The organism is Prevotella pectinovora, from assembly GCF_000834015.1.
In the GTDB taxonomy this organism is placed as follows: Bacteria; Bacteroidota; Bacteroidia; order Bacteroidales; family Bacteroidaceae; genus Prevotella; species Prevotella pectinovora.
In genome coordinates, this window is the sequence record NZ_JXQI01000062.1 from 57,672 (window position 1) to 115,342 (window position 57,671).

The following is a 57,671-nucleotide window of genomic DNA, read 5'->3' on the forward strand; positions in this document are numbered from 1 at the left end:
TGGAATGATAATTGTGATTTTAAAGAATAGTGTGAATGCGGATGCTAAGCCTGGTGTCAGGTTGGTATCCGCATTATTTAGTTATGGGAAAAGCCTACGACGCAGTATTAAAATACTACATTGAACGGCCTGATGACCGATTGGGACCGTTAAAAGGTATCAGCTCTCCCTCAGAAAGTCTAGAGCTTCGAAGACAAGTTCTTTAGAAGCCGTTTGGTTTATCCTCACTTCACCCACATCGGAGAGTAGCGTGAAGTTTATCATGTCGCCTGTGTTCTTCTTGTCGTGGAGCATCAGCGAGAATAGTTTGTCGTAGTCTTTGCATGAGAATTCGGGGCGTCCGTAGTTATCGAGTACAAACCTTGTCGTCTGTCTCATCTTCGTCGTAGGGAAGTTCAGCAGAGCGCAGCTAAGAAATAATTCCCCCACAAGTCCATAAGCTATGGCATAACCATGCAGTAGAGTCTTGCCTTTCTGCATAGCCAATGATTCCAAGGCGTGACCAATGGTGTGCCCCAGATTCAATGCCTTGCGGATGCCATTTTCGTGAGGGTCTTCAGTTACTATGCGCCTTTTCAGTTCTATACTGTCGGCTATCATCAACGAGAGTTCCTTCAGGTCGAGTTTGTCAAAATCGAAAAGCAAGTGTCTCGCCCAGATTTTGTCGTCGCTTATCAAGCTGTGTTTCAGCATTTCGGCATATCCCGACAGAATGTTCTGATGGTCGAGAGTCTTAAGAAATATCGTATCAATGAAAACAGTATTCGCATCCTTGAACACGCCAATCTCGTTTTTCAGTCCGTTGAAGTTTATTCCTGTCTTTCCTCCTACAGAGGCGTCAACCATTGCCAGCAGGGTGGTGGGGACATTGATGAAGTCGATGCCCCTCTTGAAACATGACGCAGCAAAGCCTCCCAGATCGGTTACCATGCCTCCGCCAACATTCACCATACACGAATGTCGTGTGCAGCCGTTGTCGCTAAGTTCCCTCCACACGTGTACGGCTGATTCGAGAGACTTGTTCGTGTCAGAGGCATCTATTGTGATGTGGTAGGCGTTGCGTGTTGCTTCGCAGCTGTTGATGATTGGCAGACAATGGAGGCGGGTGTCTTTGTCGGTAAATGTGAACACCTTGTCGTAGTTTCCTGAAACAAGAGCCTTTGTCAATTCATCAGCAATTTTGTGGGTTATAATGACCTGTTGCATTGTGATTTCTTTTATTGCCGTATTGAGAATATGTATGTTTGTACGTGCCGTTGGAATATGGTGGCACTCATTGCACTGAAAGTTCAGTAAATAATTGCAAAAATATGAAAATCTGTCGAGAAAATGAAAAAATCTTTGTTATTTTGCCAAGCTTTGGGTTAAACATTTGCTTGCTTTGTGCGTCTATAACTAAATTTGAGTCAACACATGACATTTGTTTGGCCCTATGCCGCATATGAATGAAGTGTTGTATATCAGTTACACAGAGTTCTTCATTAATAAGTAATATACAATATTAAATATGAAAAGATTCAAGATGTTACTCCTTGCCATTTTTAGCGTAACGATGGTTATGGCACAGGAGATGAAAGTGGCGGGTACTCTTGTAGACCGTGACACTAAGGAAGGAGTGCTGATGGCTACAGTACAGTTACTGAAGAGCGACAGCACATTCGTAAAAGGAGTTCTCACTGATGACGCCGGCAATTTCAGCCTTTCCATTGAAGGTCCCGGCAAATACATACTGCGCTTCTCGAGTGTGGGCTACAATACTATAAGCAAATCTTTTGCTGTCAGTCAGACCCAACCAGAAGTCGACATGGGGAAAATCAGTTTTGGAGCTGACGCTGTGATGCTGAAAGGAGCCACAATCCTCGGACAGGCAGCCAAGGTGACGCTTAAGGAAGACACCTTCGTGTATAACGCTTCGGCATATCGCACACCTGAAGGCTCTGTAGTGGAAGAGCTTGTGAGAAAACTCCCTGGCGCACAGGTCGATGACGATGGAAAAATCACCATAAACGGAAAGGAAGTGAAGAAGATCCTTTTCGACGGAAAGGAGTTCATGAGTGGAGATACCAAGACCGCCATGAAAAACATACCAACGTCTATTATCGAGAAAGTAAAGGCATATGAAGAGAAGAGCGATCTCGCCAAAGTGACAGGCATCGATGACGGAGAGGAAGAGACTGTGCTTGACTTTGGAATAAAGAAAGGCATGAACAAGGGAGTGTTTGGTAATGCAGATCTATCTATTGGCAACCACGGCAGGTATGCCGAGAGACTGATGGGGGCTGGATTCCAGGAGAAGGTACGTATAATGGGATTCGGCAACGCCAACAATGTAAATGATGCCGGATTCCCGGGAGGTGGAGGCAGATGGAGAGCACCGATGCAAGGGTTAAACTCCAAGAAAATGGTTGCTTTCAACATGAATTATGAGGATAAAGGCAAACTGAAACTCGATGCCGGTGGCAGATGGAATCACTCAAACGGAGACCTGCAGCAGACACAGGCGGTGGAGAACTTCGTGAACAAGAGTGGTGCGTTCTCAAACAGCAATACTGCAAACCTCACGCGTGTCAATGGTTATGATGCGAGAGTCAAGATGGAATGGACACCAGACTCCATGACTAACATCATGTTCAGACCAACATTCTCATATTCCACTAATGACGCACAGACCAATGGAGTTTCGGCAACATTTCAGGACAACCCATATTCGTATGGAGACGATCCGCTGGCATCGCTCGACAGTATGGCTGAGCATGGAGTAATAGTGAACAGCAGACAGAACCGCAGCGTCTCATACACAGAGTCGAAAAAGGCGGGGGCAATGCTTCAGCTCAACAGAAAACTCGGCACCAAAGGACGCAACATCACACTTAGAGGTGACATGAGTTATGCCGATGGCAAGAGCAACAATCTATCATTGTCGAATGTTCATCTGTATCAGATAAAAGACATTTATGGAGCAGACTCCACATACCAGACTAACAGGTATAACGTCACTCCGACCAAGAACTTGCAGACGGAGCTGCAGTTCACTTACAGCGAACCGCTATGGCGAGGAGTATTTTTACAGCTCAGCTATAAGTTCACATACAATTTCAGAAAGAGCGACAGAACGACATACGATTTCAGTAGAGTGGACCAAGACTTTTTCGGCAACGTTATGTCGTCATATCGCAACTGGACAGACTATCTATCGCTCCTGAGCGGAAATCTAGGTGACTATTACGACAAGGAGCAGAGTCGTTATTCTGAATACAAGAATTACATACACGAAATGCAGTTGGGCGTGAAGGTGATGAAAAAGAAATACAACCTCAATGCCGGTGTAATGGTGCAACCACAGACATCAAAGTTCATTCAGGAGTATAGAGGCGTGAGCACCGACACTGTGAGAAATGTGGTCAACGTGTCGCCTACTTTCGAGTTCAAATATAAGTTCTCAAAGACTAGCACCCTCAAGATAAATTATCGAGGCACCACGGCGCAGCCGGAGATGGCAGACCTGCTCGACATAACAGATGACAGTGACCCACTGAACATTAAAAAGGGTAATCCAGGTCTGAAACCTTCGTTCACCAACAACTTCAGACTCTTCTACAACACCTACATACCTGGTCATCAGACTGCGGTGATGACATTCGTGAACTGGAGCAATACGAGAAATGCCGTGAGCAATGCCGTGACATACGACGAAACAACAGGTGGAAGGACAACGCGGCCGGAGAACATCAACGGCAACTGGAACACAATGGCTGCCCTGATGCTCAACACTTCGATAGATACTGTGGGAGTGTGGAACGTGAACACGTTTACTACGTTCAACTACAACAACTATGTGGGTTATCTCTATAGTCAAGACACACATGTCACGCAGAAGAACACCACGAGGACCACAAGTCTGTCAGAGAAACTTTCTTTCGGCTACAGAAAAGACTGGCTCGACGTAAGCCTCGATGGTTCGCTCAACTATATGCGCACCCGCAACCTGTTGCAGCAGGGCAGCAATCTTGACACATGGCAGTTCTCGTATGGAGCAAACCTCAATGTCTATCTGCCCTGGAACATGAGCATCACTACAGACCTGCACGAGAACTCCAGAAGAGGATACGATGCCGGAGCAAATACCAATGAACTGGTGTGGAACGCACAGGTAAGCCAAAGCTTCCTGAAGGGTAATGCACTGAGCGTGTCAATACAATTCTACGACATTCTGCAGAACATGAGCAACTTCTCAAGAACGGTGAACGCCATGCAACGTAGCGACACTTACTACAACAATATCAGTAGCTACGCCATGATACACGTTGTATACCGCTTCAACCTCTTCGGAGGCAGAGATGCCTTCAACAAGGATGGAAGGCCTAAGCACCCATCCGACATACCTCGTGGCGGATTTGGCGGACGGCCAGGAATGCCCCCATATGGAGGTTTCGGAGGAGGAAGACCACCTCATATGTTCTGATTGTATACAATCAGTAGTAATGAATTTATTGGACATTAAAATTGACGAACAGAAACAAAGATAATACAATATGGAATATATGTCACAGGAAGGCTTTGACAAAATAGCCTCTGAGTTGCAGCATCTCGAACGTGTAGAACTTCCTAGAGTGAGAGATGCCATTTCTGAAGCCCGCGACAAGGGCGATTTGAGTGAGAATTTTGAATATCATGCCGCAAAGCGAGAGCAGGGAAGGGTGTTGGGCAGAATCCGTTTCCTGCAGCGGGTGCTGGAGAATGCGAGGGTGATAGACAAAGCGTTGCTGAAGAGCGACTGTGTGGGGCTGCTCAGCGAAGTGGAAATCACTAATCTTGCCAACTCGCACACGATGAAATACACCATTGTCAGTCCACACGAAGCCGACATGAAGACAGGCAAGATATCCATAAAATCTCCAATTGCACAGGCTATGCTCAACAAAAAGGCAGGTGAAGAAGTGGAGGTGAGAGTGCCTGCAGGAATGATAAGGTTGAGAATAGAGAGTGTGAAACTATAACATTAGTTTTATATCGTATCAAAAAAACAATGCGGTTGTCCCAGTCTGACAAAAGACGAGGATAATCGCATTGTTCATATATTTGTGACAAAATCGTTAGGTTTACATTGTCATCCCTAAAAGTTATTGCAACATAAGGGAACAAAAGGAAAAACTAAGCGTATGAGTGTAGTCCGGCAAGGAAATAATTTACCCCAAAGTACGTCATCAGTACGCAGAGGAAAGCCAACAGCATATAGATATGGATGTGGAGAGGTTTATGCAGCCATTTCAAGTCGCTGTGGAGAGGAGCTGAGTAGATGAGCATCGTTATGAGAGCCCATGTCTCTTTGGAGTCCCAGCTCCAGTAGCGGCCCCAACTGACGTTTGCCCATACGGCTCCTATGAAGATGCCCACGGCAAGGAGACTGACGGCGGGGTAGAGGAGGAAACCGGATGTGGCGGCAAGCTGATCCTCCTTGGCAAGGTCGCCGCGGCGGTGGGCCCAGATGCCTTCGGCGGCAATGAGTGCCATAAGACCGAAGAGGGCATAGGAGAACATTATAACCATCACGTGGACGGAGAGCAGGGGCGATTGTAGCACAGGCATGAGTTGTGTGATTTGCGGATTGCCGTCGGTTATCATTGCCACGAGCAGGGCGAACGACGAGAGTAGCGGACCGAAGTTCTTCACTGGCATGAAACGTTTGCCCATGAATCGTGTGAGCAGGAGCGTTGCCCAAGCCATAAACTGCATCGTCTCGAAGCCGTTTGACATCGGCAGATGGCCAGAAACCATCCAGCGCAGCAGGAGCAGCAGTGAGGTGTGGAGAAACATTATGACGGTGAGCCATAGGGTTACCTTCGAGGCAATCTTTCTTTTCTTCTGATTCAACGCTATGGTAGACGCCACGCTGAGCAGCAGCGAGAGGGAGAGATAGAGCATCGTGGGCAGGCGAAGGGTGTTCAATCTGTTATAGAACACTTCGGCGTAAATCAAGAATTTAGAGGGAATCACGTCTTTTGCCTTCACGTGCTGATAACTGTAAATCTTCTTCACTATCTCGCTTGCACGAGAGTTATCGCCCGTGATGATGCTCTCGGCAAGATAGTCCATCGATTTGCGCACAAAGGTGCGTTCCTTCTCGTCCAGATTTATGTTGCCCAGGGACTGTCCGGGTGCAAACCATTTGTATTTGCCGTCAGCCTGGCGGTAGGGGAAAAGCTTCAGCATCTCGCCGCCGTAGAGCATGCGAACGATATTGAACTTCTCATCGGCATCGCGCAAACTTTTCTGCATCTTCGTGTCGCCTTTCCTCATTGCCTCCTTCAGTGGTTTCTCCAGCTTGTATTCGTTGTATTCATCCCAGAAATCATTGAACGAAGCCCATTTGTCGTTCAGTCCGAGCAGCTCCTGCGCTTTTTTGTCCTTGATTTCTATCATCTTTACCGTTTCCCAGTAGGGTACGTCGAACACCCATCCGCAGAACACCTCCGTAGCGGAGAGTCCGTCCCACGAGGGCTTTCCGCAGAGTTTGGTGACGAAGTCCACGGCAACTGTGTTTATCGGCGTGATGCGGCTGTTGTAGAGCACGCAGACTCTTCCGAATCCATCAGCCACATGGCTGTTGATGTTTATCCTCTCCTGCGCCTGTGAGTTTAGGGAGAAAAGGGGCGAGAGAGCCATGACGACAGCCACGGCTGCCACCTTGAGGGCATTGCCGGCAGTGGCTTTTCTGTAGAGCTGCCGCATTCTCGTGCCTTTGCCCAAGAGTATGGCAATGAGCGAGATGAGGAGCATGGCGTAGCCCAGATATGTGACGGCGATGCCCCATGGGTCGTGGTAGACACCGAGGATAGAACCCTGCATATCGCTGTCGTAGCCCGACTGCATGAAGCGGAAGCCGTGGTAGTAGCCGATCTTGTTCATTGAGATTTCGAGTAGTTCATCGCTTGTCGTAATCTCCGTAACGTAGTCCATAGCAGCGTCCGTGCCGGGGTAGCAGTCCATGCGGAACGTTTTCAGAGCCACCTTGAAGCCAAGGTCTACAGACTTTCCCTCGGCGGTCTTCATTACGTTTGTTGCCTCGCCGAGACGGAGGTGTATGGTGCCGCTCTGGGCAGTGGTCCACGAGAGGAGGGCGCTGAGGAGGATTACGAGGAAGGAGGCATGGATAAGGAACACATTTATCCGCCTGTATAGTTTTCTTTTAAGGATGTAAGCCGTGGCAACGACTGTAAACACAGTCCAGAGTGCAAGAAACCACACAGAACCGTAGATGTTCTGATCCGGCTACGGAATAGATGTAGGCGTTGGTCTTCTTGTCGTAGACTACTAGCAGGTAGCCGTTGCCGTCCTGGTCAGCGCGGTAGGCAGTCTGACGCTTGCCGTGACCATAGTTCGGATGGCAGTAGAGGCAGCCGCGGCGCACATATACAGGACCGAGTCCGGCGAAAGCGTCGTTTGAAGTGTTGTAGTCTTTCTCGAAGAGGGACTCACCAATCTGGAAGTTCAATGAGAGACCAGCATCATCAACAGCCTGAGTAGCCTGACGATAGGCATATGCAGACTGAATGCTTGTCGTACCGAGTTTTCCTCCGGCATAGTACCATTCATTAGGAGTGCCATACTCTGCCTCAGGCAGATGGACATCGAGATTGTCGTCATCGGTGCAGGCTGTTAATGCCAATGCCGATAACAACGCAGGAACTAAATAGATGTGTTTCATAATGTTGCTTGTTGTTAAACGTAAAATGTTGGTGGCTGCTTTTGGGGCAGACACCAACGGTTATTTAAATTTTTAATGTTCTTTTGGATGTTTAGCCTGTGGACGATTAGTCGAGCAGCTTGTCGAGAGCGTTCAACGATTCCTCCAGTCCGTCGAGAGCTTCCATTGCATCCTTAGCACTCTGGTCTGTGTAGTAGAGAACGAATGGCTTCTTCATGCTGCTGATCTTTGAGAGAGCATTCTCAAGGTTAGTCATAACGTTCTGTGCGGCAGCCTTGGTCTTGTCGTTCTTCAGACAGATGCCGATGAGAGACTTTGCCTCAGGAGTTGTTCCGTCAACTGTGCAACCGCCATAGAGGGCGTGCTTTACAGACATGATGTTGTCGTAGAAGTCCTGGATAGAGTTATGGGCATGAGGAGACTCGATGTAGTTGACGTCCTCACCTGTGGCAGGAGCACCGATCTTAGAGTCGCATACCTCACCGATGATGTCGTTAGCACCGGCGATTATTTCCTTGGATGCAAGTACAACGGTAGAGTAGGTGGAACCTGCGTTGCCTGCATTCTTGAAGTTCTCGCCATAGTTGATGGAAGATGCGAATTCAACTTCGTCGAGGAGAGCCTGCTCATCGGCAGAAACCTTGCCACCCCATGCTGAAACAAGCTTCAAGGAGCTGAGGTAGAGATCCTGTGCTGCTGTCTTTGCGAAGTAAATCTCGTTTGCAGTCATGTCAGCGAAGTGGCGTGGCTGACCCTCGCGGAAGATAAGATACTCAACGGCGTGGAAACCTGTAAGGTTCTGACCTGTAGCGATAGCCTCGTTGATGGTGTTTGTTTCGTTCTCAAATTCCTCCTCGCCAAGTTTTGCGTTCTTATAGAGACTCATGTATTTGTCAAACTGAGTGCGGTCGAATGGCCATGTGTCTGTGTGAGGGTCGATAGCATAGTCGCCGGCAGCTCCGAAGAGGAAAGCCTCAGAGAACTCCCACCATTTACGTGATTGCTTCCATGTCTCGCAAGCCTTTGCAACACCGGCATCGTCAGACATAGCGTTGAGGTCAGCAACGAGCTGCTTGTTATAGTCGGCAAGGTTGCGGTATGTTTCAACAACCGTATTGTCAACATAGTCTACGTTGACTTCCTTCAGCTCGCTGGAGCTGAATGTTACGTCCTGTTCGTCGTTGTCATCATCGCTACAGCTTGTGAAGCCCATTGTGAAAGCCAATGCAGCTGCAAACATCATTGAATACTTGAAGATTTTGTTCATTTTCTTGATTTTTAGTTTATTATTAAGTTTTCTTCTTTATGTGAGTAATGGTAAATTAATGTCTTGTCTAAATCAGAAACTTGAATTAATATTACATTCCAAACTTTAAATTATTTCAGGAACCATCCAGCGTAGGTTATTCCCAATGAAACACTTGGCTCGTTGTTGTAGCCGTGGCTGAGGAAACGGTTGCTGTATTCTCCCTTGATTGTAACCTGTCTGATAGGAGAGTAGTTCACGCCGACAGCCATTCTCTTGACACGGTCGTATTTGTAAGCCACTTTCTGTCTGCCGGCGGCATAGGTGTTGTAGTCTTCGTAGCGGCCGAAGAGATAAAGCTTCTGCTTGTCGCTCAGACTGCTTATCTGCGAGAATATGTTGTAGCCAGCCTCAAGACCTACAGAGTAGGCGTTGCTTGCGATAGGAGAGTGCTTTGAAGGCGAACCGTCCTGCTGGGTGTGCTTGGGGTAAGCGTTCATGAAGGTGGTCATTTTCTGTGCATCAGCAAGATGAGAATATGTGGCATTACCACGTACTATCCAGTTCCAGCGCTTCATCTCCAGTCCGAAACTTCCGATTGCCAAGGCTCCGTGTATCTTGTCGTAAGAGGCACTTGCCTTGCGCTCCGTGTTCTTGAAAGTATAGCCATAGTATCCGCTCAGACTAAGACGGACGCCAGGGATGGAATAGTTGTCGATACGTGCCGCACCGGCATATACATTTCCCAACTTATACTCGTATGGACTTGTTGCGCCATAATGCACGTAGCAGTTGTGGCCGAAGCGCTCTGCATCGAGACCGGAAGTGAAGATAGCCTCGTAGCGCCAGTCGCTGATGCGTCCCCAAAGAGAGATGCCGACCTGGTGCCATGTGTTAGGCAACATCTTTGCCTCGCCTTCAGAACGGTAGACGGAGAAGAAGTCGTTAGGCATGTGGTAGGCGTTTATTTCTCCGACAGGGATGATAATCTCACCAGCCTTGATGTTGAACTTACCTCCCCAGAAAGCCTTGTTAATCCAAAACTGCTCCAGGGCAACCTCGCCGCCGCGCTCAGTCTCAGCCTCGTATTCGCCACTCTCGTCAGCGTCTATCTCTACGGCATTTTCCGTGCCGCCATGCTCAAACTCTATCTCCGTACCCATGGGGTCCATCCATGGCCGAAGTCATAGCCGAGGTTGAGAGTGACGTGTGGCAGGTCGAAGCGTCCGTGGCTGTCGTCATTCTTGTATGTGGGAGGGTCGCGGTAGCGGTTGAAATGCTGACTGTAGAAATTCCTGCTCATCACGGCCTCGCCATATCCACCGATACTGAATCGTGACAATGCTGAGGGCTTCTCTGTCTTTGGTACTGTACATTCGGTTTTGTCCGACTTCTTTTCTTTGCAACATTCATCTTGCGCAATGGCATTCGTTGCGAAACTGCATGAAAGTAGTCCTAAAAGGAGTATGTTCTTTGTCATTTTATATGATGTAAATAATTATACCTATTAATATGCCGACCGGGACGATTTGGTTTCTCTTAACGGCAAACTGATTTTACGTTTGCAAAAGTAAAGCGATTCTGAAAGTGTCACAATTCTCAAATTTTAGGAAATTTTTGTTACTATACATTAAAAGATGTGCTATTTTTCCAATGTAGATAATAATAATTGGGTATCAATGAAAAATTAGTGACATTATGAATTGTTAAAAAATTGATAAATGAGAATGTTTTGGCATATTGGTCTTTGTATGTTCAAAACTATTACGTAAATTTGGCAACGAAATCTAATATCACTGTCCATATATGGGCGGTTAACCAATTTAAAATAAATATTATGAATTTACCATTTGCAGAATCTTGGAAAATCAAGATGGTAGAACCTATTCGTAGGAGTACTCGCGAAGAGCGCGAACAGTGGATAAAAGAAGCTCATTACAATGTGTTCCAGCTGAAAGCTGAGAATGTTTACATTGACCTGCTTACCGACTCTGGTACCGGAGCGATGAGCGACCGTCAGTGGGCTGGCGTGATGCTTGGCGATGAGAGTTATGCTGGAGCCACTTCTTTCTTCAAGCTGAAAGAGACAATACAGAGACTCACCGGTTTTGAGTATGTTATACCTACACACCAGGGTCGAGCTGCAGAGAATGTGCTTTTCTCATACCTGGTAAAGGAAGGTGATGTAGTGCCAGGTAATTCTCATTTTGATACAACCAAGGGACATATTGAGGGACGTAAGGCTGTGGCTCTTGACTGTACCGTTGATGATGCTAAAGACACTCAGCTCGAAGTGCCTTTCAAGGGAAACGTTGATCCTAAAAAACTCGAGGCGGCGTTGGAGAAATATGGTGACAAGGTGCCTTTCATCATTGTAACCATCACCAACAATACGGCGGGCGGACAGCCTGTATCAATGCAGAACCTGAGAGAGGTGAGAGCCGTTGCAGATAAATTCGGCAAACCTGTCATTTTCGACTCTGCTCGTTTTGCAGAAAATGCATATTTCATCAAGACACGTGAGAAGGGCTATGAGAACAAGACGATAAAGGAAATTACACGTGAGATGTTCGAACTTGCTGACGGTATGACTATGAGTGCAAAGAAGGACGGTATCGTGAATATGGGTGGTTTTATTGCTACACGTCGCCAGGATTGGTATGAGGGTGCAAAGGGATATTGCGTTCAGTTTGAAGGCTACCTTACATATGGAGGTATGAACGGACGCGACATGAATGCTCTTGCCATCGGTCTCGATGAGAATACAGAGTTCGACAACCTCCAGACCCGTATTCATCAAGTGGAATATCTCGCTTCTCTGCTCGACGAATATCATATTCCTTACCAGCGTCCTGCAGGAGGCCATGCTCTTTTCATTGATGCTCCAAAGGTGTTGACACACGTTCCAAAAGAGGAGTTCCCGGCACAGACTCTTACCATAGAGCTTTATCTCGAGGCAGGAATCCGTGGATGTGAGATCGGTTATCTGCTTGCTGACCGTGACCCTGTGACCAGAGAGAACCGTTTTGGTGGACTTGATCTCCTGCGCTTGGCTATTCCTCGCAGAGTATATACAGACAACCATATGGCAGTAATCGCTGCAGCGCTGAAGAATGTCTATGACAGAAGGGAGCAGATCACTCATGGTGTGCGTATAACATGGGAGGCTCCGCTGATGCGCCACTTCACAGTACAGCTGGAAAGAATAACTGATTGATGATTTTATTTCCCAAATAGGGAATATCATTTCCCACAGCCGGTCTTTTTAATGATCTTGTTGTCGACAGTCCGGTTGTGGTTAATAATTAGATTTAAGAGGGTGTTTCATTTTTTTATTTGATTCACCCTCTATTTCTTTATGCTGAAGTCTGATCAATTTACCCCAGCTTTTATATAAACACACCTGGTTTCGTGTGTAATCTAATTGTAAGCGTATCCTCGATGCTAATACCGTTTAGAGGTTATTTCAGTTGTATTCATAGACTGAAAAATAGACTTGCGATGTTTAAACCATAGACCTTGATTTTCCCCCATGGCGTGGGGAACAGTCCCCCCTAATGTGGGGTTTCATTCCCCACATTAGGGGGGAGATCAGGATGGGCTAAAGGGATGATACTTCTATGATACTTTAATGATACTTTTCTGTAAAACATTCAGAAAAGTAGCATTGGGTTAAGTCGTTTGCCTACAAGGTCTTAGGGTGTAATTGGAGGACAGAATGATACTATGATACTTTGTTTTGAGAAAAACAGTTTGTGAGATCTAAATATGTATTTCGTTAGATATTTGTTTTAGTCTGAATTATTATCTTATAAGGATAGGAACAAAAAAAGAGGACACATCAAAAATATGATGCGTCCTCAATGAATTATGTTACTGATAAATTATCAGAAACGATGTCTTTATTATTCACCCTTTTCCATCTTAGCCTTCAATGCAGCAAGAGCGTCGATGTCACCGAGAGTTGTAGATGCAGCAACGTTGTTGATTGTAGCTGTCTCTTCCTTCTTGGCTGTCTTCTTGCGTGGTGCCTTCTTTGGCTCTTCCTTCACATCCTCGAATGTGCGGCTGTGAGAAAGGATGATACGCTTTGTTTCCTTAACGAACTCGATAACCTTGAACTCGAGCTCCTCGCCCAACTGAGCCTGTGAGCCATCTTCCTTAACGAGGTGCTTTGGAGTAGCGAAACCTTCACCACCCTCGTTGAGAGTGATTACGGCACCCTTGTCCATCATTTCTGTGATCTTGCCCATGTGTACAGAACCTGGAGTGTAGATTGTCTCGTATGTGTCCCAAGGATTCTCCTCAAGCTGCTTGTGACCGAGGCTCAAACGACGGTTGTCCTTATCTATTTCGAGAACGACAACATCGATGTCTGCACCAACCTGTGTGAACTCTGATGGGTGCTTAACCTTCTTTGTCCAAGAGAGGTCAGAGATGTGGATAAGACCGTCAACGCCTTCCTCAAGCTCTACGAAGATACCGAAGTTAGTGAAGTTGCGAACCTTTGCAGTGTGCTTACTTCCAACAGGATACTTAACCTCGATTGTCTCCCATGGGTCTTCCTTAAGCTGCTTGATGCCGAGAGACATCTTGCGCTCCTCGCGGTCGAGAGTCAGGATAACTGCCTCTACCTCGTCGCCAACGTGGAGGAATTCCTGTGCTGAACGCAGGTGCTGGCTCCAGCTCATCTCTGAAACGTGGATAAGTCCCTCTACGCCAGGAGCAATCTCTACGAATGCACCGTAGTCAGCGATTACGACAACCTTGCCCTTAACGTGGTCGCCAACCTTCAGGTTTGCATCGAGTGCATCCCATGGGTGAGGAGTGAGCTGCTTCAGACCAAGAGCGATGCGCTTCTTCTCGTCATCGAAGTCGAGGATAACGACATTGATCTTCTCGTCGAGAGCAACAACCTCGTGTGGATCGCTTACGCGGCCCCAAGAGAGGTCTGTGATGTGGATGAGTCCGTCAACACCACCGAGGTCAACGAATACACCGTAAGAGGTGATGTTCTTGACTGTACCCTCGAGGATCTGACCCTTCTCAAGCTTGCTGATGATTTCTTTCTTCTGTGCCTCCAACTCAGCCTCGATGAGGGCCTTGTGAGAAACAACAACATTACGGAACTCCTGGTTGATCTTGACAACCTTGAACTCCATTGTCTTGCCTACGAATACATCGTAGTCACGTATAGGATGAACGTCAATCTGGCTTCCTGGCAAGAATGCCTCGATACCGAATACGTCAACGATCATACCGCCCTTAGTGCGGCACTTGATGTAACCCTGGATAACTTCCTCGTTGTCCAAAGCAGCGTTGACACGCTCCCAGCTCTTGCTGAGACGAGCCTTCTTGTGAGAAAGAAGCAGTTGACCCTTCTTGTCTTCCTGGTTCTCAACGTACACCTCTACTGTGTCGCCAACCTTCAAATCTGGATTGTAGCGGAATTCGCTTGCGGGGATGATACCGTCGCTCTTGTAACCAATGTTTACGATAACCTCTTTCTTGTCGATAGAGATTACAGTACCGTCAACAACCTGATGCTCGCTTACCTTGTTGAGTGTCTCGTCATAAGCTTTCTGCAAATCTTCTTTGCTGACATTTACATTACTTCCGTTCTCAAACTCGTCCCAGTTGAAGTCTGCCAACGGCTGTACGTTCTTAAAATCTGCCATAAAAATAAATAATGTTTGTTTTGTAATTAATAAAGTTAGACTTTATGTGAATTTATAAATCGCCTGCAAAGGTACTACTTTTTTATAAGTATTCCTTTCTCATATTTTATGATAAAGTGGATCGGATACGTAATTTATGTTTATTTAACCTTTTTCGACGGTGAAATCAGTATTTTGTCTGTCTTTTTATGCCCAAAACGATAAAAGTGATGCCGACGAGCATCAACAATAGGCTCGCAGTCAAGGGAATGTTGCTGCTTGTGTGCGTCACGAATGATGTCAGAAGCATGAGCGTTGATATTATTAATGACATTGTACCCATCAGTGAGAAGTTGAATCTGTTCTTGATATTGTCTATGATTTTCATTTTCACATAATTATATATTGTGCGCTGAAATGGTTTCTTTTCTTTCCTCATTGCAAAGTTATATAAACTTATTGGTCCGTGCCAATTTTATCGTTTTTTTTGTTGTGTGGTATTAGTATGGGAATATAAATGGTAATATTATTACCATTGCAATTCCAATGACTAATTGCAGCGGCAGTCCAACTTTCAGGTAGTCGCTGAATGTGTATCTTCCAGCCTGCATGACAAGGGCGTTTGGCGGTGTGGAGAAAGGGGATGCGAAACACATGCTTGCACCTAAGGTTACGGCAAAGAGAAATGCGTAAGGTGTGATGTTCAGTCCTGCAGCGCTTTGCATGGCTATGGGGGCCATGAGAACAGCTGTAGCGGTGTTGCTCAGAAATAGGCTGAGGACAGATGTCGTCAGATAAATACCTGCAAGGAGTACGGTGGGGCCGGCTGATCCAAGTGAGTTTACCAACGTGTTGGACAGGAGTGTTGAAGCTCCCGTCTTTTCCAATGCTATTGATACGGGCATCATGGCTGCTATTAGTACTACGCTTTCCCAGTTGATAGTCTTGTAGGCGTCTTCTATGCTTCTGAAGCATCCGCACAATATCATGGCTACGGATGCGAGCAGTACGGCGGTGACAGGGGCAATGGGGATGAAGTCTGTTGCCATTGCTATTACCATACAGAGCATGATGAGTGCGGCAATGTGTGACTTGTGTGTCAATGCCACGCGGGATGCGGCTTCGAGAGGCTGGCCCAATATTACCCAACCTTCCTCGTATTGTCCGAGTTTCTCAATGTTTGTCCATGTGCCCTGGATGAGGAGAATGTCGCCAGACTTCAGTTCCTGGTCGGCCAGATTGTCGGTTATGTATTCTCCGCGTCTACGGATTGCAACGATGTTGGTGTCGTATTTCTCTCTGAAGGCGGTGTTACGTATCTTTCTGCCTAATAGTCGGGCCGATGGCAGCATGACGAGTTCTGCTATTCCGATGTCGTAGAAGTCGAGACGTTTGTCCGTTGTCTTCATTACGGACAAATTGAAATCTTCTACGAACCTTTTCACCATCGAAGAGTCGCCTGAAACGAACAATACATCTTTGCTATTGAACACGGTGTCAGCGTTTACCGTATTCTGATTGATGTTTTTGATGAACTTGTTGTTGATGCTGCTTTCCTGCCTTCTCTCCAATATGGTGAGTCCGTATACGTTGTTCAGGTCAAGTTTTGACATGGTCATTCCCGCGAGCTTTGAATCTTGTGGTATATAAAGAATCTGCAGCTGTTCTGTCAGTTTGTATTCATCCACCAGCTGTGTCAGGCTTTTCTGTTTCTTTCCGTTATCTTCTGATGATGTGTCTTTTTTCGACAGAAACCATTTGCATAGTGGAATCAATGTGATGGTGCCGACGGTGAGGCAGACAATGCCCACCGGCAGGAAGGAGAAGAATGAAAGTCCTTTTTCGCCGGCTTCTGTCAAGGCTTCCTGTATTACAAGGTTGGGTGGCGTACCTATAAGCGTAAGCATTCCGCCCATGCTGCTGGCGAAGGCAAGGGGCATGAGAAGTTTCTTTGCACTGACCCTTGCCCTCGAAGCTATACTTACTACGATGGGTAGCATGAGGGCTACGGTGCCGGTATTGCTTACGAAAGCGCCGATGACAGCCGTTACAAGCATCACTACTATTAGTATAACGGTGTCGTTGGTACCTACCGTCTTGAGAATCTTACCACTTATCGTCTTTGCCAACCCTGTCTGCAGGATGGCTCCACCGACGATGAAAAGACCTATCATCATTATGGTTACAGGATTGGAGAAGCCGGATAGGGCTTCTGCAGGAGTCAATACGTTGGTAAGGATAAGCGACAGCAGAGTGCATAATGCTACAATGTCTGAACGGATTTTTCCGATGACGAAAAAAATAGCGGAAACAGCTAATATTACAATTGGCGTGATCATAGATGAATATAGTTGTTTAGGATTTACCTACAAAATTAATTGAAAAATTCAATAAATATCCATTGAAACAGAGTTCCTACAAACTATTTGATTAATTTTGCAGATTATTAAGAAAATGATTTGTTTTTTGTATGTAAGAAAACGGTTGTTTTTTCGTTTGTAAGAATAATCACATGGTTAAAATGAAATTGAAACTCAACGATTCAAAAACTTGTTTCTGGATATTGGCATTGGCAGGATGTCTGTCGCTCGTGATCTTTTTGGGAATGGGTCTCTTTAATACTAAAGGAGAGCCTCGTGAGGCAATTGTGGCACTTTCGATGTTGCAGTCTGGCGACTGGATATGTCCGATAAACAATGGTGTAGACATTGCTTACAAACCGCCGTTCTTCCATTGGTGTGTGGCGTTGTGCTCGCTTGTGGCTGGCTATGTTTCGGAATTCTCATCACGATTGCCGTCGGCTTTGGCCACAATATTGATGGTGCTCGTGGTGTATAAGTTTATGATCCGCAACAAGGTAAGTGTGGAATTGAGTCTGCTCACGGGACTAGTGACGTTTACAACCTTTGAGGTGCATCGTGCTGGTATGGCATGCCGTGTAGACATGTTGTTGTCTGCTATGATAGTAATAGCCATTTACTTTTTCCATGGATGGTATAAATCTAGAAATGCAGTATTGCTTCTGTTTGTCGTGTTGTCCATGAGTGCTGCTGCATTGACAAAGGGACCTGTCGGTATTTTGTTGCCGTGTGGAGTTATGGGACTTTTTATGCTTGTGAGAGGTGAAAATTTCTTCAAGACGTTTTTCTTGTGTCTGTCTGTAGCTTTAGCGTCTTGCGTATTGCCTTTTATATGGTATTATCTTGCCTACCAGGAGCGTGGCGACGCATTTTTGTATCTTGTGTATGAGGAGAATGTCTTGCGTTTCACTGGCAAGATGGTGTATTCTTCGCATGAGGCGCCGGCAATATATAATGTCGTTTCCGTGATAACAGGACTGTTGCCTTATACATTGCTGTTTGTGGTATTCCTGTTTACAATGAAACTTTCGCTGCCCAAAAGCTCGGCAGGAGTCAAATCGTGGTTTGTGAGTTTGCCACACCGTTTAGGCAGAATGTCAGACCAAGATCTGCTGTCGTTTTTGAGCATTGTCGTGATATTCGTATTCTTTTGCATTCCTAAAAGCAAGCGTAGCGTATATCTGTTGCCAATATATCCGTTCATGGCTTATTATATAGCGAGATTCATACACTATATCTCGCAGAGAAACCGAAGGATTGTGGTAGGCTATGCGAAGGCGTTTGTCGGCATTGCCGTTTCATTGCCGCTGCTTGTGCTGCTTGTAAGGACAGGGATCCTGTCTGGAGTTTCTTTTAGTGGAAAACATGCAGCCGAGTATCTGGCTTATGTCCATAACTTCATGAATTTACCGTATCTGCAAATAGTGCTATTCCTGCTCTTTGCATTGGGTGTAGCGTATTTGTTCTTGTCTAATTGGAAAAAAATGTCCGTTGATGGATTGGGAGTTTCTGTAGCTGGAATTGTCGGCGTTGTATTTATGATGATTGATGGACTCATATTGCCTTCTGTGTATGACGTGAAGTCTGATTATCATATGGCCAGGGAAATGCAACAACTTGTGCCAGATGGGAAAATCTGGGACTATAGAAAGGATTTCAGAGTAGGCCAGAGAGGTAGGATGCATCAGTTCTCTGTGAATTTCTATCTTGGTGATCGTATTGTGCCTCTCGACCAGAACAGGCCAAACAAGGGATATATGATAATGGGAGATGATGACTATAAGGAATTTGTGGCTTCATTTCCAGATTATAAGTTGAAGAAAATCAAACGTTTCAATCACAAAAGTTGTGACGACAAGAGATTCCTCACTTTGTATTCTTTTATGAAAAAGTGATTTAGTATTAGATAATAAGTTTTATTGCTAACCTGTATGAATATGAAACTTGTAATTGTTGTACCATGTTATAATGAAGAAGAAGTTCTGAATGAAACGAAACAGCGATTGCTTGGCGTGTTAGACAAGCTGAAGTCTGATGGAGGCATTTCAGAAGGAATGGTGTTGTTTGTGGATGATGGGAGCAAAGACCGCACATGGCAGATGATAGAGGCTTTTGCCGGTGATTCTCCTATGGTTGGCGGGTTGAAACTATCAGGCAACCGTGGTCATCAGTATGCCTTGCATGCAGGTTTGAAATGGGCTTCAGAACATTCTGATGCTTCTGTTTCTATTGATGCCGACCTGCAGGACGATGTTAATGCCATTTATGAAATGGTGAATGAATATCATAAGGGGAATGACATAGTGTTTGGAGTCAGAAAGGAGCGCAAGACCGATACTTTCTTCAAGCGTACAACGGCTTTGGCTTTCTATAAGCTTATGAATGCACTCGGCGGCAAGGTGATATACAACCATGCTGACTTCAGGCTCATGAGCAGGAGAGCGATGCTGGCTATGATGAAATATCCGGAGAGTAATCTGTTCTTGAGGGGTATTGCAGCATCTGTCGGTTATCCTTCTACGTGTGTGTATTATAACAGGAGTGAGCGTTTTGCTGGAGAGTCTAAATATCCATTGAACAAGATGCTGGCTTTTGCCATTGAGGGAATTACTTCATTTTCAGTGAAACCATTGAGGTTGATTTCATATTTGGGTATAATATTCATTCTTGTAGCCATAGGTGTCATCATATATGCATTGTATGAACATTTTACGGGTAATACCATAGAGGGTTGGACTTCATTGCTCGTGAGCATGTGGTTCATTGGCGGTTCGATACTTCTGGCATGTGGCGTTACTGGTGAATATATTGGTAAAGTGTATCTTGAGGTGAAACAACGCCCGAAATATTTCGTTGAGAAGAAGGTCAACGTTTGACAATCTTCTTCTTTGTCTTGAACAAATCCCACCATGTCTTGAAATCCTTCTTCAGTATGATTCCAAGTCCTTGGGTGTTGAGTGATGATTTCGTGAAGTATCTGTCATTGGTCTGATTGTATACTTTAATGGCAACGCTCCCGTTGGGAGTAAGCAGATACTTAACGTCAAAATCACCGATGAACGACGACGTGGTGTTGGGGTTGTCTCTATACCCGAACTGTCCGTTTATCAGGAGCCTGTTGCTGAACAGGCTTCCTGAAAGCAGTCCTTCGTATTCTGCATTGTTGAAACCTTCGGTACCAGTACTTATGTTGGTGCCGAAGTTCCAGTTGTTGTTCTTTATCAGTGTGCCCAGGATATTGTTTACCTGTTGGCTTATCGTTCCGCTGAGCAGACTTTGCATAGCAAGACTTGTCTGGCTTTGCTGTGCATCTTCCTGTTTTGAGTTGTTTTTTGAGTCTGTGTAGAATCGTCCTATGGCAAGCAGATATACCACTTGCTGGTTCATTTCCTCCTCGCTGTTTATCAATGATCTCACCATTTGCTTGGCATCATTGTTTACTGTGGGCATGTCAAAGTCGAAGTCTACCTTTATGGTCTCTGGCGTTCCGCCGATATTCATGATGCAATCTACCTTTACGTTGTTGCTTGAAAAGCTGTTTCCGATGCGCAAATCAGCGAGTGAAACACCATTGACGGGGTATATGGCTTTGAGGTTCAGCTGAGAGTTGAACGGGTTGCCGCCGAAAACGATGTTGCTGCCTTGCTGGAAGCGGAAATCTTTCTTTATGATGTTCTGTATTGTGAGGTTGTAAGAACCATGGTCGATGACGTATGTGCCGTACATGTCAAAGCTGCCTTTGTTGAAATATGTGGCTTTAAGAGCACCGTTCCCGTTGAGGGATATCTTGTCGCCGGTAGCCTTGTCCATCAACACACGGAGGGTGAAGTCGGGGGTAGCGGCCACGTTGAAGTTGATGAACATGTCGGAAGCGTCGTTCAGATCCTTCTCATCTTCATCTTTCTTTGTTGCATGATAATAGTAGTCTTCTGTATTGTTCTCGACTTTTGGCGTTTCGTGACTGACCCATCTGAGAAAATTACTGTCGGTTATGGCGTCAGGACTAGCCGCATTGTATTCTATGAACGAACCTTTGTTTGGTGTCATGTCAATATCGAATACAATGCTGTGTGGGCGACCGGTGATATTGCAGTCGCCGGTGCCGTATACTGTGCCATAGAATGAGTTGTTGCCGTAGTCGTTGAAGTCGTAACACAGAAATTCGTTGGCATGTATGCCGAGGTCGAATGTCAGCCTCGTCAGATGCTTGTGATGCAAGGCTCCAGTGACCGTTGCCACATTGCCGTGTCGGTCTGTTACGGTGTCACCCTTGAATATGATTTCGTCGGGTACCATTCTTATCGTGTCGTTCTTCAGTCTGTATACAGTGTTGAGTGGACTGATGCCGATAGTGCCGTCGGCAACCAATAGTCCTTGGAGGTTTACCTCGCTCAAATCTCCGAATACCTGTGCAAAACCATTGGCATGTGCGTCGATTTTGTTCATGAAACTTCCGCAAAAGCTTTTCAAGAACTCAATGTTTGTATTATGGGCGGTTATGCCGAGATCTATATAATTCTTCTCTGGGGAGACATAGCCTTTGATGATTGTCTTGACATTGTTGTCATCATCCGCATGGGCGTCGATGTCTATCTGCTTGTCGTGCTTGTTCCATTTCACGTTGGCGAATAACTTGCCCATCCTTCCGTCCTGGAACTTGAAGTTATCGACAGTGAGGTCCACCCAGGCGTCTGGATCTTGCATGATTGACTTTAGATATGCAGTTCCCGAAGCCTGTCCGCCGAAGGTTACAGAATGGAAGTTGACTAAGTTCAGGATATAGTTCACGTCAACGTTTTGCAGATCTACTCTAAGAGAGTCGTCAGCACTGCTTGTCGCCTTTCCGTAAATTTTTATGAACTGTCTGTCACGCCCTATGGCAAAGTGGTTTACCTGTATCTTGTCCTTGTTGTATATGATGCTCGAAGGAGATATGTGCCATATTGTGTCATTAAGAGACAGTGTGGAGGGCTTGATGTTTATATATGCCGATTTTTCATTATTTGCATCATTATAGAAGCTTGTTTCTGTTTCAATAGTGCCTCGTATGTTCAGCGGTGAGTTGTAGGCCATGTCGATATGACTGTTTAACTTATTGTCTATAGCGCTTGCCTTGACATTCAGAAGAATGCTCTTTCCCTTGTCTTCAATTTTCTTTATGTTGCATTCGGCAATCAGACTGTCGTTGACTGTCTTGACATTGAGCTTGGCGTTCTTGAAAGATTCTCCTGCGTAAGTGAATCCAGGCATTGTAACATCAGCGTTTATCTCTTTTTTCATGTCGTTGATGTTTGCTTTGATATGAATCGGCTCGTTCGATGTGTATGGTATGCCTAAGATAGCGTGGATCCATTTAGTATCGTATATGTTTGCTTTGAGAGAGAAATTGTTGTCTGCACAATACACTTTATTGCGTTCGATGCCAGGAGCCGTAGGCAGTTGCTTCTTGATGATGGAAAGCATACTCTGTCCGATTGTAGAGAATTGGTATTTGCCTCTGATTTCAATTTCACCGATATCAGACTTGATGTCGATGTCTCCTTTGTTGATATCCGCTGTCAGTTCGTTGAGTGAGTAGTTCTCTGTAGGTGACTGCATGCTGAATCCTTTCAGTTGCAGCTTTCCTGTCAGATCATACAGACTCTTTCCAGTGGCGCAGATGTTGATCTGTGTAGAGAATCTTGCATCACCCCATTTGTTCGTTATGTTGAGGCGTTGCGGATTAATATTCTTCAAATCCATTGAAATGTCTGAAATGGGCGACTTCATGAAGTTCTTGATGGATCCGATGAGAGACAAATGGCAGTTCTCGTCGTTCACATTAAGTCTGCCGTTTATGTCTGTGCCGTTATACGCACCATCGATGTCAATGTCTTTGTATGTATATTTGTTGTATTCAAAGTCTGAAATTCGACCTCTGACTTTGGTATCAGTTATTTTGTTGTTGTGGATGCGGGCTTCGCCGTGCAGGTTTGCGCTTATATTCCCGAATTTATTGTCTGCCAATAGTTCATTCAGATTGATGCGGCCGGCTGAAATTTCAGCAGCTAGTTTCGTTGCCCTTTTCTGGATAGCAAACTGAATATTTCCTAGATTCGTGTTTACATTTCCGCATGCACTGATGTTGTCATTGTTAGTTTCACATGTTGCAGCGGCGGTAATTGCTTTAAGTTTTGTCAATGGGGTGGGGATATCTATTCTGGCAGTTCTTGCAGCTTTGAAAACCAATGCCAAATAACTCTCGTTTACAGACAGCTGGCTTATCTTTGCTTTCCATGTCTTGCAGCCGTCGAAAGGAGTAAACATGCCATTGGCATTAAACTTGAATGCTGTGTCTTGTGAATATAATGACAGTCTGCTGACTTTTGCTTTGCCGTCGGTGTAAGAGAAATCTGCAACTAAGTTTAACTTGTAGGAAAGATCATTCAGCTCTGGCACGATGAAGGCAAAGTCGGAAAGCGTTATATTGTTTCCAATGATGTTTCCTTTGCCTTTAATGGTATTGCCGACAATGCTACCGCCATCTGTTCTATAGGTGGCGGTAATGGAGTCTGAATAAATTGTACTGTGGGGCAGGCATAGTCTGAAATTCTTGACAGATGCCTTTTGGGGAGTTACAAGAGCACTGAATGTCAGTTTGCCTATGTTGAGGCCGGATTGCTCTTTGAACGATAGCTTCTTGACTATGGCGTTGGCCATATCGTTTGTGATGTGTCTTATTATTATGTGTGAGCTGATGTCGGAAACATTGATATGGTAGGGAGATAGTTTATTCGAAGTGTTCGGCATATCCCATTGGTCATATTGTATCGCTCCGTTTCTTATGATGAAAGAGTTAATTCTCAAATCAAGTTCGCTTTCCTCTTTTTTATCAGAAGAAAGTGAATCAATTACGAATTGGAAATTTGGTTGTGAATATTTGTCTTTCTTGTATAATTTTGCTCTCAATCCGAATATTTGAGCCGATGAGATAGAGATATTTCCTTTGGCTAGTTCCAGAATGTCTATACTGATAGATACGCGGGAGGCGTGCAACATGTCTTTGTTGCTTTTGTCTAGCATGTTGAAGTCGTCAATAATGACCCTGTTGAGGAAACCTAAATTTATGTTGCTTATGGTTATTTCTGTGCCAAAAGTTTTTCTCAAGATTTTTGCCACATAAGCTCCTGTATATGCCTGTACTGACGGTATGTGAAGCAGTATTGACAATGCTATGTAAATGGACATGACGGTCCAAATTATAGTCGTGGTTATGTGGCGTAGTCTTTTCACCTTATATTCTAATTTGTTTGCTTTATGATAACTGTCTGTAGAACCTTTGTTTGCTTATCCTTTTTTAGTTGGTTCTTGACTGTACTATAATTTAAAAGAAGCGCCGACGTATTTATGCGTGGCGCTTCTTGAGTGTTACAAAGCTTCATCTTCAGGCTTTTCAATCCTGTTGTGACCTTTCAGCTTGATATGCTTTTTCCGCGCTATCCATTTAGCTTTCTTCTTTTCATAATCAAGCATGTGTCGTTCCAAGAAATTGTCTGCCATTTGTATTGATGTATATTATTTCTGGAATTTACTGTATACTACGTCTATTGTAATATTGGCGTCACCTGTCATAGAGCCTTTCACAAACTTCGATGCCGTAAGGCTCATGTCGTTTGTCACTTTTACGAGCTTCGTCGTTTGTCCCGTTGTGACATAAGTCGTTTCTACAGGTATGACAAGTACCTTGTTCCATGTAGGGTGTTTTTTCTCCCACATAGTCTTGGCATCTGCGCTCGACATTCCTTTTCCTTCATATTCCTTGATGCCTTCAGAGCGTTTCCTGCTCATGTAAGCAATCAGGTTTGCCACATTGTGGAAGGTATATGAGTTTTGTTTAGCCAATGACGACTGGTCGCTTGTTGCGAAGACGGCGGTGTATGTCTGTACATTGTCCGGTATCTTTCCTTCTTCGAAGAAACTTGTGCGCATATCGTTAGGTATGAGGAGAAGGGTGGTGGGGATGTCCAGATTGTATTTCTCGTGCTTCGTGTTGTTTATCCTCGTAAGGGAAATGCGCGCAGAATTGATTGTGTCGTTCTCGTGGCCGTTTAGAATCTCGTCCACAGGAATTGTCAGTTCGGTAAATATTCCCGCAGGTGACTTGATGTAAGTGATGTCGTTCTTGTTTCCTTCCTCAACCATCTTGTCTATGGCGGCATTGTCGTTGGAAATACGTGTCGACTGTATTACTTCTTCTGTACCTGCGAATGTAGTCACGACATTTACAGTTGTGTCTTTTTTCTCACCGTTGGTGGTCTTCTCATACTTGTATTTATAATATACAAGCATCTGGCTCATATTTATATAAGCCATTGAGCCAAGTCCATCTGATGATTTGAAATAGAAACCGGGACAGATGTTGTGGATGAAGCTGTATGAATCTTTGAAGAGCTTGGGATTACTATAGTATTTTTGCATTATATAAGTACCATAGTTATAGTATCCTTTTTTCTCCTTATCCTTGTATGCAGCCTTTTCTTCTATCAAGTTGCCATTTTCGTCGAGTTCTGAATTCGGCAGATTGATCTTGATTTTCTTTGGTACGGTGTCTGATGCCAAATCATATAAGGTATAAGTCTTGTTGACGTTGACTCTTCCCTCATCTGTGCGACAATAATTATCGTCAGACTTCAATGGGTTGAAGTCTGAATAATATTTCTTGTTTTCCTCCATTGGCTTTGACAACTCTAGCATATTGAGTTTCATGGTAGACAGAGAGTCGCCATAATACTTGTCGTAATATAGGTAGATCACGCACGAGTCTGCTATTATTGAGCCGTCTTTGAGTCTGCTTACTATTGATTTTTCTGCAGGCAGTTGTGTTCCTTCAAGAGTATAGAATTGTGTCAGGAAGTCTCCTTTCACGAATGCTCCTGTTTCAGGGTCTTTCACTTTTCCCAAATATCCAGTGGCTGATCTTGAATATACAGAGTCAGCCTTCACGGATTTTGAACTTATAGGGAAAGATCTTGCGGTGACATTGATGTTGTCGAGGTCGTCGATGATGCTTCCTCCGATGTTGTCAGTATTGTCATCACAAGAGCATAGACAAGAAAATATTAATGCGAGGCTTAGAAATACCTGTTTTGCTTTCATGAAATGTATTTGTTTTTCTGTGTTTATGGAATTTACTCCAAGATGCTGTCGTAGAAATTGTCGTATGCGTCAACGTCTAATTCTGTTGCGGCAGCCTGAGACATGAATGGAATACCCTTCGATTTTGTATATTCAACAAGTTGTTGGTTGACGCCAGGACCTGCCTCTATGACACCGTCGGAATAGTCTATGGCCAATTTTTCGAATTCTGTGAAGTCGAATTTCTCATTGTAGTTCTTCAGTATGTCGCTATGGGCATCCTTGAATTCAAGACATTGTCCAAATGTTTTCTCAATGTCCTTCTTCAAACCGTTTCCGAAGAGGGATGTGATGATCTTGGTGTTTGCGAACGAAGGCTCGTCCTTGTATGCGGTTTTCACATAATAGGGTACAATGTTGCCTATCCACCCCTGGCAATGGATGATGTCAGGGGTCCAATGCAGCTTCTTTATTGTCTCCAGTACGCCTCTTGCGAAGAATATTGAACGTTCGCCGTTGTCTTCGTATTCTTCGCCGTTTTCATCGTTTGCCATGAGTCTCTTTGTGAAGTAGTCGTCGTTGTCGATGAAATATACCTGTATCCTTGTCGAAGGGATTGAAGCGACCTTGATTATCAGAGGGTGGTCAGTGTCATCAAAGATTATCATCATCCTTGAAAGACGAATCACTTCGTGTAGCTGGCCTCTCCTTTCGTTTATGTTTCCCCATTTGGGCATGAAGGTCCTGATTTCATATCCTTTTTCAAGTATGGACTGAGGAAGCTCGCGGCCTATGTGGGACAATTCGCTGTCAGAAACGTAAGGCGTTATCTCTTGGTTGATAAATAGAATTTTTTTTGACTTCATCATTGTTTTTCTTTAATCTTTGCAAAGATACGAAAAAAAACTTACTTGGTGCCTTGCTTCTCGCAAAATTGCTCAAAACTCATTGCTAATTGGCTTTTTTTTAAACATATTCTTTCTTGTTTAAGAAAAATGTTGTTATTTTGCACCGATTTTTCATTCGCAGTCGGTCTCTTTCGGGTGATTGGCATTTTTGGAAAAGGTTTATAAATATAATATAATGAAAGTTTTTAGTAAGATAGCAGACCTCCAGAACGAGTTGTTCGAAGCTCGTAAGAATAAAAAAACAGTAGGTCTTGTTCCCACGATGGGAGCTCTTCATGCAGGACATGCGTCTTTGGTTAAAAGAAGCGTTTCGGACAATGACGTTACAGTAGTGTCGGTATTTGTCAATCCGACGCAGTTCAATGATAAAACCGACCTGAATACTTATCCGCGTACACTTGATGAGGATTGTAAGTTGTTGGAATCCGTAGGGGCTGATTGTGTGTTTGCTCCTTCTGTAGAAGAAGTTTATCCATCGCCTGATACGAGAAGCTTTGAATTTCCACCAGTGACAACGGTTATGGAAGGCGCTCACAGACCAGGACATTTCAACGGAGTATGCCAGGTCGTAAGCCGGTTGTTTTACATCGTACGTCCAGACAAGGCTTATTTCGGAGAAAAGGATTGGCAGCAAATTGCAGTAATCAAGGCGTTGGTGAAATATCTAGGTCTGAAGTTGAATATTGTTGAATGTCCTATTGTCAGAGAAGAGGACGGATTGGCAAAGTCGTCTCGCAACACATTGTTGGCTTCAGATGAGCGTTCTGTTGCTCCCATGATATTCAAATATCTTAACGAGAGCGTGGATTATGCGAAGAAGCACACTTTGAAAGAAACCCATGATTGGGTAGTGGACAGTATCAATGCCGTGGACGGATTAGAAGTGGAATACTTCTCTATTGTTGATGGCGATACATTGCAGGATGTAGAGAACTGGGAGGATTCTTCGGATACGGTAGGATGTATTACTGTGTATTGTGGAAAGAAGCCAGTCAGGCTTATAGATCATATAAAATATAACGCCAAATAAAAGATATTTATCATGTTGATTGAAGTTTTGAAGAGCAAGCTGCATTGTGTTCAGGTTACAGAGGCAAATCTGAATTATATGGGTAGCATAACCATAGACGAGGACTTGATGGATGCGGCTAATCTTATAGCTGGTGAAAAGGTTCAGATAGTAAACAACAATAACGGAGAACGTTTTGAAACATATATAATCAAGGGAGAGCGTGGCAGCGGATGTATTTGCCTTAATGGTGCAGCTGCAAGAAAATGTGTTGTAGGTGATACAGTTATAATAATTGCTTATGCACTTATGGACTTTGAAGAGGCCAAGTCTTATAATCCGGTTGTGGTTTTCCCTGTAGACAACAAGATACAGAAGTAATTCATCTTTGCATGTCATATCATTGAAGCAGCGTATGGTCTTGGCATTACGCTGCTTCAATGTATCTACGCAAATCGTTTGAAGTGAAGATTATGCTTCCGGTTTCTTGTTTCCTATACGTGCATCAAGTCGCTGATAATGCTGTCGCTCACAAACAGTCCCTTCCTTGTCAGATGTAGGTGGCTGCCTTCGAGTGTCATCAATCCATTTTCGATATGTGGGGCAGCTTCTTTGTACAGGAAGGCAAGATAGTCTTCGCCAAAATTTTTCTTTATGCCGATCATGTCAATTCCTTCGCATGTGCGTAGTCTTGTCATGACCACGTCGTCAAATCTTGAGTCCTTGGTTAGAAATTCAGTTTCGGCAGGAATCGTTTTTTTACTGATAGATTCCATGTAGGACGATATGTCGTCAATGTTCCATTGTCTTGACATTCGGTTGAAAGAATGTGCAGAAGCTCCGATGCCCAGGTATGGGATGTCATTCCAATAGTTGCTGTTGTGTCTAGACCGGTAACCGCTTTTTGCAAAGTTGCTTATCTCGTAATGTTCGTATCCGGCAGCAACAAGTTTGTCTATAAGTATGTTGTACATGGCAAGATACGTTTCCTCGTCGCATTCCTTTATCCTGTTCTCAAGAAGAAGTTTTGTCATTGCAGTCCCCTCTTCATACATCAGACTATAAGCAGAGATGTGCTCAATCTCCAGGTTGAGGGCGCTTTCAATGTCTGTCCTCCATGTTTGTATGCTTTCTTGTGGAAATCCGAACATTAGGTCAATGCTGATGTTCGACACGTCAGCCTTTCTCAGCCTTTCCACCGCCGATATGATTTGTGACGCATTGTGCCTTCTCCTTATGAAGGATAGAATATCGTCAGAAAAAGACTGTGCTCCCATACTGACCCTATTGATGGGAGAACTTTTTATATAATCGGCAAGAGATTCCGTGATGTCGTCTGGGTTGCATTCAAAAGTCGCTTCTATGGAGTCTTCCACCTTATTATATTTATATATGGCATCGAAAATCCTGTCAATGTCAGTTTGGCAGAGCTGTGAAGGCGTGCCACCTCCAAGGTATATCGTGGAGATTCTGTCGTCCAGATAATCCCTTCTCAACCTTAATTCTTCGCAAAGGCTGTCTACGTAACGTGAACGAAGTTCTTCGTGAGTTGTTGAATAGAAGCCGCAATAGATGCAACGGCTCTTGCAAAATGGGATGTGAACGTATAATCCTGACATAATTTGTAATTTTTGTATTGCAAAAGTACTAATATGTTTTAAAAAACAGGATTTATTGTAGCAAATATTTTGTAAAATGGAGAAAATATGATAACTTAGTTGCCGTTAAATCTAATTAAGTCGCCACAAGAACATAAAAGCACTTGGAACGACAAACCTAAAATCTATAATAACATGAGAGTTTACCAGACTAATGAAATCAAGAACATTGCCTTGCTTGGCAGTGCGGGTTCCGGCAAGACTACTCTTGCCGAAGCGATGTTGTATGAGAGTGGTGTCATCAAGCGCCGTGGTACAATAGAAGCAAAGAACACGGTTTGTGACTACTTTCCAGTAGAACAGGAATATGGCTATTCTGTATTCTCTACTGTATTTAATGTGGAGTGGAATAACAAGAAACTGAATATTATCGATTGCCCTGGCTCAGATGATTTTGTGGGCGGAGCAATTACAGCGCTTAATGTCACAGACCAGGCATTGGTGCTTATTAACGGTCAGTATGGTCCGGAGGTCGGAACTCAGAATTTATTTAGATATACAGACAAGCTGAAGAAGCCGGTTATCTTCCTCGTCAACCAGTTGGATAGCGAGAAGTGTGATTTTGAATCCATTATTGCACAAATGAAAGATATCTACGGCACCAAGTGCGTGCAGATACAGTATCCTTTGAATACGGGACCAGAATTCAATTCCCTTATCGACGTGCTTCTCATGAAGAAATATTCATGGACGCCTGAGGGCGGTGCACCTATCATCGAGGATATTCCTGAAGAAGAGATGGAGAGGGCTATGGCTCTACATAAGGAGCTCGTTGAGGCTGCTGCAGAGAACGACGAGACTCTGATGGAGAAATTCTTTGAAGAAGAGACACTTACAGAGGATGAGATGCGTGAGGGTATCCGCAAGGGACTCATCACACGCTCGATATTCCCAGTGTTCTGCGTTTGTGCAGGCAAGAGTATGGGCGTTCGTCGCTTGATGGAATTCCTTGGTAACGTAGTGCCGTTCGTTAGTGACATGCCGAAGGTGCATAATACGAGAGGACAGGAAGTTCCTGCCGATTCCGACGCGCCTACTTCTTTGTATTTCTTCAAGACAGGAGTAGAGCCGCATATTGGTGAAGTCTCATATTTTAAGGTTATGAGCGGAAGCGTGAAGCCGGGTGATGATTTGACGAATGCAGACCGTGGATCAAAGGAGCGTATGGCGAATATCTTCGTATGTGCAGGAGCTAACCGTCAGTCTGTAGAGCAGTTGCAAGCGGGGGATATCGGTTGTACGGTAAAATTGAAGGATGTCAAGACCGGTAATACTCTCAACAGTAAAGATTGCGAGAATAGATTTGATTTCATCAAATATCCTAACTCAAAATATTCACGTGCGATAAAGGCTGTCAACGAAGCTGACACAGAAAAGCTTATGGCTGCTCTGACTAAGATGAGACAGGAAGATCCGACATGGGTTGTTGAGCAGAGCAAGGAACTTCGTCAGACTATCGTTCACGGACAGGGAGAGTTCCATTTGCGTACATTGAAATGGAGACTTGAAAACAATGAGAAATTGCAGGTTGAGTATCAGGAACCACGTATTCCATATCGTGAAACAATCACAAAGCTTGCACGTGCAGACTATCGTCACAAGAAACAGTCAGGTGGAGCTGGCCAGTTCGGTGAGGTACATCTTATCATAGAACCTTATGCCGAGGGAATGCCGGATCCTGTTTCTTACAATATCAATGGCCAGGAGTTCAAGATGAATATCAAGAACAAGGAGGTCGTTGATTTGGATTGGGGAGGCAAACTTGTATTCATCAACTCTGTTGTTGGAGGAGCCATCGACCAACGTTTCATGCCTGCAATCTTGAAGGGAGTGATGGAGCGTATGGAGCAGGGACCGCTTACTGGAAGCTATGCTCGTGATGTTCGTGTTGTCGTTTATGATGGAAAGATGCATCCGGTAGACAGCAATGAGTTGTCATTCATGTTGGCTGCAAGAAATGCGTTCTCAGAGGCATTCAAGAATGCAGGTCCAAAGATTCTTGAGCCGATTTATGATCTGGAAGTTTTTGTCCCTTCAGATTTCATGGGAGATGTGATGAGTGACCTTCAGGGACGCCGTGCTCTAATCATGGGAATGGATTCTGAGGCAGGTTATCAGAAGCTTCAGGCGAAGATTCCATTGAAGGAACTCTCAAACTACAGTATCTCACTGAGTTCTATAACAGGTGGTAGAGCTTCGTTCACAACTAAGTTCGCAAGCTATGAACTTGTTCCTAACGATATTCAGCAGGAGCTGATTAAGGTTCATGAAGCAGAAATCGACGGAAAAGAATAAAGGTCTGTTTGAAACATAAATTAAGGGGGCATGTCATGAGATATGTCCCCTTATTTATGTTGAAAACGTGTAGAGTCTTTTCCCATTTGAATGGTGCAAGTCTTGCCGTTTCCGAAAGTACTGGCAGAAGTGGTTTGTCTCTTGATTTGTATTTTCTGTTAGTTGTTGTGATTATTTAGAATGGCATGCCTACAGCGAAATGGAATGCAAAATCTCTGTTCATGTTCGGGTGGAATAATGGATAATGATCATTTTTAGATTCGTAAGCTGGATTTATTGCTTTCATTCCCATGTCGAAGCGCAGGATGAAATAGCTGAAGTTCAAGCGAATCCCCAATCCATAGGCAACGGCAATCTGTCTGTAGAAAGAGTCCAGATGGAACTGTCCACCTGGTTGTTCCTTGTATTCTCTCAATGTCCAAATGTTTCCAGCATCAATGAATGCCGCTCCGTGTAGTTTCCAGAACAAGGCGGTTCTGAATTCCATATTGAGGTCGAGTTTCATGTCTCCAGTTTGGTTTATGAAGTCAATGGCGCCATCTTTGCCTTTGAAGCTACCTGGGCCTAGTCCGCGTACGCTCCAGCCTCTGACCGAGTTCGCACCACCGGAGAAATATCTCTTTTCAAACGGCAAGACTGTACTGTTGCCGTAAGGATAGGCCACACCGAGAGCTGCATGCATAACAAGCTGGTTGTTTTGGTCGAACGAAAACTTGTGTGTGTAGTCGAAGTCGAATTTCGCATATTGGGCATAAGCGATGTTGAAAATCTTGTAGTGTTTATTGGCATCCTTCTGCATTTTCGTGATATGCGATATACCGTTGAGGATATTACCGGCTGTCTCGCAGTTTATTTTGAATGCATTGTTTTTGTGGCTGTATGTCATTCCAAATCCGATTTTCATGATGAAGAGATCTTCGTAGTTGTATTTCAAAATGACGTTTTTATTGTCTACATTATCAAGATAGTTGTCTTTGAATGTAGATGATATCCATGGCATATAGACATAATTGAGGTCTATGATGTCAACTTTGTATTGGTGTTTTTGGTTAGAGTCTGTCCATCTGTATCTTACAGAGCCTGAGAATACTCGTCTGTGGAACTCTGGACGGTTTTGCAGGTTATAGCTCACTCCGATTTCCGTTGTAGAGTAAGAACGCCTTTTGAAGTCATATGACAGAAACGGACACATGAAGCTGGGGAAAAGAATCTTTGACTCTATTCCGTATTCTATATAATTCTGATTCTGGTAGCCTTCAAGACCGGTTATCGCTTCGTAAGCCCCTCTTAGTTTCACGCTGAACACTTCAGAGCCTCTGAACAGATTCCTGTTTTCGTATGTAAGCGATACTGCGGCACCAAGGTCTCCGGCTGTATTTGTACCTTCAGGTTGGAAACTGATACTGTTGGGGGTGCTCGGACTCACTCTGATGTTGCAGTCGAGCAGGCCTTCACCTGCTTCTTTGAATTGAATGTTCGTGTATTTCACAGCTTGAAGCTTTCCGAGACTGTTATATGTTCTTTTGAGCATTTCAGAACTGAAGGGCTTACCTTCTTCGAGCCATGTGTTTTCCTTAAGCACATTAGCTCGCAATGGAATTCTGTCTCCTTCTGTGCTACTGTAGATAATATTGTTTATCTTGTAGCAAGTATGTAGTGTGTCTGTCTTTACTCCTGGTTTTTCGTATTTTGCTATGTGGAGTATCAAATCTACAAGTTCTTTGCCAGGTATTGAGTCTGCCGTATACGATATGAAATTCTTGTGAAAGTGGTAATATCCATTGTTTGTCAGGGCAGATGTTATAATTCGGCGCTCCTGTTCAAGACTGTTGATGCTGAATACCGCTCCTGCCTTTATCCTTTTTTCTTTAGGGTATATTACATCAAGCTTCTTTTCGATGTTGTCGTCTTGGATGTCGTATGTTATGTTGTTTATGTGAAATTTCTTCCCGGGAGTAAGGATGTATGTTATATCAATCTTGTTTTTCTTATGAATCTTCGTACGGGTCTCCACATTGGCATTGAGAAACCCGTTGTTCTGCATTGCGCTTCGAAGATCGTTGCAAGTCGATTCTGTAAGTGTGGAATCCAGAGTTACTGGCTTTTCCCCGATATTCTTTAAAGTCTTGTTGATCCACTTTGTTGAATCTTTGCCTGCAAGTGAATATGTCGCAAGTGGTATGCGTAGTGCTGAAAACCACTTTGTGTTTCCTTTCTGCTTTATATATGGTTCATATTCTGAAGCGTTTATGCTTTTGTCTGTGCTCTCTATCATCACCTTGTTAATGAGAAACTCGTTTTCCGGTATGAATTTGGTTATGCTGCATCCCGTCATGACAGATGTCATAAACGCCACACAAAAGTGTATTAAGATATGTTTTATAGGTTTGTTCGTCACTTCTCTTGGTTTTGTTGTGCAAAAGTATAAAAAAAATTGTACTTTTGTGGCTCAAAAACTATAAAATGAAATGTTAAGCAAGAATCAGATAAAATTAGTTCATTCGTTGCAGTCAAAGAAAGGACGCGACAAAGAGGGTTGTTTCGTTGCAGAAGGTCCTAAGGTGGTGTCAGATTTGATGGAGATACTGAAGCCGAAAATGTTTTTTGCCACTCAGGGGTGGATAGATTCTAATCCTCAGATAGATAATGATATAGTTGTTGTCACGGATGATGAACTGCGTAAAATCAGTTTCTTGCAGCATCCACAGGGAGTGCTTGCCGTATTCCCGATGCTTGTGAGTCAGCCTAAATGTGATTTCGACGATTCTTCCCTTTACATTGCCCTTGATGGGGTGCAGGATCCTGGTAATCTGGGCACTATCATACGTGTGGCCGATTGGTTTGGTATAACGAAAATTTTCTGCAGCCGTAACACCGCTGACGTGTATAACCCCAAGGTCGTGCAGGCTACTATGGGCAGTATCGCCAGAGTGCGGGTTGAATATTGCGATTTGCAAGTGCTTTTCGATTCGCTCCCCGCCGGTTATCCCGTTTATGGAACATTCCTTGATGGTGAAGATATTTATAAGAAATCCCTCACTCCCAACGGTATTATAGTGATGGGGAATGAGGGGAATGGCATTTCCGCAGCTATGCGAAGCCGTATAAACAACAGGCTTCTGATACCGAACTTTCCTGAGGGGCGCCAGACTGCAGAAAGTCTGAATGTGGCAATAGCCACTGCCATAACATGTTCGGAGTTCAGAAGATGTTCGTCTTGAACTTTTCTGGCTTCTTTGCGTCTTGGCCTTCTATTTCGTTACGTTCATTGAAATCTTTCCGTCAGTCGTTATGACAATATTCACCATGTAGCTTACATAGCTGTCGGGGATGGCGAGTTCTGCTATATAGTGGAATCCTTTGCTGTCGGATGTGCTTGCTGTAAGGTCGCTCAATACGCTCTGTTTCAGAAAGTCTTTGGGAACATATTGTGTGAAGTCGCTTTTCTTAAAGTCTTTTGAGAAAATCTTTGTTTCCTGCTTGAAGATCCCCAGGTGGATAGTGTTGTCGAAATATACGCTTTCGATTTCCAGCCCGTCATCATTATATGATGTCTTCAATACTTTATATGTTGTAGGATTTACTTGAATGTAAGAGTGGTATCTCTCATTGTTACAGAACAATATGGTGTCGCTTTTAATTGTCTTGTTCTGGTTTACGCTCGTTGGCTTCTTGTTGGCGAACTGTAGTTCAAAGCTCGGGTCTTCGCCTTTTATCAGTTTCACTATGTCGCCATTTGAGTTTTTAAATTCAAATATATGCGCCGATTGTTTTAATATGGCGTATTTAGAGTCGTTTGCGCTTTTTAGTTCCAGAGTGTCACCATATATGGCAAATTTGATAGGCTGGCTCAGGGAGTCTGGGTAGTATATGGTGTCCCCTTTGACTTTGAAGACGACATTCTCTTCGTCAGAGTCTACCCATATGCCTTGAAAAAGTTGTTTTGCCTTCAGGTCTTCTGTACGTACGGCTGTGTCTTCTCCTTTGTTTTTGCATGAAAAGGCAGTCGTGCACAAGAAAACCAAAAGGATGAAAGTCTTTATGTTCATTGTCATTAGATGTTGTGTGCCATAAGGCATCTGTGTTCATTTTGAGTCTCTGTCAAGAGATTGTCGGCGTATTTGCATCATTCGAACAAGACTGCCTCGGAAAATAGTTTTCCGTTGAAGTCTTTGTCGCTTGCCTGCACGTCTTTTTTTTCGATAGGCCATTCTATGTTGATTTCCGGGTCGTCGAATCGTATGGATGCTTCATACAGTGGGGCATACACGTTGTCTACCTTGTATGTGAATATTGCTTCTTGGCTCAAGACAAGAAATCCGTGGGCAAATCCTCTCGGTATGAAAAGTTGTCTTTTGTTGTCTTCGCTGAGTTCCACCATCACGTGTTTGCCGAATGTGGGTGAGCTTTTTCTTATGTCTACAGCCACGTCAACAACTTTGCCTTTGATTACCCTTACGAGTTTCGCCTGCGAATATTCTCCCTTTTGATAGTGGAGTCCCCTTAAGACGCCGTAAGACGATTTCGATTCGTTGTCTTGCACGAAGTTCACGTTTCCGATGTTCTTTTCGAATTCTTCCTGTTTGAATGCCTCAAAGAAATAACCTCTTGGGTCGTTGAAGACTTTTGGTTCTATAATGAAAACTCCATCAATCGCGGTCTTTATAAAGTTCATGGTCGTATTTTATTTTGTTGCAAAAGTAATCAATATTATTTTATTCCGTATGTGTTTTTTACTTTTTTTTATTTCACCGATTGGTTTTGAAAGTTTTATTTGGCATTGTAATGGGAAAAGTGTAATTTTGCAACGTGATAGAATTGAAAAGACATATTGAAATATTGCTTTTGGACAATGACTGTGTTGTCGTGCCAGGCTTGGGAGGCTTTGTGGCGCATCATATAGATGCTCGCTATGATGCCCGTGATGGTGTGTATCTTCCGCCGTTGCGTACGCTTGGGTTCAACCAGAAACTCGATATGAACGACTCCCTTCTGGCGCAGTCGTATGTCGAGGCGTACGACATGAGCTATCCGGAGGCGATGAGAAAGATAGACGAGGAAGTTGGCGAACTGAAATCGGTGTTGGAAAAAGACGGTTTCTATGATTTGAGCGATATCGGAACTTTAGTCGTGAATGCTGACGGCCGTTATGAATTCGACCCTTGTGAGTCTGGTATCCTTACTCCGTCTTTGTATGGCTTGTCGAGTGTAGATGTGTCTCTATTGCTTGAGGATGGCGTGACTGCGACAATTCCTGCAGCAATTGATATGCCGGTGAAATCTATTACAGAGGAGCAGGGTGGGTCTGAAAAGTCTGCTGCTCAGCAGTCGCAGCAAGTGTTCCCGTATGGTGAATCGAAACTCGCAGAAAAACTATGCGCTGATGGTGACGTTGATTCGGAGAAGACAATCAGTATAAAGGTCAGTCTGATACGTAACGTGTTGGCCGTAGCGTGTGCCGTCTTGGCTTTCTTCATGTTGGCGACACCGATTAATAATGTAAATGACGAGACGTCGGTTTCAATGAGTGGAATCGGTAGCGGTCTATTATATAACTTGGTTTCCAGAGATGCGAACTCAGGAGTAACCAATGTAGTGGGTGAGAAAATCAATGCCATTCCAAGTGCCAAGTCTGGCAATATTATGGATAAAAAGATCGAGCCCCCAATAAAAAGAGTGGAACCTGTGTCGAAGCAGAAAGACATGCAGACGGAAGTCTATTGCATTGTTCTGGCTTGCAGAATAACCAAGTCAAATGCCGACGCTTTCGTCAAGAGTCTGCATGAGCAGGGGTTGGTCGAGGCTAGAGTCCTTGAGCAGGAGGGTGAATCCTTGAAGGTGGTATATGGTAATTACGAATCTAAAATGAAAGCTTTAAGCGAATTGACACAACTTCGTGAAAATGAGATGTTTTCAAGTTCTTGGATATATAAGGAAAACTAAAAAAAGATGAAAAGAGTACGCTGCCCTAAATGTGACAACTACATCATATTCGACGAGACAAAGTATGCTGACGGACAGTCTTTGGTATTCCAATGCCCAGAGTGTGGCAAGGAATTCGGTATACGAATGGGTGTGTCGAAATTGCGTGAACGCCAGAAAGACGAGAATCCAGACGAGAATGCGGATGAGAATGGATGTGGTTCAATCGTTGTCATTGAGAATGTCTTCCATTATAAACAAGTCTTGCCATTGAAGATGGGTGACAATATAATAGGTCGCTATATGAAAAATGCGAAGGTGGACTTGAAGATAGAGACAAACGACCCGAGTATGGATATCAGCCATTGCGTTATAAATGTTTCGAGAGACAAGAAGACGGGCAAGCTAAAATATATATTGCGCGATGGACCTAGTTATACTGGAACTTTCGTAGACAATGAAATCCTTGGCGATAAAGAGCGTCGCGTGATTTATGACGGCACTCTGTTCACTCTCGGAGCTACTAGCATAATACTGCGTGCAGCAGAAGAAGATGATTGATTTATTCTTTATGCATTCAGAAAAGAGTGCAGACAAGGAATATTACTGATAGGGTTAAGCCGTAAAACTCGGCTACTTATGATATGAAACTCACTGAGTTGCAACATGTAATTCAGTGAATTTTTTGTATGTACTCCATATGTATTCCTTTTCTTTTGGAACATAACTTGTTTCCTTTGCATTGTCTTCATCCGTTCTTTGTTTTAAACGTGTAATAATAAATAGGAATGGAACGGCTTCTATTTGTCTAATGGCAAAGAATTTATAAAGTATTTTGCAGAAAAATATTTTTTGTGTATCTTTGCCGCTCGATAATAGAATGTAAAGAAACAAATACAAAAAAACATATGACCAAGAAATTTGCCGAGCATTCAGGCTTGGATCTGACAAAAGTAAACAATGAGATATTGGAAATGTGGAATAAGAATGATATATTCCACAAGTCTATTGATGAGCGTGAGGGATGTCCACAGTTTGTGTTCTTCGAAGGTCCTCCTTCGGCAAATGGTCATCCAGGCATTCATCATGTGCTCGCCCGTTCAATCAAGGATACCTTCAACCGCTATAAGACGATGAAGGGAATGCAGGTACACCGCAAGGCTGGATGGGATACTCACGGACTGCCTGTTGAACTCGGAGTGGAAAAGGAACTTGGCATTACCAAAGCAGACATTGACAACAAAGAGTCAAGCAAATATATCTCTGTAGAGGATTATAACCACAAGTGTCGTGAGAACGTAATGAAGTTCACGGCCGAATGGAGAAAACTAACTGAGGAGATGGGATATTTCGTAGATCTTGACCATCCTTATATAACATACGAGAATAAATATATTGAAACCTTGTGGTGGCTTCTGAAGCAGTTGTACAGCAAGGATCTTCTGTATAAAGGATATACCATCCAGCCTTACAGTCCGGGTGCAGGAACGGGACTCAGTTCTCACGAGCTTAACCAGCCCGGATGTTACAGGGATGTGAAGGATACAACCTGTACTGCCCTCTTTGAGGTGCTTGACCCGAAAGAAGAATGGACGAAATGGGGCAAGCCATATTTCATGGCGTGGACGACAACTCCTTGGACCTTGCCTTCAAACACTGCTCTTTGTGTGGGTCCATCCATAAAATACCTTGCTGTACAGACATACAATGCTTACAATGACGAGCAGATGACTGTCATAATCGCCGAACCGCTTCTGCATTCCTATTTTAAGGCAGAAGGAAGTGAGGCCCCGATGGATGACTATAAGCATGGAGACAAGGTCGTTCCTTATCGTGTCGTTGGCGAGTATATGGGTACTGAACTTGAGGGATTACATTACAAGCAGCTGATGCCATGGGTTAAGCCAACGGCTAAGGTTGATAAAAACTCTCCTGCATTCGTTGCCGAATATGCTTCGGCACATCCCGAAAAAGTCTTCGTCGCAGAGAATGGCAAGGATAGCTTTGTTGAAATGGAAGACAGCGCTTTCCGCATTATCCTTGGTGACTATGTCACTACGGAAGACGGTACAGGTATCGTGCACATCGCCCCAACATTTGGTGCAGATGACGCCAAGGTGGCTAAGGATGCTAGAATTCCATCCCTGTTCCTGATTAACAAGAAGGGTGAGACACGTCCTATGGTTGACCTGCAGGGTAAATATTACACGCTTGATGAACTTGACGCAAACTTCGTGAAAGATTGCGTGGATGAAGGAAAATACGGACATCATGCAGGTGATTTCGTAAAGAACGCCTATGCTCCAGAATTCAACGTGGACGGTAAATATGATGAGAAGGCTGCAGCAAAAGCTGAAGACCTGAATATCGTGTTGTGTATGGAGATGAAACAGGAGGGAAGCGTGTTCAAGATAGAAAAGCACGTGCACAATTATCCACACTGCTGGCGTACAGACAAACCTATCCTCTATTATCCGCTTGATAGTTGGTTCATACGTTCCACTGCAAAGAAGGAGCGTATGGCAGAACTCAACAAGACAATCAACTGGCAGCCAGAATCAACTGGAACAGGACGTTTTGGCAACTGGCTTGAGAATCTTAATGACTGGAACCTCTCTCGTTCACGCTTCTGGGGAACACCGCTTCCGATCTGGCGTGATGAAGATGGAGAGGAAATCTGTATCGGTTCGCTTCAGGAACTCTATGATGAGATAGAAAAGAGTGTAGAGGCGGGATATATGAAGTCAAATCCTTTGAAAGACAAAGGATTTGTTCCAGGTGACTATTCAAAGGATAATTATGACAAGGTGGATCTCCATAGACCATACGTTGATAATATCGTTTTGGTAAGCCCTACAGGAAAGGCAATGAAGAGAGAAGCCGATCTTATTGATGTGTGGTTTGATTCAGGCTCTATGCCTTATGCGCAGATTCACTATCCGTTTGAGAACAAAGAACTGATAGACAAGCGTCTGGCTTTCCCTGCGGATTTCATCAACGAGGGAGTAGACCAGACACGTGGATGGTTCTTCACTCTGCATGCCATAGCAACTATGGTGTTCGACAGTGTCGCTTTCAAGAACGTCATCTCTACAGGACTCGTTCTTGATGCCAAGGGAGACAAAATGTCGAAGCACAAAGGAAATGTCGTTAACCCGTTCACGATGATTGACAAGTATGGTGCTGATCCGGTGCGTTTCTATATGATGACGAATTCAGAGCCATGGGACAACTTGAAATTTGACGAGAAGGGAGTAGACGAAGTTAGAAGAAAATTCTTCGGCACCCTATACAATACATATTCGTTCTTCAGTCTTTATGCTAATGTAGACGACTTTGACTACTCTCAGCCTGAAGTGCCTCTGAATGAGAGACCGGAGATTGACCGCTGGATTCTTTCCGCACTTCATTCATTGATAAAGGGTGTTGACAAAGAACTCGGCAATTATGACCCGACACGTGCGGGCAGACTGATTGACAATTTCGTAAACGATGACCTCAGCAACTGGTATGTACGTCTGAACCGTAAACGCTTCTGGGGCAAGGAGATGAGCAAGGACAAGTTGTCGGCTTACCAGACTCTCTATACATGTCTTGAGACTGTAGCCAAACTGTTGGCGCCTTTTGCTCCTTTCTACTCTGACCAACTCTATCTCGATCTGACCAAAGCAACGGGCAGAGGTGGAGAACAGTCTGTACATTTGGCTAAATACCCTGAGGCAGACGAGAGCTTCATCGATTCGGATCTGGAAATCCGTATGGGAATGGCACAGAAAATCACATCAATGGTGCTTGCTCTTCGTCGCAAAGTAAATATCAAGGTAAGGCAACCGCTTCAGGCTATCATGATTCCTGCAGTTGATGATGAACAAAAGAATCATATAGAGGCAGTCAAGGACTTGATAAAGAACGAGGTAAACGTCAAGGAATTGCGCTTCGTTGAAGGCTCTGGAGTATTGGTGAAGAAGGTGAAATGTAATTTCCGTACGATGGGAAAGAAGTTCGGAAAGCTCATGAAGGGTATTGCAGCAGCAATGGGTAATCTTTCTCAGGAAGAGATTTCACAACTTCAGACAACAGGTTCTTATGAGCTCGAGGTTGAAGGTCAGAAGGCTGTTGTTGAAGCAACTGACGTAGAGATAATCAGTGAGGATATCCCTGGATGGCTTGTCAGCAATGAAGGTAACCTTACTGTCGCTCTCGATGTCGAGCTTACAGACGAGCTGCTTAATGAGGGAATGGCACGTGAACTTATCAACCGTATCCAGAATATCCGTAAAGAGATAGGTCTGGAGATTACAGACCGTATTAACGTGACGCTTTCTCCAGATTCCAAAGTGGAAGCAGCACTGGCAGGATTTGCTGATTATATCAAGGCGCAGGTCCTCGCTGATAATGTATGTATTGCAGACAACGATGGAATAGCAGCTGAAATCGAAGATTTGAATATCAACATCAAAGTAGCTAAGGCGTAATGCCTTAGTTGCTTTATATGTCTAACTCTTAAGAAATCAATATTATGGCAACAGAAAAAACACGTTATAGCGATGAGGAACTTGAAGAGTTCCGTGAGATAATAAACTCAAAGTTGGCTCTCGCACGTCGCGATTATAGTCAAATGATGCGCTCTTTGATGAACGCTGATGGTAATGACGTTGACGACACCTCGCCTACATACAAAGTGTTGGAGGAGGGTAGTACGACGCAGTCAAAGGAAGAGATGATGCAGTTGGCTAGCCGTCAACAGAAATTCATACAGGGACTTGAAGCTGCATTGGTGCGTATAGAAAACAAGACTTATGGAATCGACCGTATTACTGGCGAGTTGATACCTAAGGAGCGCCTTCGCATCGTGCCTCACGCAACATTGAGCGTTGCATCGAAGAATGCAAGAAAGAAATAAAAACGATGGCATTTATTAAGGTAAACAAGAAAGGGCTTCTCGTAAGCGTCGTGATAATACTGGCACTCCTTATCGACCAGATCATAAAGATTGAGGTTAAGACAGGAATGCCGTTGGGAGGACAGATCCATATAACGGACTGGTTTTATATAAAGTTTATTGAGAACAACGGCATGGCATATGGCATGACGTTTATAAACAAGCCTGTTCTAAGCGTTTTCCGTATAGTTTTGATCAGTTTGCTTGGATGGTATATTTGCCGTCAGGTGAAAACTGGAGCACGTACGTTCTATATTATTGTCCTTGGCCTTGTTTTTGCAGGAGCTTTGGGCAATCTTATAGATTGTATGTTCTATGGTCTTGTATTCAGTGGCTCATCGCCTTATTTCACATCTTATCTCGTCCCGTTTGGAGAAGGCTATTCCGGCTTCCTTACAGGTAGGGTCGTGGATATGTTTTATTTTCCGTTGATAGTCACGACATGGCCTGAATGGGTGCCGGTTTGTGGAGGTGATGAATTCGTTTTTTTCAGTCCGATATTCAATTTCGCTGATAGTTGTATCAGTGTAGGTTTTGTACTTCTTGTGCTTTTCTGTCGTCAGGAACTTGCACAATTGTCTTCGGATTCTAAAAAGTCAATGCGAAGAGATGAGCCAGAGTGATTCTGCCCTTTTGATGGGCGACAATGGAATTTGGATTTTTTAGGGTAAGGTTTTGAATAAACAAATGATGGAACGAGGTTTCTATTTTCTTACATTGCTGTTTCTGTCCTGCTCTTTGCTGTATTCGTGCAAGCCACAGGTTCCTGGCGAATATCTGCAACCTGACGAGATGGAAGATATCTTGTATGACTATCACATAGCTTTGGGTATGCTTGATGACAATTCTGATGACGGAATGAAGCGAACCATGTATGAGATGTCTGTATTGAGGGAACATGGAGTTTCACAAGCGTTGTTTGACTCTTCACTTGTTTATTATAGTCGTCATTCGGACAGATTTCAGAAGATTTACGAGAATCTGACAAAACGTCTTGGTGACGAGGCTGTAGCATTAGGTGCTTCGGCAAGTGATATAGGCAATTTTGGAGACAGTATGGAGAAAGGCGATACGGCAAATGTCTGGAAAGATGCCACGTCATTTATGTTGGCCACTCTTCCTCCCAACAATGTCAGATCCTTTACTTTGTCTGCAGATACGGCTTTCCACAATGGGGATAAAATCGTGTTGAGTTTTAAAACACAGTTCATCTTCCAGGATGGGTATAAAGATGGCGTGGCTCTGTTGGCTGTAAGATTCTCCAACGACAGTGTTGCAACTCGTACTGTCCATCTCTCTGAGTCAACGAGCTATGATTTGGCGATATCTGATGATGCAAGGCTTGGTATAAAGAATGTAAGTGGCTTTATTACTTTGCAAGGTTCGGCAAACTCTTCTCAGACGACTTTGAAGCTGATGTTCGTTGAAAACGTTCGTTTGATAAGATGTCATGTAAACGGTATCCCATCTTCAGCTGCTTCTTCCGTAGATGTAATTGATTCTGTAAAGGCTGATGGGCTGAAACCCGTTACTGAACAGTCTCAACATCCGCAACCTGTCAAGCAGTCTCCTCAGCCTCTTAGGGAAATTGGCCCACAACCTGATAAGCTGATGAGGATGACGGATAATAAACTTTCTGACAAGATATCATGAGCAGGAGGGGATTCACACGTAGGATAGCATCTAATGGTGTTTCTTTAGATGGAAAGGAACTAGGGCGCTATGTTGTTGAGTTGCGGGATGATGAGGTGATTGATTATTATCCCTTATTGTCTGAGCTGCCTTTTACTGAATGGATACCCACGTCGGTAAAGTTGGTTAGAGAAAAGGGGCGCATTATATGGTTGGTGTAGTGATTTTCCGAATCTGCTTTTTGTCCTGTTTTCAATGATGCCTTTCCAGTTCGTGGTGTCATCGTTTTAATATGAAACAACAATAAAAGCTGAACTGCATTTTACATGTGCGGTTCAGCTTTTATTGTTGTTCTCTTTTCTAGAGTCTGATCTTGTTATTTCTTAGGCATGTTCTTTAGAATCTCTAACAGGTGATCCCAAACCATTTGTACGGTAGGAATGAGAAGACGCTCGTCTGGAGAGTGAACGCCACGGAGTGTAGGTCCGAAAGAAACCATATCCATCTGTGGATATTTCTCTGAGAAGAGACCACATTCCAGACCGGCGTGAATACCGATTACCAGTGGGTCTTTCTTGAAAAGTTTCTTGTATGTTTCAACAACTATCTTTGTCAGCTCGCTGTTTGGATTCATCTTCCATGCTGGGTAAGAGTCGTCAACAGTGACTTCAGCTCCTCCCAATATGAAAGCTGCCTTGACTGTGTTTGTCATATTCTGCAGGTTGCTCATCACGTTTGAGCGTTGTGAAGCTACTACAACGATTTCTGTATCCTTCGTTACAACACTTGCAACATTGTTGGATGTCTCCACCATCCATTCAAGTTCTTTGTCCTGGCACATTGCCAATACACCGTTATATACGGCTTGAAGGGCGTATATGAACTTTGTAGAGTTCTCTTTCGGTAAAACTCTTTCAGCCTCGCAACTCTCAAGGGCGGCGGTCATATTTGGTTCTGTTACGTGGAACTCATCCTCAAATCCTGCTACCATGATGTTCCAGTCAGCCTTTATGGTTTCCTTGTCTTTTGCAGGCACGGCGAACACTACCATTCCATCGCGGGGGATAGCGTTGTGCATGCGGCCGGCATTGAAGTTAGCCAAGCGGAGGTCTGTCTTCTCCTGCTCGGTGAAGAGGAAACGGGTAAGGAACTTGATGCAGTTTGCACGCTTCTTGTTGATGTCGTCACCGCTATGTCCGCCTACGAGTCCGTTGATGCTTGCCTTCATGAAGAAATAGTCAGCGGGAGCCTCTTCCTTGTTGAATTTGAAGGTTGCAGTAGTTGTCTGTCCACCGGCACAACTTATAAATATCTGTCCTTCGTCTTCGCTATCCAGATTGATAAGCATGTTGCCTTTCATGAATCCAGACTCCATTCCGTGAGCTCCGGTAAGTCCTGTTTCCTCGTCGCGTGTGAATACGCATTCAATAGGTCCGTGCTCTATCTCGTTGCTGTCAAGAATAGCCATTTCGATGGCACATCCGATACCGTCATCAGCTCCCAGAGTAGTTCCCTTTGCCTTCATCCATTCACCGTCAACATAAGTTTGGATAGCGTCTTTCGTGAAGTCGATATCGACGTCTACAAGTTTTTCGCAAACCATATCCATGTGGCTCTGCAGAATTACGGTCTTGCGGTCTTCGTATCCCTTGGTAGCAGGTTTCCTGATGATTACGTTGCCTGTCTTGTCTACCTGTGTGTCGAGGTTTCTGCTCTCTCCGAATTCTTTCAAGAATTCAATCATCTTCTCTTCGTGTTTAGAAGGGCGGGGAATTTGGTTGACCCTTGCAAATTGTTCAAAGACACAAGCTGGTTTTAATTCGCTGTTGTTCATAAATGTATATTTATTTAAAGTTTAAAGTTTGTAAGTTCAGAATCTTTGAATGATGAAAATATTGTTAGCAACGTCAATAAAATCAGTAGCTTGACCAAAATTCTTCATTCTTCATTCTTTATTTTTCATATAATATTCTATCTTTGCATGCAAATTTAGGCAAAAAGCTTGAAAACCGCTTATTGCGCATGTTAATATTTGCAATATATGCAATAATTAAGGGAGAATCCGTTATATATGCGGTGTCTGATGGCAAATATAAATTGGTAATAACAAAAAACGGAATATTAATAAGATGAACAAGAAAATGGTTCGTGTAATGTCAGTTATGGCGATTGCTTTGCTGGCAATGGCTTCTTGCAACAAGGAAGCGCAAAAGGTTGATGAAAAGACTCAGGCTCATGCTACTCAGTCTGGCTCTGTAAAGATTGCTTATGTTGAGGTAGACTCAATCATGTCACAGTATAAATTCTGTAAGGAATATTCACTTATACTCCAGAAAAAGAGTCAGAATATAGAAAACACTCTGGCTGCTAAGCAGAATTCTTTGCAGGCTGCAGCTGCAAAGTTTCAGCAGGATGTACAGAACAACAAATATACTCAGCAACAGGCTGAGGCTGTCCAGGCAAATCTTCAAAAACAGGGTGCTGACTTGCAGGCTCTTCAGCAGAGACTAGGAGCAGAGTTCCAGAATGAGACCAATACATTCAACAAGGCATTGCGCGATAGCATACAGCATTATCTTGCTGCATACAATAAAGACAAGAAATATGGCTTGATATTGAGCAAGGCCGGTGATAATATTCTCTATGCTGACAAAGCATACGATATAACCAATGAGGTTATCGCGGGCTTGAATAAGGCTTATAAGCCAGCTAAGAAATAAATACGATGATAATAAAGGTTAAGGGACGATACCAAGGATTCGTTCCTTAATTTTTTATTTCGCTTTTCATCGTCGTTCTTGTCCTATGATATAGGTGTAGTTTTGCATTGATGAAATATGATTGACAGGCAGAAGACATTGGTCTCTATATGTTGAATGTATTTTAGATGCTTTAATGGGGTGTCTTCTTCTGTCGGAATAGGTGGGTATTAACACTGAGTTCTTATTGTGCTCATTGTTATTTTTGCTTGATTGTTGTTCTGTGTAACCTTTGTCTTGCATAAGAAACACTTGTTCGCATGTCTTCATGGCGTTGTTTCCGCATTGTCAAAGCTGTCTTTTGCCTTAATGGAGAATGGCGATTTCTTTTCAGGATGCTGATATCAATATAAATGATAATATGATAAAAGAGTTACATGTTAGAGTCGCTCCTCAGATTGCGGCTACAGAAAGTCTATTGAAGGATTATCTTGCTGAAGAACTGGCAATTGATACACGGACAATCACGTCAGTGCGAGTGCTCAGACGTAGTATTGATGCTAGGCAACGCAATATATTTGTGAATCTTAAAGTGAGGACATACATAAATGAACAACCGACAGACGAGGAGTACGTGCATACAGAATATTATGATGTGTCGGATGGCAACTGCGTCATTGTGGTAGGAGCCGGTCCGGGAGGTCTTTTTGCTGCCCTGAGGCTTGTGGAGAAAGGCTTTAGACCAATAGTCTTAGAGCGTGGCAAGAATGTGCGGGACAGAAAGAAAGACCTGTCGCTTATAACCAAGATGCAGAAAGTAGATCCAGAGAGCAATTATTGCTTTGGCGAGGGTGGAGCAGGGGCATATTCTGATGGAAAACTGTATACTCGAAGTAAGAAACGGGGCGACATAGAAAAAATACTCAATGTCTTCTGCCAGCACGGTGCATCTACATCAATTCTCTCAGACGCTCATCCGCATATAGGTACCGACAGGCTTCCGTCGGTCATAGAATCAATGCGCAATACTATAATCAGATGTGGTGGTGAAGTTCATTTCCAAACTAAGATGACTTCATTGTTAGTTGAAGGTGATGCGGTAATAGGCGTTGAATGCATAGACCTCCAGAATGGCATCCAGAAGGTTTTCCATGGACCGGTTATCCTTGCCACTGGCCATTCTGCCCGTGATGTGTATCGGTATCTTGGCTCGGCTGGCGTGGCGATAGAGGCAAAAGGCATTGCAGTCGGAGTTAGACTTGAACATCCTGCTGCGCTAATAGACCAGATTCAGTATCATAACAAGAAAGGACGTGGCAAGTATTTGCCTGCAGCAGAATATAGTTTTGTCACTCAGGTTGAGGGTAGGGGCGTTTATTCTTTCTGCATGTGTCCGGGTGGCTTCGTTATTCCTGCGGCTACTGACAAGGAGCAGATTGTTGTCAACGGCATGAGTCCCAGCAATAGAGGAACACAATGGTCTAACAGTGGTATGGTCGTAGAGGTTAGGCCGGAGGACATAGACGGAGAAGGGGATTTGAAAATGATGGCTTTTCAGGAAAAATTGGAACGTGATTGCTGGATAAACGGCAATATGCGGCAGACTGCTCCTGCACAAAGAATGGGAGATTTCGTGAAGTCGAAGCTTAGCTATGATTTGCCAAAGGCATCTTATGCTCCGGGATTGATTTCCAGTCCGTTGCATTTTTGGTTGCCCCCAATGATAAGCCATAGATTGCAGCAGGGGTTCGTGAAATTTGGCGGTATGAGTCGCGGTTTCTTGACAAACGACGCTGTGCTTATGGCGGTAGAAACAAGGACTTCCTCACCAGTACGGATATTGCGAGACAAAGAGACTCTCCAGCATGTTACTTTACATGGGCTCTTCCCGTGTGGCGAGGGTGCTGGTTATGCAGGCGGAATAGTCTCTGCAGGAGTAGATGGAGAGCGATGTGCCGATGCAGCAGCTGAATATGTAGCCAGACTTTAACTGCCTTTCATTCAGAAAGAGAATAGGCGTTTTAGAAGGTTACGTCAGGACATATTGTCATTTTTTAGGTAAAGGTTTGTTTAATAGCCTATTTTTTAGTACTTTTGTCCCGACTCAAACGAAATTGTAAAAATACATCATAATGAATATATCTTACAAATGGTTGAAGGAGTATGTTGATTTCAACCTTACTCCACAAGAAGTATGCGACGCTTTGACTTCTGAAGGTCTTGAAGTAGATTCTCTTGAGGAAGTACAAAGTATACAAGGTGGTCTCAAAGGCCTGTTTGTAGGCAAGGTCCTTACTTGTGAGGCCCATCCCAATTCGGATCATTTACATGTTACAACTGTTGACTTAGGACATGAAACCCCTTCTCAGATAGTGTGCGGAGCGCCTAATGTTGCTGCTGGTCAGAAGGTTATTGTGGCAGATTTGGGTTGTGTGCTTTATGATGGCGATAAGGAATTCGTTATCAAGAAGTCTAAACTACGCGGAGTGGAAAGCTATGGTATGATATGTGCCGAAGATGAAATAGGCGTAGGTACAAGCCATGATGGTATCATCGTTTTGCCGGATACTGCTAAAGAGGGTACACCCGCTGCAGAATATTATAATCTGGAGAGTGACTGGTTGATAGAAATCGACATAACGGCCAATCGTGCGGATGCTCTTTCGCATTGGGGAGTGGCACGTGATCTCTATGCGTGGTTGAAACGTAATGGCTATGAGACAAGTCTCCATCGTCCGGGCTGCGATGCATTTGAAGTTGACAATGAATGTCTTCCGATTGATGTCGAAATTCAGTGTGCCGAGGCTTGTAAACGTTATGCTTGTGTTAGTCTGACAGGCTGTAAGGTTACCGAAAGTCCGGAATGGCTTCAGAAAAAACTCAACGTAATAGGCATTCGTCCGATAAACAACATAGTTGACATTACCAACTATGTGATGATGGCATATGGACAGCCACTGCATTGCTTTGATGCAGATATGGTGAAGAATCACAAGATAGTAGTTAAGACTATGCCAGAGGGAACGCCTTTCGTTACTCTTGATGGAGTGGAACATAAGCTCAGTGAGCGCGACCTTGCCATATGCAATGCTGAAGAACCGATGTGTATAGCTGGCGTTTTTGGTGGCAAGGGTAGTGGCACTTACGATACTACGGTGAATGTAGTGCTTGAGAGCGCATATTTCCATCCGACCTGGATACGTAAAAGTGCTCGTCGTCATGGATTGAGTACTGATGCATCTTTCCGTTTTGAGCGTGGTATAGATCCAAACGGAGTGATTTATGCTCTGAAGCAGGCAGCTCTGTTGTGTAAGGAACTTGCTGGTGCAAAGGTGTCTATGCAGATAAAGGATGTATATCCTGAACCGATACCCGATCCTGTGGTTGAATTAAAGTATGAATACGTTAATTCTCTTGTTGGTAAAGTCATTGGGGAAGACATGATAAAGAGCATTGTCGAATCTCTTGAGATGAAGGTGCTGGATGAGAATGCCGAAGGTCTGAAACTTCAGATACCAGCTTATCGTGTTGACGTGCAGCGTCCATGCGACGTGGTTGAGGATATCTTGAGGATTTATGGCTATAACAACGTAGAGATACCAACACAGCTGAAAAGCTCCTTGGTGATAAAAGGTGAGGAAGACTTGAAACATAAAGCTGAAAATCTTATAGGAGAGCAGCTGGTAGGATGTGGATTCAATGAGATATTGAACAACTCTCTTACAAAGGGTGACTACTACAAAGCTCTCAACCACTATCATGCAGATCATCTTGTTCGCATTATGAATCCGTTGAGTTCCGATCTTAATGTGATGCGTGAGACATTGTTGTTTGGCGGATTGGAGAGTCTTGAATATAATATAAAACGCAAGAATCCTAATCTTCGTTTCTTCGAGTTTGGCAATGTCTATGATTACAGTGCAGAAAAGCATACAGTGGATAATCCACAGGCTGCTTACAAGGAGGAATATCATCTTGGCCTTTGGCTTACCGGTAAGAGGGTGAGTGGCAGTTGGGCTCATCCCGAAGAAGACACATCGTTCTATGAACTGAAAGCATATGTCGAGAATATCCTTCGTAGAGTAGGGTTGTCGTTTGCTGCTGTCGTGTTCAAGAAAAGCGACAATGATATTTTCTCGTCAGCAATCGCTATAGAGAACAGAGGAGGAAAACTCATTGCCGAAATGGGTGTTATAGCAAAGAAACACCTCAAAGAGTTTGATATTGAGTTGCCGGTATATTATGCAGAGATTAACTGGACTCTCCTTATGAAGGCAGTACGAAAGAATACTGTAAACTTCCATGAGATAAGCAAGTTCCCACCTGTAAGCCGTGACTTGGCGTTATTGGTAGACTCTAATGTAGAATTCGTTGAGATAGAAAAGATTGCCTACCAGTCTGAAAAGAAGTTGCTTAAAAAAGTAGAACTCTTCGATGTATATGAGGGAAAGAATCTTCCTGCTGGCAAGAAGAGTTACGCCGTTAACTTTATCCTTCAGGATGAGGAGAAGACACTTACGGAGAAGCATATCGAGGCAGTGATGACCAAATTGATTGCTAATCTGAAAAAGCAATTGAACGCTGAGCTGAGATGATGGTTTTTAATCACTGATGGTTTTTCAAAAAGATAACAATTTAAAAACATTATAAAACAATTACTCCAATGGGAAGAGCATTTGAATATCGCAAAGCGACTAAGATGAAGAGATGGGGACATATGGCCCGTACGTTTACAAAGATTGGCAAACAGATTGCCATTGCAGTCAAGGCTGGTGGTCCTGATCCTGAAAACAATCCTCACCTGAGAGCTATCATTCAGACTGCCAAGCGTGAGAACATGCCTAATGCTAACGTTGAGCGTGCGATAAAAAACGCAATGGGCAAAGACCAGAAGGATTTCAAGGAAGTAACCTACGAGGGATACGGACCTCATGGAGTGGCTATCTTCGTGGATGCCGCGACAGACAACACAACCCGTACTGTAGCCAACGTGCGTGCCGTATTCAACAAGTATGGTGGCAACTTGGGAACACAAGGTTCCTTGTCTTTCCTTTTTGATCAGAAGTGCGTGTTTACATTCAAGAAGCAGGCGGATCTTGATATGGACGAACTCATCCTTGAATTCATTGACTATGGTGTTGAAGAGGAATATGATTTCGATGAAGAGACCAACGAGGTTACTATATATGGTGACCCTAAGAGCTTTAGCGATCTGCAGAAGCATCTTGAAGCCAATGGTATCGAGATTACTGGTGCTGAGTTCACTCGTATTCCAACGGATCTAAAGGATGTTACTCCTGAACAACGTGAGGTAATCGACAAAATGGTTGATATCCTTGAGGATGATGACGACGTTCAGAACGTTTATACTAACATGAAACCGGCTGAGGAATAATACTATACATTTATTCTAAGGTACTTTTGGTTAATATAGAATGAATGTCATATACTATTTAGGGCAGTTTCTGAAATTTTTTTATTATCGAAACTGCCCTAAAATGTTATTATACATTTAATGTAGAAATTGAATGCGTATATCTAATTGTTGGGTTTGTTAACCCAAATCGGTCATTAGTGCTTGCTTGGATTTTGATTTTTTAGAAGAGTGGATTTTGTTTGGCTTTTAATGAGTAATACGAGCTGTTGCGAATTAAAAACAGACAAAAGGCATCTTATAAAAACAAATGACAGCAAGAAGTCATTAAATAATTCAATAAACGGCCTAATGACCGTTTGGGGGTAAATACCATGGATTTTTATACGACAAAATGAATTGTTTCTTCAATTAATTAATGGAAAGTTCAGAGAAATATTTCTTCGAGTTGATACAGATGGGGCTCTTTCATAGGTTCGTCTTATCAGGAACACCTAATGCGGATGAGTGGGCGAAAGTTTACGATATTGCCAATAATCAGACTTTGTTAGGAGTTTTGTTTCCTGTCATTGAGAGATTACCTCAAGAGCAACGTCCTCCACGTGATATTTTGTTTTCATGGTATGCATCATCCTGTAAAATTCGTGAAATGAACAAGCAGCTCAACACACAGGTAGTTTCTCTCTATAGGGGGCTTTCTTTGAAGGGCGTGAAAAGTTCTGTGCTAAAAGGACAGGGTGTGGCATTGTATTATCCAGATCCAATGTTGCGCAATCCTGGAGATATTGATATATGGCTGACTGGGGGAAGAAAGCGTATTGTATCCCTTTTGAAGAAATTGGATGTGGATATTGGTGAAATAGTGTATCACCACGTGGATGCATTTTTTTTTACTGATACAGACGTAGAGGTTCACTTTCGTCCTACATGGCTCTGGAATCCGATTCATAATATCCGATTGCAGAATTGGTTTGATAAGGTTGCACCATATCAGATGGCAAATAGTGTGATGATTTCAGAAGGAGGGGAGAGGATTGCTTGCCCGACGAGAGATTTCAATGCCGTCTTTCTTCTAATACATATTTACAGACATTTCTTTGACGAGGGGATAGGTCTTCGGCAGTTGATGGATTATTATTACTGTATTATAAGAGATGGTGACAATCGATATGTTGTCAATCTTCTGAAGCGGTTTGGGCTTTTGCGTTTTGCTTCAGCGTTGATGTTTGTCCTTCATGTCGTGTTCGGATTGCCTGAGGAAAAGTTTTTGGTCAACCCAAATGCTGAATATGGTGAACTACTTTTGAACGAGATTATGCAAGCGGGTAATTTCGGACATTTTGATGTCCGTATGTCACGAGATTGTGAAGTTGGCAGTATTGCCAACCTGAAGCGAAAACATAGTCGAAATGTTCAAATTCGACGATTGTCGCCAGATGAAGTATTTTGGGAAGTGCCTTTCAAAATATGGCATTATCTTTGGCGTCTCGTCGTTAACAGAAAAAGACCATAGATATACTGCTGGGTTCATTGGCGAGTTTTTTCCAGACTTCGTTGCTCAAAAAAACATTTTGACTTGGTTCGGACGGTAAGAGCCGTCCATCAAGGAACGGATGAGCATGTGCTTATTGGTCAAGAGCCATGGGAGCAGCAGCTTACAATAAAACAAAAAAATTGATTGTCTCACGACAACCAATCTTTTATTAACCTTAATAATCTAATACCATGAAAAACACGTTGCAAATATAGTTGATTATATAGTGAAATGCAACAGTTTCAATAAAAAGATTGTCTGAATAAACATTATTTAAAACAACGTCCATCCCATTTAAGACATCTTTGCATTTTAAAGTCTGGTAAATCCACATCTGTGGAAATTTTAAGTGGAACGTATGTGTTAAATGTCAATTCGCCATTTTCTTTATCCGAAAGAGAAACGACAATCATTATCGGGTCTAATACTGCAGGTTCTTTCTTCCCGGTTTCTTTTTTCAGGGAATCAATTACTTGACTGTAAAAATCATCTCTTGCAGATATTACTACGTTTTTCTCTGTATCAACTGGGGTCCAGTCAATGGTGTAAAAGTCCACATCGCTTTCAGCTGCGGGATTGCCGTAATACCTGTTCATGCATATCAGATCTGTGCCGGTGTCTTTTTTCAGAAGCAGTAACTGTACACCTGATTTCTCTGATAGTCTGACATCAATGAATTTGTCATTAAGAGATACCAATTTAAGTTCGCCCCCTAAAAGGTTCTTGATTCCTTCTTTATTTTCATCAACATTGTCATTGTCAACAATGTCGCTTCGGATACTGCTGTTCATTATTGGCAAAATAGAATCCGGCATTTCTTTCCAAACGTCCTTCATCGTTTTCTGTGCATAAATCCCTTGTCCTGAGAGTATTATTAATGATGTTGCTATAATCTTTAGAATGTTCATCTGCTAGAATTTAATTATGTTTATTTGTTTGAATACAAAATTATAAAAAAAAACATTTATCTGGAAATTATATTGGCAATTATCCCCAATAATTATCGTTAAAATCATGATCGAGATTTAACGTGTAGTGTTTTATGCCCATGCCGGCTGTTTATTCCAAATCGAAGATGGATTGATGTCAGGGCATATTCCGACCTTAGCGAGGAACAGACAATAATCTGGTGTCGACAAGAGCTGATTATGTTGTCGGGGAGAAATAAATATATAGTAAACACGATAAAAATCTATTTTTATCATATCGTTTAATTTAGTGTCATTAAAAAATAGTATATTTGCATTAATTTTCATGTCAACAAGGCGTTTTCCGCTGATATTTATACATCGAGGCGCTAAAAACATAATTAATTATTGTCAATAGAGACCTTTGAGAATATGTATTCCATATAGTTTCCTGAAAGTCCTTTGTATATTTGACATCTTTAATGTATGTGTTGTTTGATATGTTGATCATTCAAGATAAACAGGGAAATTGAAGTTAAAAAAATAATTAGAACAATATATAATGTTAGTTGATTTCAAGAATGTGAATATTTGCCAAGAATCCAAATGCGTTTTGGAGAATGTCAACTTCCATGTTGACGAAGGTGAATTCATATATATAATAGGTAAGGTAGGAGCAGGAAAGAGCAGTCTGCTCAAGACTATGTATTGTGAACTTGACATTGAAAGCGCAGATTGTGCCAATGTTCTTGACCACAATCTTTTGACAATAAAGCGCAGGCAGATACCGCAGCTGAGGAAAGGGATAGGAATCATTTTCCAGGATTTCCAGCTTCTTCACGACAGGACCGTTTATGATAATCTCAGATTCGTTTTGCGCGCCACAGGTTGGCGTGACAAGGCTTCTGTAGATGACCGGATAAACGAAGTGCTTGATGCAGTGGGGATGAGTGACGCTATAAACAAGATGCCTCACCAACTGTCTGGCGGTGAGCAGCAGCGAATAGCTATATCACGGGCTTTGCTCAATACTCCAAAGATAATCATAGCTGATGAGCCTACAGGAAATCTTGATGTGGAGACGGCCTCTAATATCGTGTCCCTGTTGAAATCCATAAGCCAGAAAGGCACAGCAGTCATTATGTCAACCCACAACATCCCGATGATTGACAAATATCCCGGAATCGTATACAGTTGCCAGAACGGCACATTAGAGGAACAAGATATTGACAAGATGTCGATGTAGGAAATACACGCGAACACTAAAAGATATAATTATGAAAGTAATGAAATTCGGAGGCACATCTGTTGGTTCTCCAGAGAGGATGAAAAGTGTCTCAAAATTGATAACTAGCAGTGGTGAACCTGTTGTCATCGTGTTGTCAGCGATGTCGGGAACCACAAACTCATTGGTCGAGATATCCAATTATCTGTACAGGAAGAATCCGGAAGGCGCCAACGAAGTGATAAACCGCCTTGAACAGAAATACATGTCACACGTAGAAGATTTGTATTCTACAGAAAAATGGAAAAAGGAAACGCGTAGTTTTCTCCGTGAGGAATTCAATTATCTACGTTCGTTCACAAAAGACCTCTTCACTAGTTTTGAGGAGAAGAGCATAGTGGCACAGGGTGAGATCATGAGTACGAACATGGTCGTGAACTACCTGAAAGAATGCGGAGTCGATGCAGAGTTGTTGTCGGCACTTGATTTCATGCGCACAGACAAGAACGGCGAACCTGACACATCGTATATCAAGGAGAAATTGACCGCTTTGCTTGAGGAAGTCAAAGGAAAGCAAATCTATATAACACAAGGTTTCATATGCCGTAATGCCTATGGCGAGATAGACAACTTGCAGAGAGGCGGCAGCGACTACACCGCTTCGCTTATCGGAGCTGCGATAAACGCCGAAGAGATACAGATATGGACAGACATTGACGGAATGCACAACAACGACCCACGCATCGTTGACGGTACAGAAGCCGTAAGGCAGCTTCACTTTGAGGAGGCAGCAGAGCTTGCCTATTTCGGTGCCAAGATCCTGCATCCTACTTGCATCCAGCCTGCAAAATATGCCGGCATCCCCGTACGCCTTCTGAACACGATGGAACCGGAAGCTCAAGGCACTATCATAGATAATGTAACTTTGAGGGGGAAAATCAAGGCAGTAGCTGCAAAAGACAATATCACGGCTATCAAGATAAAGAGCAGCCGCATGCTTCTGGCTACTGGCTTCTTGAGAAAAGTCTTTGAGATTTTCGAGAGCTACCAGACGGCAATCGACATGGTGGCAACCAGCGAGGTCGGCGTTTCGATGAGTATAGACAACGACACCCATCTGGCTGAAATAGTGGATGAATTGAAGAAGTATGGCACTGTGACCGTAGACACCGACATGTGCATTGTCTGCGTTGTCGGAGATCTTGACTGGAGCAATGTAGGCTTTGAGACGCTCGCCACGGATGCATTGAAGAACATCCCCGTGAGAATGATTTCATATGGCGGCAGCAATTACAACATTTCATTTCTCATCCGGGAAAGCGACAAGAAGGCTGCGCTCCAGAGCTTGAGCGACACTCTCTTCAAATAAAGAAAAGCAATAAACGACACACAACAACGACACACAACACGAAGAATGAAAGGAATATTCCCCGTTGACAAGTTCATGGAAATCGAAACTCCGTTTTATTTCTATGACACGTCC

At 43.5% G+C, this 57,671-nt stretch carries 43 protein-coding genes (2 of these 43 cut by a window edge); 24 read left to right on the forward strand and 19 right to left on the reverse strand.

The features are described from left to right. Window positions 1-8, forward strand: partial view of a Crp/Fnr family transcriptional regulator gene (locus ST42_RS08260; RefSeq protein ID WP_044065902.1) — the 3' portion only. Its footprint begins 589 nt before the window's first position; 8 of the gene's 597 nt are visible here — the last part of the coding sequence; the start codon falls outside the window, past its left edge; it ends in the stop codon at window positions 6-8. A 151-nt stretch (window positions 9-159) separates the two neighbouring features. Here the strand turns inward: ST42_RS08260 and aroB are convergent, their stop codons facing one another. Beyond that, window positions 160-1,212, reverse strand: coding sequence for a 3-dehydroquinate synthase (gene aroB, locus ST42_RS08265; RefSeq protein ID WP_156139333.1), 1,053 nt, complete (start codon window positions 1,210-1,212; stop codon window positions 160-162). Between the two features lie 295 nt (window positions 1,213-1,507). On the opposite strand from aroB, the gene ST42_RS08270 reads away from it, so the two are divergent. Beyond that, window positions 1,508-4,462: an outer membrane beta-barrel protein gene (locus ST42_RS08270; RefSeq protein ID WP_044073166.1), complete on the forward strand. Its 2,955-nt coding sequence runs from the start codon at window positions 1,508-1,510 to the stop codon at window positions 4,460-4,462. Window positions 4,463-4,532: 70 nt separating this feature from the next. Beyond that, window positions 4,533-4,997, forward strand: a complete 465-nt coding sequence (gene greA / locus ST42_RS08275; RefSeq protein ID WP_042519452.1) for a transcription elongation factor GreA — start codon at window positions 4,533-4,535, stop codon at window positions 4,995-4,997. 154 nt (window positions 4,998-5,151) lie between these two features. On the opposite strand, the gene ccsA is transcribed toward greA, so the two are convergent. The 5 genes from ccsA to ST42_RS14345 form a co-directional block, all read right to left on the reverse strand. Next, window positions 5,152-7,221, reverse strand: coding sequence for a cytochrome c biogenesis protein CcsA (ccsA, locus tag ST42_RS08280; RefSeq protein WP_156139334.1), 2,070 nt, complete (start codon window positions 7,219-7,221; stop codon window positions 5,152-5,154). Then, window positions 7,187-7,705 carry a di-heme oxidoredictase family protein gene (locus ST42_RS08285; protein WP_156139335.1) on the reverse strand — a complete coding sequence of 173 codons (519 nt, stop codon included), beginning with the start codon at window positions 7,703-7,705 and terminating at the stop codon, window positions 7,187-7,189. The genes ccsA and ST42_RS08285 overlap by 35 nt, the downstream gene beginning before the upstream one ends. 106 nt (window positions 7,706-7,811) lie before the next feature. Next, window positions 7,812-8,972: an imelysin family protein gene (locus ST42_RS08290; protein WP_044073168.1), complete on the reverse strand. Its 1,161-nt coding sequence runs from the start codon at window positions 8,970-8,972 to the stop codon at window positions 7,812-7,814. A 110-nt stretch (window positions 8,973-9,082) separates the two neighbouring features. Next, window positions 9,083-10,114 (reverse strand): hypothetical protein, encoded by a 1,032-nt coding sequence (locus tag ST42_RS08295; RefSeq protein ID WP_231556979.1) that lies wholly within the window; start codon window positions 10,112-10,114, stop codon window positions 9,083-9,085. Further along, entirely contained in the window at window positions 10,099-10,431 is a 333-nt protein-coding gene (locus ST42_RS14345) for a hypothetical protein (protein WP_231556981.1), read from the reverse strand. The genes ST42_RS08295 and ST42_RS14345 overlap by 16 nt, the downstream gene beginning before the upstream one ends. Before the next feature lie 357 nt (window positions 10,432-10,788). Between ST42_RS14345 and ST42_RS08300 the strand changes: the two genes are divergently transcribed. Then, window positions 10,789-12,168, forward strand: coding sequence for a tryptophanase (locus ST42_RS08300; RefSeq protein ID WP_022317330.1), 1,380 nt, complete (start codon window positions 10,789-10,791; stop codon window positions 12,166-12,168). A 688-nt stretch (window positions 12,169-12,856) separates the two neighbouring features. On the opposite strand, the gene rpsA is transcribed toward ST42_RS08300, so the two are convergent. The 3 genes from rpsA to ST42_RS08315 form a co-directional block, all read right to left on the reverse strand. After that, window positions 12,857-14,629 (reverse strand): 30S ribosomal protein S1, encoded by a 1,773-nt coding sequence (gene rpsA, locus ST42_RS08305; RefSeq protein ID WP_022317329.1) that lies wholly within the window; start codon window positions 14,627-14,629, stop codon window positions 12,857-12,859. 166 nt (window positions 14,630-14,795) lie between these two features. Next, a complete protein-coding gene (locus ST42_RS14060; RefSeq protein ID WP_156137018.1) occupies window positions 14,796-14,996 on the reverse strand; it encodes a hypothetical protein in 201 nt (66 codons plus the stop codon). Between the two features lie 112 nt (window positions 14,997-15,108). After that, window positions 15,109-16,947, reverse strand: a complete 1,839-nt coding sequence (locus ST42_RS08315) for an SLC13 family permease (RefSeq protein ID WP_022317327.1) — start codon at window positions 16,945-16,947, stop codon at window positions 15,109-15,111. 173 nt (window positions 16,948-17,120) lie between these two features. Between ST42_RS08315 and ST42_RS08320 the strand changes: the two genes are divergently transcribed. Beyond that, window positions 17,121-18,863, forward strand: coding sequence for an ArnT family glycosyltransferase (locus ST42_RS08320; RefSeq protein WP_052484760.1), 1,743 nt, complete (start codon window positions 17,121-17,123; stop codon window positions 18,861-18,863). Window positions 18,864-18,905: 42 nt separating this feature from the next. Beyond that, complete coding sequence (locus ST42_RS08325) at window positions 18,906-19,844, forward strand: glycosyltransferase family 2 protein (RefSeq protein WP_374119326.1); 939 nt, start codon at window positions 18,906-18,908, stop codon at window positions 19,842-19,844. Here the strand turns inward: ST42_RS08325 and ST42_RS08330 are convergent. The 4 genes from ST42_RS08330 to ST42_RS08345 form a co-directional block, all read right to left on the reverse strand. Beyond that, entirely contained in the window at window positions 19,834-23,814 is a 3,981-nt protein-coding gene (locus ST42_RS08330; protein WP_197068932.1) for a translocation/assembly module TamB domain-containing protein, read from the reverse strand. The genes ST42_RS08325 and ST42_RS08330 overlap by 11 nt on opposite strands. A gap of 561 nt (window positions 23,815-24,375) precedes the next feature. Further along, on the reverse strand, window positions 24,376-24,507 hold the full coding sequence (locus tag ST42_RS08335; protein ID WP_022317323.1) for a hypothetical protein: 132 nt from the start codon (window positions 24,505-24,507) through the stop codon (window positions 24,376-24,378). 15 nt (window positions 24,508-24,522) lie between these two features. Continuing rightward, a complete protein-coding gene (locus tag ST42_RS08340) occupies window positions 24,523-26,103 on the reverse strand; it encodes a DUF4270 domain-containing protein (protein ID WP_042519442.1) in 1,581 nt (526 codons plus the stop codon). A 32-nt stretch (window positions 26,104-26,135) separates the two neighbouring features. Further along, window positions 26,136-26,948, reverse strand: coding sequence for a glycogen/starch synthase (locus ST42_RS08345; protein WP_022317321.1), 813 nt, complete (start codon window positions 26,946-26,948; stop codon window positions 26,136-26,138). A 217-nt stretch (window positions 26,949-27,165) separates the two neighbouring features. Between ST42_RS08345 and panC the strand changes: the two genes are divergently transcribed. Both panC and panD read left to right on the forward strand, forming a co-directional pair. Further along, complete coding sequence (panC, locus tag ST42_RS08350; protein WP_022317319.1) at window positions 27,166-28,020, forward strand: pantoate--beta-alanine ligase; 855 nt, start codon at window positions 27,166-27,168, stop codon at window positions 28,018-28,020. Between the two features lie 12 nt (window positions 28,021-28,032). Further along, on the forward strand, window positions 28,033-28,380 hold the full coding sequence (gene panD, locus ST42_RS08355) for an aspartate 1-decarboxylase (RefSeq protein WP_022317318.1): 348 nt from the start codon (window positions 28,033-28,035) through the stop codon (window positions 28,378-28,380). A gap of 113 nt (window positions 28,381-28,493) precedes the next feature. On the opposite strand, the gene hemW is transcribed toward panD, so the two are convergent. Then, complete coding sequence (gene hemW, locus ST42_RS08360) at window positions 28,494-29,618, reverse strand: radical SAM family heme chaperone HemW (protein ID WP_044073173.1); 1,125 nt, start codon at window positions 29,616-29,618, stop codon at window positions 28,494-28,496. Between the two features lie 174 nt (window positions 29,619-29,792). Between hemW and ST42_RS08365 the strand changes: the two genes are divergently transcribed. Then, window positions 29,793-31,952, forward strand: coding sequence for an elongation factor G (locus ST42_RS08365; protein ID WP_022317316.1), 2,160 nt, complete (start codon window positions 29,793-29,795; stop codon window positions 31,950-31,952). Between the two features lie 175 nt (window positions 31,953-32,127). On the opposite strand, the gene tamL is transcribed toward ST42_RS08365, so the two are convergent. Further along, window positions 32,128-34,299: a translocation and assembly module lipoprotein TamL gene (tamL, locus tag ST42_RS08370; protein ID WP_044073174.1), complete on the reverse strand. Its 2,172-nt coding sequence runs from the start codon at window positions 34,297-34,299 to the stop codon at window positions 32,128-32,130. Window positions 34,300-34,420: 121 nt separating this feature from the next. Between tamL and ST42_RS08375 the strand changes: the two genes are divergently transcribed. Beyond that, window positions 34,421-35,173 (forward strand): TrmH family RNA methyltransferase, encoded by a 753-nt coding sequence (locus tag ST42_RS08375; RefSeq protein ID WP_042519439.1) that lies wholly within the window; start codon window positions 34,421-34,423, stop codon window positions 35,171-35,173. Between the two features lie 30 nt (window positions 35,174-35,203). Here ST42_RS08375 and ST42_RS08380 read toward each other — a convergent pair whose 3' ends face one another. Both ST42_RS08380 and rfbC read right to left on the reverse strand, forming a co-directional pair. Beyond that, the gene (locus ST42_RS08380; RefSeq protein ID WP_156139336.1) at window positions 35,204-36,001 is read right to left on the reverse strand and encodes a DUF4738 domain-containing protein; all 798 of its coding nucleotides are present in this window, start codon (window positions 35,999-36,001) and stop codon (window positions 35,204-35,206) included. A 77-nt stretch (window positions 36,002-36,078) separates the two neighbouring features. Then, window positions 36,079-36,627, reverse strand: a complete 549-nt coding sequence (gene rfbC / locus ST42_RS08385; RefSeq protein ID WP_042519438.1) for a dTDP-4-dehydrorhamnose 3,5-epimerase — start codon at window positions 36,625-36,627, stop codon at window positions 36,079-36,081. A gap of 134 nt (window positions 36,628-36,761) precedes the next feature. Between rfbC and ST42_RS08390 the strand changes: the two genes are divergently transcribed. From ST42_RS08390 to ST42_RS08420, 6 genes are all read left to right on the forward strand, one after another. Next, complete coding sequence (locus tag ST42_RS08390; protein ID WP_044073177.1) at window positions 36,762-37,895, forward strand: HU domain-containing protein; 1,134 nt, start codon at window positions 36,762-36,764, stop codon at window positions 37,893-37,895. 6 nt (window positions 37,896-37,901) lie between these two features. Then, complete coding sequence (locus ST42_RS08395) at window positions 37,902-38,435, forward strand: FHA domain-containing protein (protein WP_022317311.1); 534 nt, start codon at window positions 37,902-37,904, stop codon at window positions 38,433-38,435. Window positions 38,436-38,782: 347 nt separating this feature from the next. Next, window positions 38,783-42,349 (forward strand): isoleucine--tRNA ligase, encoded by a 3,567-nt coding sequence (gene ileS / locus ST42_RS08405; RefSeq protein ID WP_044073178.1) that lies wholly within the window; start codon window positions 38,783-38,785, stop codon window positions 42,347-42,349. 44 nt (window positions 42,350-42,393) lie between these two features. Then, entirely contained in the window at window positions 42,394-42,777 is a 384-nt protein-coding gene (locus ST42_RS08410; protein ID WP_022317309.1) for a TraR/DksA family transcriptional regulator, read from the forward strand. 5 nt (window positions 42,778-42,782) lie between these two features. Further along, entirely contained in the window at window positions 42,783-43,439 is a 657-nt protein-coding gene (locus tag ST42_RS08415) for a lipoprotein signal peptidase (RefSeq protein ID WP_044065922.1), read from the forward strand. A gap of 52 nt (window positions 43,440-43,491) precedes the next feature. Beyond that, window positions 43,492-44,469: a DUF4296 domain-containing protein gene (locus ST42_RS08420; protein ID WP_231556983.1), complete on the forward strand. Its 978-nt coding sequence runs from the start codon at window positions 43,492-43,494 to the stop codon at window positions 44,467-44,469. A 355-nt stretch (window positions 44,470-44,824) separates the two neighbouring features. Here ST42_RS08420 and ST42_RS08425 read toward each other — a convergent pair whose 3' ends face one another. Further along, window positions 44,825-46,282, reverse strand: coding sequence for an aminoacyl-histidine dipeptidase (locus ST42_RS08425; RefSeq protein ID WP_044065923.1), 1,458 nt, complete (start codon window positions 46,280-46,282; stop codon window positions 44,825-44,827). A gap of 295 nt (window positions 46,283-46,577) precedes the next feature. Here ST42_RS08425 and ST42_RS08430 point away from each other — a divergent pair, with 295 nt between their 5' ends. The 5 genes from ST42_RS08430 to ST42_RS08450 all read left to right on the forward strand — a co-directional run bounded on the left by ST42_RS08430 (window position 46,578) and on the right by ST42_RS08450 (window position 54,034). Next, on the forward strand, window positions 46,578-47,168 hold the full coding sequence (locus ST42_RS08430) for an OmpH family outer membrane protein (protein WP_042519431.1): 591 nt from the start codon (window positions 46,578-46,580) through the stop codon (window positions 47,166-47,168). A gap of 400 nt (window positions 47,169-47,568) precedes the next feature. Next, a complete protein-coding gene (locus ST42_RS08435; RefSeq protein ID WP_044073216.1) occupies window positions 47,569-49,137 on the forward strand; it encodes an NAD(P)/FAD-dependent oxidoreductase in 1,569 nt (522 codons plus the stop codon). Window positions 49,138-49,279: 142 nt separating this feature from the next. After that, a complete protein-coding gene (pheT, locus tag ST42_RS08440) occupies window positions 49,280-51,742 on the forward strand; it encodes a phenylalanine--tRNA ligase subunit beta (protein WP_042519430.1) in 2,463 nt (820 codons plus the stop codon). Window positions 51,743-51,810: 68 nt separating this feature from the next. After that, the gene (locus ST42_RS08445; RefSeq protein ID WP_042519429.1) at window positions 51,811-52,542 is read left to right on the forward strand and encodes a YebC/PmpR family DNA-binding transcriptional regulator; all 732 of its coding nucleotides are present in this window, start codon (window positions 51,811-51,813) and stop codon (window positions 52,540-52,542) included. 397 nt (window positions 52,543-52,939) lie between these two features. After that, on the forward strand, window positions 52,940-54,034 hold the full coding sequence (locus tag ST42_RS08450; RefSeq protein WP_052485505.1) for a nucleotidyltransferase domain-containing protein: 1,095 nt from the start codon (window positions 52,940-52,942) through the stop codon (window positions 54,032-54,034). A gap of 290 nt (window positions 54,035-54,324) precedes the next feature. Here ST42_RS08450 and ST42_RS08455 read toward each other — a convergent pair whose 3' ends face one another. Then, window positions 54,325-54,963 carry a DUF3256 family protein gene (locus ST42_RS08455; RefSeq protein WP_044073180.1) on the reverse strand — a complete coding sequence of 213 codons (639 nt, stop codon included), beginning with the start codon at window positions 54,961-54,963 and terminating at the stop codon, window positions 54,325-54,327. A 562-nt stretch (window positions 54,964-55,525) separates the two neighbouring features. Here ST42_RS08455 and ST42_RS08460 point away from each other — a divergent pair. The 3 genes in view from ST42_RS08460 to lysA are tightly spaced (at most 45 nt apart) and all read left to right on the forward strand, a layout consistent with a single transcriptional unit that may run on beyond the window. Beyond that, window positions 55,526-56,209 (forward strand): cell division ATP-binding protein FtsE, encoded by a 684-nt coding sequence (locus tag ST42_RS08460; RefSeq protein ID WP_022317296.1) that lies wholly within the window; start codon window positions 55,526-55,528, stop codon window positions 56,207-56,209. A 31-nt stretch (window positions 56,210-56,240) separates the two neighbouring features. Continuing rightward, the gene (locus ST42_RS08465; protein ID WP_022317295.1) at window positions 56,241-57,557 is read left to right on the forward strand and encodes an aspartate kinase; all 1,317 of its coding nucleotides are present in this window, start codon (window positions 56,241-56,243) and stop codon (window positions 57,555-57,557) included. Window positions 57,558-57,602: 45 nt separating this feature from the next. Continuing rightward, window positions 57,603-57,671, forward strand: partial view of a diaminopimelate decarboxylase gene (gene lysA / locus ST42_RS08470; RefSeq protein ID WP_044073181.1) — the 5' end (the start) only. The gene runs 1,101 nt beyond the window's last position; 69 of the gene's 1,170 nt are visible here — the first part of the coding sequence; its start codon is at window positions 57,603-57,605; the stop codon falls past the right edge of the window.

Excerpts from the sequence above, each read along its gene's own strand:
- greA (WP_042519452.1), top strand. The coding sequence starts at position 4,533 with ATGGAATATATGTCACAGGAAGGCTTTGACAAAATAGCCTCTGAGTTG.
- ST42_RS08290 (WP_044073168.1), bottom strand. The coding sequence starts at position 8,972 with ATGAACAAAATCTTCAAGTATTCAATGATGTTTGCAGCTGCATTGGCT.
- rpsA (WP_022317329.1), bottom strand. The coding sequence starts at position 14,629 with ATGGCAGATTTTAAGAACGTACAGCCGTTGGCAGACTTCAACTGGGAC.
- ST42_RS08375 (WP_042519439.1), top strand. The coding sequence starts at position 34,421 with ATGTTAAGCAAGAATCAGATAAAATTAGTTCATTCGTTGCAGTCAAAG.
- ST42_RS08445 (WP_042519429.1), top strand. The coding sequence starts at position 51,811 with ATGGGAAGAGCATTTGAATATCGCAAAGCGACTAAGATGAAGAGATGG.
- ST42_RS08450 (WP_052485505.1), top strand. The coding sequence starts at position 52,940 with ATGGAAAGTTCAGAGAAATATTTCTTCGAGTTGATACAGATGGGGCTC.
- rfbC (WP_042519438.1), bottom strand. The coding sequence starts at position 36,627 with ATGAACTTTATAAAGACCGCGATTGATGGAGTTTTCATTATAGAACCA.
- ST42_RS08295 (WP_231556979.1), bottom strand. The coding sequence starts at position 10,114 with ATGGGTACGGAGATAGAGTTTGAGCATGGCGGCACGGAAAATGCCGTA.
- ST42_RS08320 (WP_052484760.1), top strand. The coding sequence starts at position 17,121 with ATGGTTAAAATGAAATTGAAACTCAACGATTCAAAAACTTGTTTCTGG.
- hemW (WP_044073173.1), bottom strand. The coding sequence starts at position 29,618 with ATGTCAGGATTATACGTTCACATCCCATTTTGCAAGAGCCGTTGCATC.
- ST42_RS08465 (WP_022317295.1), top strand. The coding sequence starts at position 56,241 with ATGAAAGTAATGAAATTCGGAGGCACATCTGTTGGTTCTCCAGAGAGG.
- ST42_RS08410 (WP_022317309.1), top strand. The coding sequence starts at position 42,394 with ATGGCAACAGAAAAAACACGTTATAGCGATGAGGAACTTGAAGAGTTC.
- ST42_RS08325 (WP_374119326.1), top strand. The coding sequence starts at position 18,906 with ATGAAACTTGTAATTGTTGTACCATGTTATAATGAAGAAGAAGTTCTG.
- ST42_RS08395 (WP_022317311.1), top strand. The coding sequence starts at position 37,902 with ATGAAAAGAGTACGCTGCCCTAAATGTGACAACTACATCATATTCGAC.
- ST42_RS08365 (WP_022317316.1), top strand. The coding sequence starts at position 29,793 with ATGAGAGTTTACCAGACTAATGAAATCAAGAACATTGCCTTGCTTGGC.
- ST42_RS08425 (WP_044065923.1), bottom strand. The coding sequence starts at position 46,282 with ATGAACAACAGCGAATTAAAACCAGCTTGTGTCTTTGAACAATTTGCA.
- ST42_RS08345 (WP_022317321.1), bottom strand. The coding sequence starts at position 26,948 with ATGAAGTCAAAAAAAATTCTATTTATCAACCAAGAGATAACGCCTTAC.
- panD (WP_022317318.1), top strand. The coding sequence starts at position 28,033 with ATGTTGATTGAAGTTTTGAAGAGCAAGCTGCATTGTGTTCAGGTTACA.
- ST42_RS14345 (WP_231556981.1), bottom strand. The coding sequence starts at position 10,431 with ATGACAAAGAACATACTCCTTTTAGGACTACTTTCATGCAGTTTCGCA.
- pheT (WP_042519430.1), top strand. The coding sequence starts at position 49,280 with ATGAATATATCTTACAAATGGTTGAAGGAGTATGTTGATTTCAACCTT.
- ST42_RS08270 (WP_044073166.1), top strand. The coding sequence starts at position 1,508 with ATGAAAAGATTCAAGATGTTACTCCTTGCCATTTTTAGCGTAACGATG.
- ST42_RS08430 (WP_042519431.1), top strand. The coding sequence starts at position 46,578 with ATGAACAAGAAAATGGTTCGTGTAATGTCAGTTATGGCGATTGCTTTG.
- ST42_RS14060 (WP_156137018.1), bottom strand. The coding sequence starts at position 14,996 with ATGAAAATCATAGACAATATCAAGAACAGATTCAACTTCTCACTGATG.
- ileS (WP_044073178.1), top strand. The coding sequence starts at position 38,783 with ATGACCAAGAAATTTGCCGAGCATTCAGGCTTGGATCTGACAAAAGTA.
- ST42_RS08455 (WP_044073180.1), bottom strand. The coding sequence starts at position 54,963 with ATGAACATTCTAAAGATTATAGCAACATCATTAATAATACTCTCAGGA.
- ST42_RS08380 (WP_156139336.1), bottom strand. The coding sequence starts at position 36,001 with ATGAACATAAAGACTTTCATCCTTTTGGTTTTCTTGTGCACGACTGCC.
- ST42_RS08340 (WP_042519442.1), bottom strand. The coding sequence starts at position 26,103 with ATGAAAGCAAAACAGGTATTTCTAAGCCTCGCATTAATATTTTCTTGT.
- ST42_RS08415 (WP_044065922.1), top strand. The coding sequence starts at position 42,783 with ATGGCATTTATTAAGGTAAACAAGAAAGGGCTTCTCGTAAGCGTCGTG.
- panC (WP_022317319.1), top strand. The coding sequence starts at position 27,166 with ATGAAAGTTTTTAGTAAGATAGCAGACCTCCAGAACGAGTTGTTCGAA.
- tamL (WP_044073174.1), bottom strand. The coding sequence starts at position 34,299 with ATGACATCTGTCATGACGGGATGCAGCATAACCAAATTCATACCGGAA.
- ST42_RS08460 (WP_022317296.1), top strand. The coding sequence starts at position 55,526 with ATGTTAGTTGATTTCAAGAATGTGAATATTTGCCAAGAATCCAAATGC.
- ST42_RS08300 (WP_022317330.1), top strand. The coding sequence starts at position 10,789 with ATGAATTTACCATTTGCAGAATCTTGGAAAATCAAGATGGTAGAACCT.
- ST42_RS08335 (WP_022317323.1), bottom strand. The coding sequence starts at position 24,507 with ATGGCAGACAATTTCTTGGAACGACACATGCTTGATTATGAAAAGAAG.
- ST42_RS08435 (WP_044073216.1), top strand. The coding sequence starts at position 47,569 with ATGATAAAAGAGTTACATGTTAGAGTCGCTCCTCAGATTGCGGCTACA.
- ST42_RS08315 (WP_022317327.1), bottom strand. The coding sequence starts at position 16,947 with ATGATCACGCCAATTGTAATATTAGCTGTTTCCGCTATTTTTTTCGTC.
- ST42_RS08285 (WP_156139335.1), bottom strand. The coding sequence starts at position 7,705 with ATGAAACACATCTATTTAGTTCCTGCGTTGTTATCGGCATTGGCATTA.